Origin of the sequence: Kitasatospora purpeofusca (genome assembly GCF_000718025.1) — a bacterium.
Classification (GTDB): domain Bacteria; phylum Actinomycetota; class Actinomycetes; order Streptomycetales; family Streptomycetaceae; genus Kitasatospora; species Kitasatospora purpeofusca.
Map to the genome: position 1 here is coordinate 1 of NZ_JODS01000041.1, position 57,671 is coordinate 57,671.

Below are 57,671 nucleotides of genomic sequence, written 5' to 3' on the forward strand. Positions count from 1 at the left end.
ACTGCCACTCCCGCAGCGCGCCCATGGCCTCGCGCACCCCGGCCACGGCCGGCGTCCCCAGCACAATTGTCATGCCCGGGATCCGACACCCCCGCCCGGGAACCCCGCAACCCATTAACCGCCGCACCGGCCCCACCAAGGAGACAGGCTCCTGGTTCTTCGTAGTCTTTCGAGTCGCCCGGCTGTTCCGGTTCGGCCGGGTCCGACTGGCGTGCCCGTGGTCGGGGGTGGCGATCACCAGCGTCCCGGGGCGGCGGGTGGCGTAGTCCCGGGCGACCGCGACCGCGTGGCCGAGGGCCACCGTTCCGCCCATCCGTCCACAGGGGTCGGCCTCGTGGCCCTGCTTGTCGGCGGAGGCGCCCTCGAGGAGCCCGGTCCTCAGCCCGGTTACTGCGCGGAGGACGCACCCTGTCCCACTTCGCCCGCCCGATCCGGCAACGGCTCACCCTCCGCACGTTGCCCGAACGCCCTGCTTCTCCGTTCGTCCTGCGAGTCCGTCCCGTCCGGCCCGTTCCGGGTGAGCGGGGGGCTATCCCGGAAGGCGGAAGAAGGAGCGGTAGAGCGGCAGTTGTTCGGTGAGCATGTGGATGCCGGGGTGGGTGGCGAGGCCGAGGGTGGCGGCGGTGCGCAGCAGGGGGGTTTCGGCTGGGGTCATGATGATGTCGGCGACCAGTGCGCCGGGTGCCAGCGGTGCCGGGTCGAAGGGGAGCGGGTCGGTCGGGGCCAGGCCCAGGGGGGTGGCGTTGACCGCGAGGTCGACGTCGGAGGGCGGGTGAGGGGCGGTGGTCACGCGGTCGGGCCAGCGGGTGCCGAGCCGGTCGAGGAGGGCGTTGACCCGGTCCCGGTCGGGATCGGTGACGGTGAGTGCGGCGGCTCCTTCGGTGAGCAGGGCGGCGGCGATGGCGAGTCCCGCGCCTCCGGCGCCGGCCAGTGCCACGCGCAGTCCGGCCGGGTGGTGGCCCGCGGCGGCCAGGCCCCGGACGAAGCCCGCGCCGTCGAAGTTGTCGCCGTACCAGCGGCCGTCCGGTTCGCGGCGCAGCGCGTTGGTGCTGCCCAGCAGGGCGGCGGCCTCGCTGAGTTCGTCGGCGTGCCCGCACATCGCCAGTTTGTGGGGGACGGTGACCAGCAGCCCGTCCAGGTTGGCGACGGCCTTCAGCCCTCGCACGACCTCGTCGAGCCGGTCCGCCGGGGCGTGCACGGGGACGAGTACGGCGTCCACGCCGCTCGCCGCGAACAGCGGGTTGAGCAGCGCGGGTGCCTTGGCCTGGGCGATCGGGTCGCCGAGCACTGCGAACAGCCGGGTGCGGCCGGAGATCGGCGGTCCGGAGATCGGCGGTCCGGCGGTCGGCGCGGAGGGGGGAACGGGCACCTCAGGCCTCCCAAGCCGCGCGCGGCATCGCGTCCAGGGTGCGGGCGACCAGTGACTCGGGGACGTCGCTGACGAGTTCGGCGCCGCCCGGGCCGTCCAGGACGAAGGAGAGCCCGTCGACGGCCTTCTTGTCCAGCCGCATGAGGGCGACCAGCGCCCCGGTGTCGACCTCCGGCGGCAGCGCGGTGGGCAAGCCGTAGTGGGCCACCACCTCGTGGTGCTCGGCGACCCGCGCGGGGCCGATCCGGCCGAGTGCGCCCGCCAGCCGGCCGGCGAAGACCGTGCCGATGCCGACCGCCTCGCCGTGGCGCAGCCGGAAGTCGGTGGCGCGTTCCAGCGCATGGCCCAGGGTGTGGCCGTAGTTGAGGATGTGCCGCAGCCCGGCGTCGCGCTCGTCGGCGGCCACCACGGCGGCCTTGCGGGCGACACTCGCGGCGATCTGCTCGGGCAGCGGCAGGTGGCGGAGGTCCCCGGCGCCGATGAAGTGGCAGCGGGCGATCTCCCCGTAGCCGTTGACGCGTTCGCGCGGCGGGAGGGTGCTGAGGTAGTCGGTGTCGCAGAGCACGGCGGACGGCTGCCAGTAGGCGCCCACCAGGTTCTTGCCCTCCGGGAGGTTCACCGCCGTCTTGCCGCCGACGCTCGCGTCGACCTGGGCCAGCAGGGAGGTGGGCAGGTGCACCACGGGCACTCCCCGGTGGTACAGCGCGGCGGCGAGCCCGACCGCGTCGGTGGTGGTGCCGCCGCCGCAGGAGACCACGGCGTCCGCCCGGCCCAGGCCGAACGCGGTGAAGCGGCTGCACAGTTCGGCCACCCAGGCGAGGGACTTGCCCTCCTCGCCGTCCTTCGCCTCCACCACCAGGGTGTCGAGGCCGGTGTCGGGCAGCCACTCGGCGGGCCGGGCGCTGACCACCGCGACCCGGCGGGCGCCGATCCCCGCGAGTACCCCGGCCAGCCGGTGGCGGGCGCCGGGGCCGATCAGCACCGGGTAGCCTCGATCGCCCAGTTCCACGTCGATGCGGCGCAGCCCGCCGTCCGTGCGGACGTGGGGTGCGGAAGGGACGGGGGTTTCTGTCGTGGTCAACTCGGCTCCCAGGGGTGGTCGGTGTGGTGGCGCTCGGTGGAGCGGCTTCAGGACACGGGCTGCAGCCGCGCCAGCGCGAGGGCGCCGTGCAGCGAGGACAGCCCGCCGAGCACGGCCGGCCGGATCACGGGGGCCGGGACGCCGGGGCGGGCCAGCGCGGCGGCGTGCGCCTCGACCCGCGCCGTGAAGCCGGGCAGGCCCTCGGCGAACCCGCCGCCCAGTACGGTCAGTTCGGGGTGGAACAGCTCGCCGAGCGAGACGGCCGCCGCCGCCAGCGCGGCACAGGTCTCCTCGACGGCCTCCACCGCCCACGGTGCGCCCTCGGCCAGCCCGGTCCGCAGCTCCGCGTACTCGACCGGAGCGCCGAGCAGCAGTTCCGCGCGCCGCAGGGTCGCCGGACCGGAGGCGGTGGCCTGCAGGCAGCCGCGCCGCCCGCAGTCGCAGACCGGGCCGCTGCGGTCGACGATCACGTGTCCCGCCTCGCAGGAGCCGCGCCCCGGGCCCGGCAGCGGCGCGCCCTCGTGCACGACACCGCCGCCGATGCCCGTCCCGACACCCAGGTAGACCACGTTCCCGGACCCGGCGTGCACGGCCTCGGCGAGCGCGGCGAGATCACCGTCGTCCGCCCAGGCCAGCGCGGCGGTGGGGAAGAGCCGCCGCAGTGCCGGGAGGAGGTCGAAGCCGCGCCAGCCGGGGCGGCCCGGCCAGGCGAGCACCCGGCCGTCCGGGCCGACGGTCGCGGGCACGGCCACCCCGACCGCCGCGAAGTCGCCCTCCCAGCGCTCGCGCAGGTCGGCGACCGTGCCGGCCAGCGCCGTCCAGTCGGCGTAGGCGCCGGCCACCCGGGCGCCGGGCCAGCGGAGCACGGCTTCCTCGGTGCGGACCGGCCCGCCCGGCGGGCCGTCCTCGGCGCGCAGTGCCACCTTGGTGCCGCCGATGTCGATGCCGAGCACGCCCCGGGCGGCCGTCGGGGCCTGGGCCGGGGCTACGGCCTGGGTCGGGGCTACGGCCTGGGTCGGGGCCTGAGGAGTGGAGCCCTGCGCCGTCGCGAGGCCCATCAGGACGCCGGGACCTTCGCCAGCAGCGCCTGCGCCGCCAACCGGTAGCCGAGTGCGCCGAGCCCGACGATCACGCCCGAGGCCAGCGGCGCCAGTACCGACTCGTGCCGGAAGGACTCGCGCGCCCAGACGTTGGACAGGTGCACCTCGACGAACGGCCGCGGATACGCGGCGAGCGCGTCGCGCAGGCCCCAGCCGGCGATCATCAGCGCGCCCGGGTTCACGATCGCCCCGACGGAGCCGTCCCAGGCGTCCTGCACGGCCTCGATCAGCTGACCCTCCGACTCGCGCTGGACGGAGACCACCTTCCAGCCCCGGCCGGCCACCTCGGCGGCGACCGCGGCCTCGATGTCGGCCAGGGTGTCGGTGCCGTAGACCTCCGGTTCGCGGCGGCCGAGAATTCCGAGATTGGGGCCGTTCAGCAATAGCAGTTCGCTCATATTCCGGTTATAGCAGCGAGTTTCCCGGAGGAACCCCCCGGATGGCTTCCGAGCTGCAGGACAAGGGCTTTCTAGGGGGGTGTGTAGGGGAGGTGACGGGCCGCATTTCCTGGGTTAGCGTGCCGTTCCACGGTCCCCCGAAGGAAAGGCTGCGCGGAATCATGACTGCCCAAGGACGTCAGGCCCCGGAGTTCCCGGTCTGGCCGCAGTACGACGAGGCCGAGCGCGAAGGACTGCTCAGGGCGCTGGAGCAGGGCCAGTGGTGGCGGATGGGCGGCAAGGAGGTCGACACCTTCGAGCAGGAGTTCGCCGACTACCACGGCGCCGCCAAGGCGCTCGCCGTCACCAACGGCACCCACGCGCTGGAGATCGCCCTCCAGCTGCTCGGCGTCGGCCCGGGCACCGAGGTCATCGTGCCCGCGTTCACGTTCATCTCCTCCTCCCAGGCCGCCCAGCGGCTCGGTGCCACCGCGGTGCCGGTCGACGTCGACCTCGACACCTACAACCTGAGCCCCGAGGCCGCCGCGGCCGCGATCACCCCGCGGACCCGCGCGATCATGCCGGTCCACATCGCCGGCCAGATCGCCGACCTGGACGCCCTCGGCAAGCTCGCCGCCGACTCGGGCGTCTCGATCGTGCAGGACGCCGCGCACGCCCACGGCGCCCGCTGGCGCGGCCGCCGGGTCGGCGAACTGGGCTCGATCGCCGCGTTCAGCTTCCAGAACGGCAAGCTGATGACGGCCGGCGAGGGCGGCGCCGTCACCTTCCCGGAGACCGCCCAGTACGACGAGGCGTTCCTGCGGCACAGCTGCGGCCGCCCGCCGACGGACCGGAAGTACTTCCACCAGACCTCGGGTTCCAACTTCCGGCTCAACGAGTTCTCCGCGAGCGTGCTGCGGGCCCAGCTCGCCCGCCTGGACGGCCAGATCAGCGTCCGCGAGGAGCGCGCCAAGCAGCTCAAGAGCCTGCTGACGGAGATCCCCGGCGTGGTGCCGCAGGGCCACGACGAGCGGGCCGACCGCGTCCCGCACTACATGGCGATGTTCCGGGTGCCCGACCTCGGTGAGGACCGGCGCAACGCCCTGGTCGACGACCTGATCGCGCGCGGCCTGCCCGCCTTCGTGGTCTTCCGCGCCATCTACCGCTCGGACGGCTTCTGGGAGTCGGCCGCGCCCGACACCACCGTCGACGCGCTGGCCAAGGCCTGCCCCAACAGCGAGGCGCTCACCGCCGACGGCATCTGGCTGCACCACCGCACCCTCCTCGCGAGCGAGCAGGCGATCGAGGACACCGCGCAGATCATCGCCGACGCCCTGGCCGCGGTGTGAACGCGCGGGTGAGCACCGCCGGACGGGGGCCGGACGACCCGGTGCGGGTGGCCGTCGTCGGCCTCGGCTGGGCGGGCCGCACCATCTGGCTGCCCCGGCTGGCGGCCCACCCGGCCTACCGGGTCACCGCCGTCGTCGAGCCCGGCCCCGGCGGCGCGGAGCACGTGCCGTCCGGCGCCGCCCTCCTCGCCGACGCCGATCTGCTCGGGCCCGACGTCGACCTCGCGGTCGTCGCGGTGCCCAACCACCTGCACACCCCGGTGGCCGAGCGTCTGCTCGCCCGCGGCATCCCGGTGTTCCTGGAGAAGCCGGTCTGCCTCAGCGCCGCCGAGGCGGACCGGCTGGCCGCCGCCGAACGCGCCGGCGGGACCGTTCTGCTGGCGGGCAGCGCCGCCCGCTACCGGCCGGACGTCGCCGCCCTCACCGAACTGGCGGCGGACCTCGGCCCGATCCGCCACGTCGACCTCGCCTGGGTCCGCGCCAGCGGTGTCCCCGACGCCGGCGGGTGGTTCACCAGCCGGCGGCTCTCCGGCGGCGGCGCCCTGGTCGACCTCGGCTGGCACCTGCTGGACACGGCGCAGGCCGTGCTCGGCGGCGACGTCCGGTTCCCGTCGGTGCTCGGCTCGCTCTCCGCCGACTTCGTCAACGACGGCAGGCGCGGCGCCGGCTGGCGCGGCACCGAGGGGCCGGACGGCGCGGGCGACGTCGAGGACACCGCCCGCGGCTTCCTGCTCACCGACACCGGCGTCTCGGTGGCGGTGCGGGCGAGCTGGGCCTCCCACGAGTCCGTCGACACCACCCGGATCACCGTGGAGGGCGCCACCGGGTCCGCGACCCTGGAGTGCACCTTCGGCTTCAGCCCGAACCGCCGGGTCCCGCGCCTCACCCGGACCCGCGACGGCGTCACCACCGAGGTCCCGCTGCCCGGGGAGGCCGTCGGCACCGAGTACGTGCGCCAGCTCGACGAACTGCCCGCCCTGCTCGCCGACCCGGCCTCGCGCGGCGCGGCCGTGAACCGCGCCCACCACACCATCTCGGTCATCGAGCGGCTCTACGCGGCGGCCCGCGCCCCGCGGTCGCGGCTCGCCGACGAGGCCGCGGCCCTCGCCGTCTGACCGCCGCCGTCCGACCGCCCACGCCGTCCGCTCGTCGTCGGCGGACGACCTTCCGCCCCCGCCGCGCCGAGCCGCGGCTCGACCGAGCAGCCCCCGTGCCCCGGCCCCGGAGGCCGTGCCGATCCCGTCGGCCCCGGGGCGTCAGGCCCGGTCACCCGTCCGGGCAGCCCGCCGTCCCATGGAGATCCCATGCCGATCGACCAGCCCACAGCCACCGCCCCGACCACCGGACCCGACGGACACGCGCTCGCCGCCTCCCTCCCGCTGCGCGCCGTGGTCTTCGACCTCGACGGCGTCATCGTCGACAGCTTCGACGTGATGCGCCGGGCGTTCCTCGCCGCCTACGAGGAGGTGGTCGGCGACGGCAACCCGCCGTTCGAGGAGTACAGCCGCCACCTGGGCCGCTACTTCCCGGACATCATGCGGATCATGGGTCTGCCGCTCGCCCTGGAGGAGCCCTTCGTCCGGGAGAGCTACCGGCTCGCCCCCGAGGTCACCGTGCACGCCGGGGCACGGGAACTGCTCGTCGAGCTCAACCGGCGCGGCATCCGGCTGGCCGTGGCCACCGGCAAGAGCGGCCCCCGGGCCCGCTCGCTGCTCGACCAGCTCGGCCTGCTGCACCACTTCGACCACGTGCTCGGCTCCGACGAGGTCGCCCGGGCCAAGCCCGCGCCCGACATCGTGCTGCGCGCTCTGGAACTGCTCGACGTGCCGGCCGAACGGACCGTCATGGTCGGCGACGCCGTCACCGATCTGGCGAGTGCCCGGGGCGCCGGGGTCGGCGCGATCGCGGCGCTGTGGGGCGAGACCGACGAGGCGGCGCTGCTCGCCGAACGGCCCGATGCGGTGCTGCGCCGGCCCGCCGACCTGCTCGCGCTGCTGCCCGAGCCCGCCCCGGTGCACTGACCGGCCCACTGACCGGCCCCGAGTCCGGACCGCCCGGCCGCCCCACCGGCCGGGCCGGTCCGCCCGCCGTGCCCTGCCCTGCCCTGCCCCGCCCCGCCCCGCCGTGCCCACGCCCGGCGGGGCGGCGTGGTTCCCGGCCACCGCACCACGCGCGCCCTCTCATCGGGCCCCGCGCTCCATGAATAGGGCCCGTATAGGGGGTCGGATAGGGGCGGCCCGGAGCCCCCGCCGTACGAGACTGTGACCGGCGGGAATTCGCGTACGGCCGCCCCGGAACAGCTTCCCCGGAAAGGCCGCCCTGAAAAGGCCGACCGGAAATGCACCGGTCCCGTACCGGGGAAAGCCGCCCGCAAACGGAATTTCCATGACGCCGCCACCGACCCGGGTGCCGGGCGGAAACCGAATGCCCCCGCTCCAGGCCCGAACCGACCCGGGCCGAGCCCACCCGACCCGCCCCGAACCCGACGCCGACCCGACCCGAACCGACCCAAGGAAGTGACGGCATGTTGCGCACCGAGCTGATCCGGCCGCTGCCCGAACTGCTGGCCGAGCACGCCCGCGACAGCTCGGACCGGACCGCGTTCCGCGACGCCGTCCGCGGCGTGACCTACGCCGAGCTCCACGCCCGCACCGGCCGGCTCGCCGGCCACCTCGCCGACCTGCGCCTCCAGCCCGGCGACCGGGCCGCGATCCTGCTCGGCAACAGCGTCGAGGTGGTGGAGTCCTACTTCGGCATCCTGCGCGCCGGTGCCATCGGCGTCCCGCTCAATCCGCACGCCACCGCCGCCGAACTCACCCATCTGCTGGACGACAGCGGTGCCCGCGTCGTCATCACCGACGCCGCCCGCGCCGCCGGCCTGGACGCCCTCGTCCGCGCCCGGGCCGACCTGAGGGTGATCGTCACCGGCGAGGGCCCCGTCCCGGCCGGCACCCTCTCCTTCGAGACCCTGGCCACCACCGACCCCGCCACCCCCGCGCGCGACGACCTCGGCCTCGACGACCCCGCCTGGATGCTCTACACCTCCGGCACCACCGGCCGGCCCAAGGGCGTGCTGTCCACCCAGCGCAACTGCCTCTGGTCGGTCGCCGCCTGCTACGTGCCGGTGCCCGGCCTGAGCGCCGAGGACCGGGTGGTCTGGCCGCTGCCGCTGTTCCACAGCCTGTCCCACATCGCCTGCGTGCTGAGCGTCACCGCCGTCGGCGCCACCGCCCGCATCCTCGACGGCTTCGCCGCGCGGGACGTCCTGGAGGCCGTCCGCGAGGAGTCCGCGACCTTCCTGGCCGGCGTGCCCACCATGTACCAGCAGCTGGTGCGCGCGGCCCGGGAGGACGGCTTCACCGCGCCGGCCCTGCGGATGTGCCTGGTCGGCGGCGCGATGACCACCGCCACGCTGCGGCGCTCCTTCGAGGAGGCGTTCGGCGCGCCGCTCATCGACGCCTACGGCTCCACCGAGACCTGCGGCTCGATCACCGTCAACTGGCCCACCGGTGCCCGCGTCGAGGGCTCCTGCGGCCTGCCCGTCCCGGGCCTGGGCGTGCGCCTGGTCGACGCCGGGACCGGCCTGGACGTCGCCGACGGGGAGGAGGGCGAGGTCTGGGTGCGCGGCCCGAGCGTGATGCTCGGCTACCACAACCAGCCCGAGGCCACCGAGCAGGCGCTGCGCGGCGGTTGGTACCACACCGGCGACCTCGCCCGGCGCGACGGCTCCGGCTACTTCACCATCACCGGCCGGATCAAGGAACTCATCATCCGCGGCGGCGAGAACATCCACCCGGCCGAGGTCGAGGAGGTGCTGCGCGGCGTGCCCGGCGTCGCGGACGTCGCCGTCGTCGGCAAGCCCCACGAGGTGCTCGGCGAGGTGCCGGTGGCCTTCCTGGTGCCCGGCCCCGGCGGCCTCGACCCGGAGGCCCTGCTGGCCGCCTGCCGGGAACGGCTCTCCTACTTCAAGGTCCCCGAGGAGCTGTACGAGACGGAGCGCATCCCGCGCACCGCCTCCGGCAAGATCACCCGGCATGTGCTGCTCGACGCGCCCGCCCGGCTGCGGGCCGCCGGCGGCAGCCACTACGAGCACCTGTTCCGCGTCGACTGGCTGCCGCTCTCCTCCGTCCCCGGCGCCCGCCCCGCCGCCGGCACCTGGGCGGTGCTCGGCGCCGACGCCTTCGGCCTCGCCGACGCCCTCGGCGCCGCCACCCACCCCGACCCGGCCGCGCTGGCCGCGGCCGGCCCGCTGCCCGATGCCGCCGTGCTCGGCGTCGGCGCCGGCGCCGGCCTGCGCACCCCGGGACCGCTCGCCGCCGACGTCGAGGACGCAGTGCGCGCCCTCGACGGACAGCTCACCGCCTGGCTCGCCGAGGAACGGCTCGCCGACACCGCGCTGGTCGTCGTCACCCGGGGCGCCGCCGGACCCGGCGGCGCCACCGACCTCGTCCAGGCCGCGCTGCGCGGAGTGGTCCGCGCCGCCCGGGTGGCCAACCCCGGCCGGTTCCTGCTGGTCGACCTCGACGCGGAGGAGAACGCCGCCGACGCCCTCACCACCGCCGTCGCCTCCGGCGAACCCGAACTCGTCGTCCGCTCCGGCGTGGCGCTGCGCCCGCGCGCCGCCCGGGTGTCCGCCGCGCTCGCCCACGGCGAGCCCGGCGCCCGCTTCGACCCGCGCCGCGCCGTCCTGGTCACCGGCGCCGACGGGCCGGCCGCCGCCGCCGTCGCCCACCACCTGGTGGCCGGCCGCGGCGTGCGCCGGATCCTGCTCACCAGCCCGCACGGCCCCGCCGACCGGGCCGCCGCCGAACTCGCCGAACGGCTCACCGCCGCCGGCGCCGAGACCACCCTCAGCGCCCTCGACCTCGCCGACCGCGACGCCCTCGCCGGCTGGCTGGCCGGCCCGGGCACGCGCTTCAACGCCGTCGTCCACACCCCCGGCGCGGCCTTCCCCGGCCTCGGCGCCGCCCTCGCCGCCGCCGTCAACCTGCACGAACTGACCGCCGGCACCGAGCTGTCCGCCTTCGTCGTGCACACCCCCACCGTCGGACCGCTCGGCACCCCGGGCGCCCCCGGGGAGGCCGCCGCGGCGGCGTTCCTCGACGCCCTCGCCCACCACCGCAGCCGCCACGGCCTGCCCGGCCTCGCCCTCATCACCGGCCCCGCCGACGGGGACGGACGCCCCGTGCCGCCCGGTCTCGGCCGGCTCACCGCGCAGGAGAGCGCCGCCGCCTTCGACGCCGCCCACCTGGCCGACCACACCTCCCTGCTGCTGCTCCGGCTCGACCCGGAAGGGCTGGACGCGCTCGCCCCGCAGGACGTGCCGGCCCTGCTGCGCGACCTCATCGACACCCCGGCCGGCCCGAGCGCCCCGGACACCGCGACCGCCGCCGCACTGCGCCGCCGCCTGGCCGGCCGCCCGGCCGCCGACCGGCAGCGCGAGCTGCTCGACCTCGTCCTCGCGGAGACCGCCGGGCTGGCCGGCGACGGCCCCGACCCGATCCGCCCCGACGGCCCGTTCAAGGACCTCGGTTTCACCTCCGCCACCGCCGTCGAACTGCGCGGCCGCCTCACCGCCGCCACCGGCCTGCGGCTGCCCGCCACCCTCGCCTTCGACCACCCCAACCCGACCGCCGTCGCGGCGTTCCTGCTGAACGCGCTGACCGGCCGTCCGGCCGCCACCGCCCGGCCCGTGCCGGTAGCGCGCACCGTGGCGCCCGCCGACGACCCCGTCGTGATCGTCGGCGCCGCCTGCCGGCTGCCCGGCGGCGTCGCCTCCCCGGCCGACCTGTGGCGGCTGGTCGCCGAGGGCACCGACGCGATCACCCCCTTCCCCGCCGACCGGGGCTGGGACCTCGACGCCCTCTACGACCCGGACCCGGCCGTCCCCGGCACCTCCTACGCCCGCCACGGCGGATTCCTGCACGACGCGGGCGAGTTCGACGCCGCCTTCTTCGGGATCTCCCCGCGCGAGGCGCTGGCGACGGACCCGCAGCAGCGGCTGCTGCTGGAGACCTCCTGGGAACTGCTGGAGCGCGCGGGCATCGACCCGACCTCGCTCAAGGGGCAGCCGGTCGGTGTCTACGCGGGCCTGATGTACCACGACTACGCCACCGAGCTCGCCGAGGTCCCGGACGGCCTGGAGGGCTACCTCGGCACCGGCAACGCCGGCTCGGTCGCCTCCGGCCGCATCTCCTACACCCTCGGCCTCGAAGGCCCGTCGGTGACGGTGGACACCGCCTGCTCCTCCTCCCTGGTGGCCCTGCACCTGGCCGCGCAGGCGCTGCGCGACGGCGAGTGCACGCTCGCCCTGGCCGGCGGCGCCGCGATCATGGCCCGGCCCACCTCCTTCGTCGAGTTCTCCCGCCAGCGCGCGCTCTCCGCCGACGGCCGGGCCCGGGCCTACGCGGACGGTGCCGACGGCACCGCCTGGGCCGAGGGCGTGGGCCTGGTGCTGCTGGAGCGGCTGTCGGACGCCCGGCGGCTGGGGCACGAGGTGCTGGCGGTGGTCCGCGGTTCGGCCGTCAACCAGGACGGTGCGTCCAACGGTCTGACCGCTCCGAACGGTCCCTCGCAGGAGCGGGTGATCCTCGCCGCCCTCGCCAACGCCGGGCTGACGCCCGCGGACGTCGACGCGGTGGAGGGCCACGGGACGGGGACCTCGCTGGGCGACCCGATCGAGGCGCAGGCGGTGCTGGCCACCTACGGGCAGGGCCGTCCGTCCGGCGCGGTCGCCCTGCTCACCGAGGAACGGGCCTGGCCGGAGGTCGACCGGCCGCGCCGGGCCGCCGTCTCCTCCTTCGGCGTCAGCGGCACCAACGCCCACGTCGTCCTGGAGCAGGCCCCCGCCCAGGAGCCGGCGAACCGGGCGGTGCCCGTAGGACTCGACGGCGGACTCGACGCCGGCTCCGCCACCCCGGTGCCCTGGCTGCTCTCCGCCCGTTCCCCCGAGGCCCTGCGCGAACAGGCCGGACAGCTGGCCGGGTTCACCGAGGCCAGGCCCGTCGCCGAGGCGCCGGCCGTCGCCCGTGCGCTCGCCGGCTCCCGGGCCGCGCTGGAACGGCGGGCCGTCGTGGTCGCCGCGGACCGGGCGCGGGTGCTGAGCGGGCTGCGGGCGCTGGCCGACGGCGAGGCCGCGGCCGGGCTGGTGTCCGGTCGGGCGGAGGTGAGCGGTCGGTCGGTGTTCGTCTTCCCGGGCCAGGGGTCCCAGTGGGTGGGGATGGGTCGGCAACTGCTGGCCGAGTCGGCGGTGTTCGCGCGGGCTCTGGAGGAGGCCGCGGAGGCGCTGAAGCCCCATACCGACTGGTCGTTGCTCGATGTGGTGAACCAGGTGCCGGGTGCCGCCTCGCTGGAGCGGGTGGACGTGGTGCAGCCGGTGTCGTTCGCGGTGAACGTCGGTCTGGCTCGCCTCTGGGCGTCGTTGGGAGTGGTTCCGGACGCGGTGGTGGGTCACTCGCAGGGGGAGATCGCGGCGGCGCACGTCGCGGGGATCCTCTCGCTGGAGGACGCGGCGGCGGTGGTGGCGTTGCGTTCGCAGGCCATCGCCCGGGGTCTGGCCGGACGCGGCGGGATGGTGTCGATCGGGCTGCCGCTCGCCGAGGTGACCGGTACGCTGCCGGACGGCGTGGAGGTCGCGGCCGTGAACGGCCCGTCCTCGGTCGTGGTCGCCGGTGACCCGGCCGGCCTGGACACCGTGGTGGCCGCCTTCGAGGAGCGCGGCGCCCGGGTGCGCCGGATCCCGGTGGACTACGCCTCGCACACCGCGCACGTGGAGTCCATAGAAGCCGAACTCGCCGAGCTACTGCGGTCGGTGAGGCCGCAGCCGGCTGCTGTTCCCTTCCTGTCGACGGTGGAGAACCGCTGGCTGGAGGGTCCGGAGCTGGACGCGGGCTACTGGTACCGCAACCTGCGGCAGACCGTCCGCTTCGCCGACGCCGTCGACACCCTGGCGGGCGAAGGCTTCCGGGCGTTCGTCGAGGTGAGCGCGCACCCGGTGCTCGCGCACGCCGTGGTCGAGGGCCTGGAGGAGGCCGTCGAGGCGCCGACCGTCGTCACCGGGACCCTGCGCCGCGAGGACGGCGGCTGGGACCGCGTCCTGCTCGCCGCCGCCGAACTCCACGTCCGCGGCATCCCCGTCGACTGGTCCCCGGCCCACACCGGGGCCGACACCGTCCGCCCCTCCGAACTGCCCACCTACCCCTTCCAGCGCGAGCGCTACTGGCTCCGGCCGGGCCGCGCCGCCGGTGACCTCGCCGCCGTCGGCCTGGACAAGGCCGGCCACCCGCTGCTGGAGGCCGAACTGCTCCTCGGCGCCGAGGAAGGCGCCGTCTTCACCGGCCGGATCACCGAACACACCCTGCCCTGGCTGGCCGACCACCGGGTCGGCGGCGCGACGCTGGTGCCCGGCACCGCGCTGCTCGACGCCCTCGCCCACGTCGGCCGCCGGCTCGGCGCGCCCACCGTCGAGGAACTGACGGTCTCCGCCCCGCTCGTCGTCCCGGACGGCGGCGGTCTCGACCTCCAGGTCCACGTCGGCGACGCCGAGGACGGCCGCCGCGCCGTCCGGCTGCTCACCCGCACCGGCACCGGTCTGCCCTGGCACGTCAACGCCACCGGAACGCTCGCCCCCGAGGGTCCGGAGCCCGCCACCGCCGACGAACTGACGGTCTGGCCGCCCGCCGGAGCCCGCCCGCTCGACATCGACGGCCTCTACGACCGGCTCACCGTCGCCTACGGCGCCGCGTTCCACGCCGTCGAGGCCGCCTGGCTCGCCGACGGCCGCCTCTACGCCCAGCTCCGCCTGCCCGACACCACCTCGGACGCCGCCGCCTACGGTCTGCACCCCGCCCTGCTGGACGCCGCCCTCCACCCGCTCGGCGAGGCCGGTTTCTTCCCGGGCGCCGACGTGCCCAGGCTCGCCTTCTCCTGGGCCGGCGTCCGCCTGCACGCCGTCGGCGCCGAGGCGCTGCGCGTGGTCGTCACCCCCGCCGGCCCCGACACCCTCACCATCCGGGCCGCCGACGACACCGGCGCCCCCGTCGTGGACGTCGAGGCCCTCACCGTGCGGCCGGTGGACCCGAGCGGCCTCACCGCCGGTCCGGCGGACGACGCGGCCCTGTTCGAGGTCGACTGGGTCCCCGCCCCCGAGGCCGCGCCCGAGGCCGTCCAGTCGCCCGACTGGGCCCTCCACAGTGAGCTGCCCGAGGACGGCGCCCTGCCGCCGCTCGTGGTCCTGCCCGCCGGTGTCGGCGCGCCCGCCGACACCGTGCCCGAGCGCGCCCACGCCGTCGGCCACGACGTCCTGCGGGCGCTCCAGGCCTGGCTGGCCGACGACCGGACGGCCGACTCCCGGCTCGTCGTCGTCACCCGGCGCGGCGAACTCGTCCAGGAACCCGTCCGGGGCCTGGTGCGCACCGCCCAGTCGGAGAACCCCGGCCGCTTCGTCCTCGTCGAGGCCGACGACCCGGCCGACGCCGCCCGGGCGGTGGCCGCCGCACCGGACGACGAACCGCAGCTGGCGCTGCGCGACGGGCGCCTGCTGGTCGCCCGCCTGCGCCGCCCGGCCGCCAGGCCCGCCCCCGCGGAGGCCACGCCGTCCTCGCTGGCCGGCGGCACCGTCCTGGTCACCGGCGCCAACGGCGGCCTCGGCCGCCTGGTGGCCCGGCATCTCGCGGCGGTCCACCGCGTCGCGGAACTCGTGCTCCTCTCCCGCTCCGTCGTGCCCGCCGACCTGCTCGAAGAACTCGCCGCGCACGGCACCCTGGTCCGCGCCGAGGCCGTCGACACCGCCGACCGCACCGCGCTGGCCGCCGTCGTCGACACCCTCGCCGACCGTCTGACCGGCGTCGTCCACGTCGCCGGGATCGTCGACGACGGCGTGATCGAAGCCCTGGACGCCGCCAAGTGGCACAGCGTGCTGCGCCCGAAGGTCGACGCCGCCTGGCACCTGCACGAACTCACCGCCGGCCTCGACCTGGCCGCCTTCGCGCTCTACTCCTCCGCCTCCGGCGTGCTCGGCGGCTCCGGTCAGGGCAACTACGCGGCCGGCAACGCCTTCCTCGACGGCCTGGCCGCCCACCGGCGCTCGCTCGGACTGCCCGCCGTGTCGCTCGCCTGGGGCCTGTGGGCCGAGGCCGCCGGCATGGGCGGCCGGCTGAGCGACACCGACCTCGCCCGGATGGCCCGGGTCGGCACCCGCCCCCTCTCCGCCGACCAGGGCCTCGCCCTGCTGGACGCCGCGCTCACCGGCGAGCCCGCGGCCGTGGTGCCGATCAGGCTCGACGTCACCGGCGTCCGGACCGAGGACCTCCCGCCGCTGCTGCGCGACCTGGCACCCGCCGCCCGCGCACCCCGCGCCCTGCGACGGGCCGCCGCCCGCACCGCCGCGGACGGCGCCGGCGCCCTCGCCCGGCGGCTCGCCGGACTCTCCGCCGCCGACCGCGACGAGGTGCTGACCGCCCTCGTCCGCGACACCGCCGCCGCCGTCCTCGGCCACGGCTCGGCCGCGGCGCTGGACGTCGACAAGGCGTTCAAGGAACTCGGCATCGACTCGCTCACCGCCGTCGAACTCCGCAACGCCCTCGGCGCCGCCACCGGCCTGCGGCTGCCCGCCACTCTGGTCTTCAACTACCCGACGCCCAAGGCCCTCGCCGCCCACCTCGCGACCGAACTCGTCGGCGAGGAACCGGCCCCCGCCGCCCCCGCCGCCCCCGCGGCACGGGCCGCCGGGACCGAGGACGAGCCGATCGCGATCGTCGCCGTCGGCTGCCGCTTCCCCGGCGGCCTCGACTCCGGCGAGGACCTCTGGCGCTTCGTCGCCGGCGGCGGCGACGCCGTCACCGGCCTGCCCACCGACCGGGGCTGGGACCTCGACGGCAGCTACGACCCCGACCCCGACGCCCCCGGCCGCACCTATGTGCGCGGCGGCGGATTCCTGCCCGGCATCGCCGACTTCGACGCCGCCTTCTTCGGCATCAACCCGCGCGAGGCCCTGGCGATGGACCCGCAGCAGCGGCTGCTGCTCGAAGTCGCCTGGGAGACCCTGGAGCGCGCCGGACTCGACCCCACCGCCCTGCGCGCCACCCCGACCGGCGTCTTCATCGGGACCCACGGCCAGGACTACGGCACCCAGGGCACCGGCGGCGCCGCCGACGAGGGCTACCTGGTCACCGGCAACGCGGGCAGCGTGCTCTCCGGCCGCCTCTCCTACGCCCTCGGCCTGGAGGGGCCCGCGATCACCGTCGACACCGCCTGCTCCTCCTCCCTGGTCGCCCTGCACCTCGCCGCCCAGGCGCTCCGCGCCGGGGAGTGCACGCTCGCCCTGGCCGGCGGCGCCTCGGTGATGTCCACGCTCGAAGGCCTGGTCGGCTTCTCCCGGCAGCGCGGCCTCGCCACCGACGGCCGGAGCAAGGCCTTCGCCGACGCCGCCGACGGGTTCGGGATGTCCGAGGGCGTGGGCCTGCTCCTGCTGGAGCGGCTCTCCGACGCCCGGCGCCTGGGGCACGAGGTGCTGGCGGTGGTCCGGGGTTCGGCCGTCAACCAGGACGGTGCGTCCAACGGTCTGACGGCTCCGAACGGTCCCTCGCAGGAGCGGGTGATCCGGGCCGCGCTCGCCAACGCCCGCCTGACGGCCGCCGACGTCGACGCCGTCGAGGCGCACGGCACCGGCACCCCGCTCGGCGACCCGATCGAGGCACACGCCCTGCTCGCCACCTACGGCAAGGACCGCCCGGCCGAACAGCCGCTCTGGCTCGGGTCGGTGAAGTCCAACATCGGCCACACCCAGGCCGCCGCCGGCGCGGCCGGCGTGATCAAGATGGTCGAGGCGCTGCGGCACGGCGTGCTGCCGCAGACCCTGCACGTGGACGCGCCCAGCTCGCACATCGACTGGTCCTCGGGCGGCATCGCCCTGCTCACCGAGCAGCGGTCCTGGCCGGAGGTCGGCCGCCCGCGCCGGGCCGGTGTCTCGGCGTTCGGTGTGAGCGGGACGAACGCCCACGTGATCCTTGAGCAGGCCGAGCCGGTGGACCCGGCGGCCGCGACCGTCGCCGCCGGGGACGGGGACGGCGCGGTGGCCTGGGTGGTCTCCGGCACCTCGGAGGCGGCCCTGCGCGAGCAGGCCGCGCGGCTCGCGGCCTACGCGCAGGGGCAGTCGGCGCCGGACCTCGCCGCCACCGCCCGCGCCCTCGTCTCCGCGCGCACCGGGTTCCCCGAGCGGGCGGTCGCCGTCGGAGCCGACCGGGCCGCGCTCGTCGACACCCTGAAGGCGCTGGCCGACGGCGAGGCCGCGGCCGGGCTGGTGTCCGGTCGGGCGGAGGTGAGCGGGCGGTCGGTGTTCGTCTTCCCGGGTCAGGGTTCGCAGTGGGTGGGGATGGGTCGGCGGTTGCTGGCCGAGTCGGTGGTGTTCGCGGAGGCGTTGGGTGAGGTCGGCAAGGCGTTGGAGCCTTTTGTCGACTGGTCGTTGCTGGATGTGGTGAACCAGGTGCCGGGTGCCGCCTCGCTGGACCGCGTAGATGTGGTGCAGCCGGTGTCGTTCGCGGTGAACGTCGGTCTGGCTCGCCTCTGGGCGTCGCTGGGTGTCGTCCCGGACGCGGTGGTGGGTCACTCGCAGGGGGAGATCGCGGCGGCGCACGTCGCGGGGATCCTCTCGCTGGAGGACGCGGCGGCGGTGGTGGCGCTGCGCTCGCAGGCCATCGCCCGGGGTCTGGCCGGACGCGGCGGCATGGTGTCGGTGGCTCGGCCGTTCGCCGAGGTGAGCGGTGCACTGCCCGAGGGCGTGGAGGTCGCGGCCGTGAACGGTCCGTCCTCGGTCGTGGTGGCCGGTGACCCGGCCGGACTGGACACCCTGGTCGCCTCCTACGAGGAGCAGGGTGTGCGGGTGCGGCGCATCGCCGTCGACTACGCCTCGCACACCTCTCATGTGGAGTCGATCGAGGCCGAACTCGCCGAGCTGCTGGGGTCGGTGAGGCCGCAGCCGACCGCCGTCCCGTTCCTGTCGACGGTCGAGAACCGCTGGCTGGAGGGCCCGGAGCTGGACGCCGGCTACTGGTACCGCAACCTTCGGCAGACCGTGCGCTTCGCCGAGGCCGTCGACACCCTGGCGGGCGAGGGCTTCCGGGCCTTCGTGGAGATCAGCGCGCACCCCGTACTGGCGAACGCCGTGGTCGAGGGCCTGGAGGAGGCCGTCGAGGCGCCGACGGTCGTCACCGGGACCCTGCGGCGCGAGGACGGCGGCTGGGACCGGGTCCTGCTCGCCGCCGCCGAACTCCACGTCCGCGGCATCCCCGTCGACTGGTCCTCCGCCTACGCCGGGGCCGGCGCCGTCCGACCCTCCGAACTGCCCACCTACGCCTTCCAGCACCAGCGTTTCTGGCTGGAGCCCGTGGCCTCCACCGGTGACGTGACCGCCTTCGGGGTCGCCGCCGCCGAGCACCCGCTGCTCGGAACCCTGGTCGAACTGCCCGACGGGGGCTCGGTGTTCACCGGACGTCTGTCGATCCGCTCGCACCCGTGGCTGGCCGGTCACGCCGTCTCCGGGACGGTCCTGCTGCCCGGCGCGGCCTTCCTCGAACTCGCCCTGCGCGCAGGGGAGCAGACCGGCCTCGGCCGCCTGGAGGAACTGGTCGTCGAAGCCCCCGGGATCCTGCCCGAACGCGGCGGCCTCCAGGTCCGCGTCACGGTCGATCCGGCCGCCGACGACGACCGCCGGGCCGTCCATGTGCACTCGCGTCCCGAGGACGCCGAGGGCGGTGCCTGGACCAGGCACGCCACCGGCTTCCTGGCGGCCGAGGCCGCACCGGAGTTCGGCTACGAGGCGTGGCCGCCGGCCGGCGCGGAGCCGGTCGCGGTGGACGGCTTCTACGAGCGGCTGGCGGAGGCCGGCTACGAGTACGGCGATGCCTTCCGCGGCCTGCGGGCCGCCTGGCGGTCCGGCGAGGAGGTGTTCGCCGAGGTCGCACTGCCGGAGGAACTGGCCGACTCCGCCGGGCGGTTCGGACTGCACCCGGCCCTGCTGGACGCCGCCCTGCAGTCCGCCAACCTGGGCGCGGCGCCGGTGGCCGGACCGGGGGAGGTGCTGCTGCCGTTCGCCTGGAACGACGTGGCCCTGTACGCGTCCGGGGCCACCGCGCTGCGGGTGCACTCCCGCCGGGAGGGCCCGGACAGTGTCTCCTTCGCGCTGACCGACCCGGTCGGGCGGCCCGTCGGTGCCGTCGGGGCGCTGGTCCTGCGGCCGGTGGCGCCCGAGCGGCTGTCCACCGCCCGCGCCGCCGCCGCCGAGCATCTGTACCGCCTCGACTGGGCGCCGGCCGACCTCCCGAGGGCGGTGGACCGGGTCGCCGAGGAGGACGTGCTCGACCTGACCCGCGCCCCCGAGGGGCTGTCGGCACCGCAGGCGGCCCGCGCGCTGGTCGGCGCCGCGCTCGGCGGGATCCAGGAGCACCTGGCCGGTGACTCCGCCCGCCCGCTCGCCGTCCTGACCGCGAACGCGGCCGCGGACCCGGCGGCCTCCGCCGTCCGGGGTCTGGTCCGCACCGCGCAGCTCGAACACCCGGGCCGGATCGTCCTGGTGGACACCGACGGCTCGACGGCGCCCGCCTCGGTGGTGGCCGACGCCCTAGCCTCCGGCGAACCCCAGGTGGCCTGGCGCGACGGGATCGTGGTGGTGCCGCGCCTGGCGCGCGCCGAGGCGCCGTCCGGTACCGGTCCGGTGCTGGACCCGGCGGGGACGGTGCTGGTGACCGGTGGCACGGGGACGCTGGGCGGCCTGGTGGCCCGGCGCCTGGTGGAGTCGCACGGGGTGCGCCACCTGCTCCTGGTGAGCCGTCGCGGCGCCGGGGCGCCCGGTGCGGCGGAACTCGTCGAGCGGTTGTCGGCGCTCGGTGCGTCGGTGGAGGTGGTGGCGGCCGACGTGTCGGAGCGCCCGGCGGTGGACGCTCTGGTGGCCGGGGTGCCGACGGACCGTCCGCTGACGGCGGTGGTCCACACGGCCGGCGCGCTGGCCGACGGCGTCTTCGAGGCGCAGTCCGCCGAGCGGCTGGACGAGGTGTTCGCCCCGAAGGCGGACGCCGCCTGGCACCTGCACGAGGCGACGAAGGACCTCGGCCTCGCCGCCTTCGTCCTCTTCTCCTCCGGCGCCGGAGTGTTCGGCAGCGCCGGGCAGAGCCTGTACGGGTCGGCGAACGGCTTCCTGGACGGGCTGGCCGGGTTGCGTCGTGAGCAGGGCCTGCCGGCGGTCTCGCTGGCTTGGGGCCTGTGGGCGGAGGCCAGCGGCCTGACCGGGCACCTGGACGAGGCCGACCGCGCCCGGTTGGCGCGCGGCGGCCTGGCGGCCATGCCCACGGAGGAGGCGCTGGCGCTCTTCGACGCGGCCCTGCGTTCCCCGGAGGCGCTGCTGGTGCCCACCCGGCTGGACCGGGACGCGTTGCGCAAGCAGGCGGCCGGTGGCGAGCTGAACCCGCTGCTGCGCGGTCTGGTCCGCGCCCCCCGCCGCACGGCTGCCACCGGTGCGCCCGCCGCCGACGGCCGTGAGGTCCTGCTCCGCCGGCTCTCCGCGGTGGGCGAGGCCGAACAGCTCCGGCTGCTCCTGGACCTGGTCCGGGCCGGCGCGGCCAAGGTGCTCGGCCAGAGCATCGACGAGACGGTCAAGCCCGCGCAGGCGTTCAAGGACGTCGGTTTCGACTCGCTGACCTCGCTGCGGATCCGCACCGGCCTCACCGAGGCCACCGGTGTCCGGCTCCCGGCGACCCTGGTCTTCGACCACCCGACCCCGGCCGCCGTCGCCGAGTACCTGCGCGACCGGCTGGGCCTGGCGGGCTCGGTGGCCGTGCCGCCGGTCCTGCTCGAACTCGACCGGCTGGAGCAGGCGTTGGCGGCCACGGCCGGGACGTCCGGCGCGTCCCGGGCACCCGACGGACTGCGCGCCCAGGTGGCCGCCCGCCTGGAGGCCCTCACCGCCCGCTGGGCGGAGTCGGGCGAGGAGCCCGAGGTGGAGGGCGTCGACCTGGGCGAGGCCTCGGACGACGAGCTCTTCGACCTGATCGACAACGAACTCGGCCTTTCCTGATGACGGATACGAGGAAGAACCCCATGTCGAACGACGACAAGCTGCGCGACTACCTCAAGCGCGTCACGGCCGACCTCCAGCAGACCAAGCGCCGCCTGCGCGACGCCGAGGCCCGGCGCACCGAGCCGATCGCCATCGTCGGGATGGCCTGCCGGCTGCCCGGCGGCGTCGCCTCCCCGGCCGACCTGTGGCGGCTGGTCCACGACGGCGCCGACGCCATGGCCCCGTTCCCCCGCGACCGGGGGTGGGACGTGGACGGTCTGTACGACCCCGACCCGGACGCCGCCGGGAAGACCTACGCCGAGGAGGGCGGCTTCCTCGCCGACCCGGGCGGCTTCGACGCCGCGCTGTTCGGGATCTCGCCGCGCGAGGCGCTGGCGACGGACCCGCAGCAGCGGCTGCTGCTGGAGACCTCCTGGGAGGCCCTGGAGCGGGCCGGCATCGACCCGACCTCGCTCAAGGGGCAGCCGGTCGGCGTCTACGCGGGGCTGATGTACCACGACTACGCGCACCATGTGCTCAACCTCCCGGAGGGCCTGGAGGGATACTTCGGGATCGGCAACTCCGGCTCGGTCGCCTCCGGCCGGGTCTCCTACACCCTGGGTCTCGAAGGCCCGTCGGTGACGGTGGACACCGCCTGCTCCTCCTCCCTGGTCGCCGTCCACCTGGCCGCGCAGGCGCTGCGCGACGGCGAGTGCACGCTCGCCCTGGCCGGCGGGGTCGCCGTGATGGCCACGCCGGAGGTGTTCGTCGACTTCGCGACCCAGCGCGGCCTGGCGCGCGACAGCCGCTGCAAGGCGTACGCGGACGCCGCCGACGGCACGGGCTTGGCGGAGGGCGTGGCCGTCCTCCTGCTGGAGCGGCTGTCGGACGCCCGGCGGCTGGGGCACGAGGTGCTGGCGGTGGTGCGGGGTTCGGCGGTGAACCAGGACGGTGCGTCCAACGGTCTGACCGCTCCGAACGGCCCGTCGCAGGAGCGGGTGATCCGGGCCGCGCTCGCCAACGCCCGGCTGACGGCGGCGGACGTCGACGCGGTGGAGGGCCACGGGACGGGGACCTCGCTGGGCGACCCGATCGAGGCGCAGGCGGTGCTGGCCACCTACGGGCAGGGCCGTCCGGGTGGACTGGGACTCGGGCGCGGTCGCGCTCCTCACCGAACGCCGCGACTGGCCGGAGGTCGACCGGCCGCGCCGGGCCGCCGTCTCGTCCTTCGGCGTCAGCGGTACCAACGCCCACATCATCCTGGAGCAGGCCCCGGTCGAGGACGACGCGCCGCAGCCGGGCGCCGAACCGGCCTTTTCCGCAACGCCGTTGGTGCTCTCGGCCGCCTCCGAGGACGCGCTGAGCGCCCAGGCCGGCGCCTGGGGCCGACTCCTGGCCGAGCAGCCGGACAGTTGCTGGATGTGGTGAACCAGGTGCCGGGGGCCGCCTCGCTGGACCGCGTGGACGTGGTGCAGCCGGTGTCGTTCGCGGTGAACGTCGGTCTGGCCCGCCTGTGGGCGTCGCTGGGTGTCGTCCCGGACGCGGTGGTGGGCCATTCTCAGGGGGAGATCGCGGCGGCGCACGTCGCGGGGATCCTCTCGCTGGAGGACGCGGCGGCGGTGGTGGCGTTGCGTTCGCAGGCCATCGCCCGGGGCCTGGCCGGACGCGGCGGGATGGTGTCGGTCGGCTTGCCGCTCGCCGAGGTGACCGGTGCGTTGCCGGACGGTGTGGAGGTCGCGGCCGTGAACGGTCCGTCCTCGGTCGTGGTGGCCGGTGACCCGGCCGGCCTGGACACCCTGGTGGCCTCCTACGAGGAGCAGGGCGTCCGCGTGCGCCGGATCCCGGTGGACTACGCCTCGCACACCGCCCATGTGGAGTCGATCGAGACCGAACTCGCCGGGCTGCTCGGCGCCGTGAAGCCCCGGACCGCCACGATCCCCTTCCTCTCCACCCTGGAGAACCGCTGGCTGGAGGGTCCGGAGCTGGACGCGGGGTACTGGTACCGCAACCTTCGGCAGACCGTGCGCTTCGCCGAGGCCGTCGGCACCCTTGCGGGCGAGGGCTTCCGGGCGTTCGTCGAGGTGAGCGCGCACCCGGTGCTCGCGCACGCCGTCGTCGAGGCGCTGGAGGAGGCCGTCGAGGCGCCGACGGTCGTCACCGGGACCCTGCGCCGTGAGGACGGCGGCTGGGACCGGGTCCTGCTCGCCGCCGCCGAACTCCACGTCCACGGCATCCCCGTCGACTGGTCCCCGGCCTTCCCGGACGCCGTCCTGCTCCCCGCCTCCGAACTGCCCACCTACCCGTTCCAGCACCAGCGCTTCTGGCTGGAGACCCGCCCCGCCACCGACGTGGGCGCCGCCGGGCTGGCACCCGTCGGGCACCCGCTGCTGGGCGCGGCGGTGCACCTGCCCGAGGGCGGGACGCTCCTCACCGGACGGCTCGACCCGAAGGACCACCCGTGGCTCGCGGACCACGCCGTCGCCGGCACCGTCCTCGCCCCGGGGGCCGCACTGCTGGAGCTGGCCGCGCGGGCCGGCGACGAGGCGGGCGCGCCCACCGTCGAGGAGCTGGTGATCGAGGCCCCGCTGCTCGTCCCCGGGCGCGGCGCCCTGCAACTGCACCTGCGGGTGGACCCGCCGGAGGACGACGCGCCCGACGACCGGCGGCCGTTCGCGCTGTACTCGCGGCCCGAGGACGGCGAGGGCGGCGCCTGGACCAGGCACGCCACCGGCTTCCTGGGCGGCGAGCAGGCGTCGTCCACCGTCGCCCCCGGCGCGTGGCCGCCGGCCGGCGCGGAGCCGGTCACCCTGGACGGCTTCTACGAGCGGCTGGCCGACCGCGGCTTCGGCTACGGACCGGCGTTCCAGGGACTGCGGGCCGTCCGGCGGCTCGACGCCGAGGTGTACGCCGAGGTGTCCCTGCCCGCCGGCCGGGCCGCCGAGGAGTTCGGCATCCACCCGGTGCTGCTGGACGCCGCTCTGCAGGCCACCAACTTCCTGGACATCGCCGAGCCGGAGCCGGGTCACGTCCTGCTGCCGTTCGCCTGGAACGACGTGGCGGTCTTCGCCACGCGCCCCACCGCCCTGCGGGTGCACGCCCGGCAGACCGGACCGCACGCGTTCTCGCTCGTCCTCACCGACCCGACGGGCGGACCGGTGGCCTCGGTCGGCTCCCTGTCGCTGCGGCAGGTGCCGGTCGACCGGCTCGCCGGCCTCGGCGGGGCCGCCGTCGACCACCTCTACCAGGTGGGCTGGACGCCGCTCGCCCTGCCCGCCGACGCCGCCGGTGCCGTCGCCCCGGCGGTGCTGGACCTGACCGACGGGACGGCCGAGGGCCCCGAGGGCGCCCGGGCGCTGGTCGGCCGGGTCGCGGAGTTCCTGCACCGGGGACTCACCGATCCCGCCCGGGGCGGGGAGCCGCTGGTCGTCGTGACCGGCCCCCCGGACGCGGACCCGGCGGTCAACGCGGTGTGGGGGCTGGTCCGTTCGGTCCAGCACGAGCAGCCCGGCCGGGTCGTGCTCCTCGGTGGCGGAGGGACGGGCTTCCCCGCCGCGGCGGTGGACCCGTCGGTGGTGGGCGGCCTGCTGGCCTCGGGCGAGAGCCAGGCGCTCTGGCGCGACGGGACAGTGCTGGTGCCGCGCCTGGCGCGTGCCGACCTGCCCGTCGAGGTGCCCGCCGGTACCGGTCCGGTGCTGGATCCGGCGGGGACGGTGCTGGTGACCGGCGGCACGGGGACGCTGGGCGGTCTGGTGGCCCGGCATCTGGTCGAGTCGCACGGGGTGCGGCGGCTGGTGCTGGTGAGCCGTAGTGGTGCGCAGGCGCCGGGTGCGGCGGAGCTCGTCGAGGGGATCGAGGCGCTGGGTGCGTCGGTGGAGGTGCTGGCGGCCGACGTGTCGGAGCGCCCGGTGGTCGACGAGCTGGTGCGTCGGGTCCCGGCGGAGCATCCGCTGACGGCGGTGGTCCACACGGCCGGTGCGCTGGCCGACGGTGTGTTCGACGGGCGGTCCGCCGAGCGGCTGGACGAGGTGTTCGCCCCGAAGGCTGACGCCGCCTGGCACCTGCACGAGGCGACCAGGGATCTGGGGCTGGCGGCGTTCGTCCTCTTCTCCTCGGGCGCGAGCGTGTTCGGCAGCGCCGGGCAGAGCCTCTACGGGTCGGCGAACGGTTTCCTGGACGGCTTGGCCGGGTGGCGCAGGGCGCAGGGCCTGCCGGGGGTCTCGCTGGCCTGGGGCCTGTGGGCACAGGCCAGCGGCCTGACCGGGCACCTGGGCGAGGCCGACCGCGCCCGGCTGGCCCGGGGCGGTCTCAAGGCGCTGGCGACGGAGGAGGCGCTGGCGCTGTTCGACGCCGCGCTGCGTTCCCCGGAGGCACTGCTGGTGCCGACCCGGCTGGACCGGGACGCGTTGCGCAAGCAGGCGGCGGGCGGCGAGCTGAACCCGCTGCTGCGCGGTCTGGTCCGCACTCCCCGGCGCACCGCCGCCACCGGTGCGCCCGCCGACGACGCGGCGGACTTCGCCGCCCGGCTGGCCGCGCTGCCGGAGCGCGAGCAGCACCGCAAGGTCCTCGACCTGGTGCGCTCCGCCGCCGCCGCCGTTCTCGGGCACCCGTCCAAGAACGCCGTCGCCGCCGCGCAGGCCTTCAAGGAGACCGGGTTCGACTCGCTCGGCGCGGTGCAACTGCGCAACCGGCTGGCCCGGGCGACGGGCGTCCGGCTCCCGGCGACCCTGGTCTTCGACCACCCGACCCCGCTCGCGCTCGCCCGCCACCTGCGGTCCGAGCTGCTGCCGGAGCCGGCGACGGAGCCGGCGGCGGGTCCGGCGGCCGGGAGCCCCGGGCCGAGCGCGGCCGGTCCGGACGCGGGACCCGCGCCCGTGGACGGGCCCGCCATCGCGGACCTCGACATCGACGGCCTCGTCGCCCGCGCCCTCCGTGGCCGCGGCTGAACCGCCCACCCGACCGCGCCCACCCGACCGCACGGAACCCACTGCACGGACCCACCGAGCCGACGCACCGCGCTCATCGACCCGCGCCCGGCACACCCCCCTCGAAAGGCTGACATGACCACCATCAACGACGGCGCGGCCGCCGACGACCAGACGGCGAGGCTGGTCGCGGCACTGCGGGCCGCGCTCCAGGACAACGAACAACTCGCCTACGAGAAGGCCGCGTTGGAGGCGGCGGCCGGGGAGCCGATCGCCATCGTCGGGATGGCCTGCCGACTGCCGGGCGAGGTCGCCTCCCCGGCCGACCTGTGGCAGCTGGTCGCCGACGGACGCGACGGCGTGGGCGAGTTCCCCGAGGACCGCGGCTGGGACCTCGACGGACTCTTCGACCCCGACCCGGACCGGGCCGGCCGCTCCTACGTCCGCGAGGGCGGATTCCTGCACGGCGCCGCCGACTTCGACGCCGCCTTCTTCGGGATCTCGCCGCGCGAGGCGCTCGCCATGGACCCGCAGCAGCGGCTGCTGCTGGAGACCTCCTGGGAGGCCCTGGAGCGGGCCGGCCTGGACCCGGCGGGCCTGCGCGGCACAGCGGTCGGTGTGTTCTCCGGCGTCATGTACCACGACTACGCCACCGGTCTGCGCAACGTGCCCGCCGGACTCGAAGGCTTCCTCGCCACCGGCACCTCCGGCTCGGTGGCCTCGGGCCGGGTCTCCTACGCCCTCGGCCTGGAGGGGCCCGCGATCACCGTCGACACCGCCTGCTCCTCCTCGCTGGTCGCCGTCCACCTGGCCGCCCAGTCGCTGCGCGGCGGTGAGTCGACGCTCGCGCTGGCCGGCGGTGTCGCGGTGATGTCCCAGCCCTCGCCGTTCGTCGAGTTCTCCCGGCAGCGCGGCCTGGCGACCGACGGGCGCTGCAAGGCCTTCGCGGACGCCGCCGACGGCACCGGCTGGGCGGAGGGCGTGGCGGTCCTCGTCCTGGAGCGCCTGTCGGACGCCCGGCGCCTGGGGCACGAGGTGCTGGCCGTGGTCCGGGGTTCGGCCGTCAACCAGGACGGCGCGTCCAACGGCCTCACCGCGCCCAACGGCCCCGCCCAGCAGCGGGTGATCCGGGCCGCGCTCGCCAACGCCCGACTGACGGCGGCCGACGTCGACGCCGTCGAGGCGCACGGCACCGGCACCCCGCTGGGCGACCCGATCGAGGCGCAGGCGGTGCTGGCCACCTACGGGCAGGGCCGTCCGGCCGAACAGCCGCTCTGGCTGGGCTCGTTGAAGTCCAACACTGACGGAGGCCCGGCCGTGGCCGGCGGTCGACCGCCCGCGCCGGGCGGCGGTGTCGGCCTTCGGGGTGAGTGGCACCAACGCCCACGTCATCCTGGAGGAGGCGCCCGCCGCGGAGCCTCGGACACCCGCCGCCGAGCCCGTCGCCGAGCCCGCTGTCGAGCCCGCCGCCCCCGAGGCCGTCGCCGTCCCCTGGCTGCTGTCCGCCGCTTCCGCCGGTGCCCTGCGCGCCCAGGCGGAGCGGCTGCTCGACTACACCGAGGCGCGCGGCCCGGCACCCGCCGACGCGGCCCGGGCGCTGGCCGAGTCCCGGACACTGCTGGCGCACCGTGCCGTCGTGGTGGCGGACGCGCTCGACGGTCACCGCACCGGCCTGGCCGCGCTCGCGGGCGACGCCGCCTCGCCCGCCCTGGTCGCCGGCACGGCGGACGTCGCCGGGCAGACCGTCCTCGTCTTCCCGGGTCAGGGTTCGCAGTGGGCGGGGATGGGTCGGCGGCTGCTGGCCGAGTCGGTGGTGTTCGCCGAGGCTCTCGGTGAGGTCGGCAAGGCCTTGGAGCCTTATGTCGACTGGTCGTTGCTGGATGTGGTGAACCAGGTGCCGGGGGCCGCCTCGCTGGACCGCGTGGACGTGGTGCAGCCGGTGTCGTTCGCGGTGAACGTGGACGCGGCGGCATGGTGTCGCTCGGGCTGCCGCTCGCCCGGGTGGCCGACCGGCTCCCCGCCGGGGTCGAGGTCGCGGCCGTGAACGGCCCCACCTCGGTCGTGGTCGCCGGTGACCCGGCCGGTCTCGACACCCTCGTGACCGCGTACGAGGAACAGGGTGTTCGGGTGCGCCGGATCCCGGTGGACTACGCCTCGCACTCCTCGCACGTGGAGTCCATAGAAGCCGAACTCGCCGAGCTGCTGGGTTCGGTGAAGCCGCAGCCGGCTGTCGTCCCGTTCCTGTCGACGGTCGAGAACCGGTGGCTGGAGGGTCCGGAGCTGGACGCGGGCTACTGGTACCGCAACCTGCGCCAGACCGTGCGCTTCGCCGACGCCGTCGAGACCCTCGCCGCCGCCGAGTACCGGGCGTTCGTCGAGGTCAGCGCCCACCCCGTGCTCGCGCACGGCATCGTCGAGGCCCTGGAGGCGGCCTCCGTGCGCGACGCGGCCGTCACCGGCACCCTGCGGCGCGACGAGGGCGGCTGGGACCGCGTCCTGCTCTCGGCCGCTGCGCTGCACGTCCGCGGCGTGGAGGTCGACTGGTCGGCCTCCTACGCGGGCGCCGGCACCCTGCCCGCCTCCGAACTTCCTACCTACCCCTTCCAACACCGGCACTACTGGCTGGAGTCGGTGCCCGTGACAACCACCCCCGCAGGAGATTCCCCGATGGCCACCGAGACCGAGCCCGACACCGTCGTCGAGGAGGCGCCCGGCGCCGTCCTCGCCCGCCGACTGGCGGAGGCCGACCCGGGGGAGCGCCCGGCCGTGCTGGTCGAGGTGATCCGCACGGAGGTCGCGGCCGTCCTCGGGCACGAGGACACCGGAGAGATCGGGGCGGACGCCGTCTTCTTCGACATCGGCTTCGTCTCGCTGACCGCCGTCGAACTGCGCAACCGCCTCCAGAACGTCACCGGGCTCGAACTGCCCGCCCTGCTCGCCTTCGACCAGCCCACCCCGGAGCGGCTCGCCGGCCACCTCCTCTCCCTGCTCGACGAGACCGGCGCCGACGGGACCGCGCCCGGCGACACCGGAGCCGCCGAGACCGGAGCCGCCGAGACCGTGCCCGCCGAGCAGCGGACCGAAGGGAAGTGACCGCCGTGTTCGACACCACCGCCTACCTCAAGGCCCTCGACTACGACGGCCCGCTCGACCCCACCGCCGACACCCTGCGCGAGCTGCACCGGCGCCACCTGATCGCGATCCCGTACGACTCCTCGCTCAACACCGCCCGCGGCGAGTCGCTGTGGGCGGGCGTGGACATCGACATCGACGCCGTGTTCGACGCCGTCGTGCTCGGCGGCCGGGGCGGCGTCTGCTACGAACTGAACGGGCTCTTCCTCGCGCTGCTGCGCGAACTCGGCTACGAGACCGGGCTGTTCTCGGCCGGGATCCGCCAGGTGGACGACAGCTTCGGGCCGGACCTGGAGCACGTCCTCGGCTTCGTCCGGCTGGACGGCGACCTCTGGCTGGTCGACGTCGGCTTCGTCGGCCCGTCCTACCTGGAGCCGCTGCGGGTGGTGCCCGAGGAGGTGCAGCCGCAGTTCGGCACCGACTTCCGCGTCGTGCGCGCGGACACCGGCCACCACGTGGTGCAGCGCCGGGGCCGGGTCGGCGACTGGCGTGCCGTCTACCGGTTCCACGCGCAGCCGCGAGCCTTCGCGGACTGGCTGGTCCCCTCGCCGGAGCTGGACCGGTTCGCCCGGGCCCTGGCCGGCTCCGGCATCGTCGTGCGCGGCCGGGCCTTCGAGGGCGGCCAGCGGATCCTGATCGGCACCCGCCTGGTCGTCGTCGAGGACGGCACCGAGCGGCTGCGCGGCCTCGCCGACCCGGAGGAGCACGCCCGGGTGCTCGCCGAGATCCTGCGGAAGGACGCGGCCACCGCATGAGCGCACCCGTCCACTCCACCACCACCGACGCGGCCACCGACGCGGCCACCGACACCGACACCGACGGCGCGGGCTACGGCCCCGACACCGACACCGACATCGCCATCGTCGGCTACGGGCCGGTCGGCCAGACCGCCGCCCTGCTGCTGGCCTCCCGGGGCCACCGGGTCACCGTCCTGGAGCGCTTCCCCCGGCCCTACCCGATGCCGAGGGCGGTCTCCTTCGACGGCGAGTCCGCCCGCATCCTCGCCGCCACCGGCGTGGGCGCGGCCCTGGAGGAGCACGTCGAGTCCTCCCGGGACTACGTCTGGCACAACGCCGACGGACAGACCCTCTTCCGGGTGGACGTCGAGGACGCCGGCCGCTCCGGCTGGCCCGACTCCAGCGCCGTCTACCAGCCGGGCCTGGAGGCCGCGCTGGCCGCCCACGGCGAGCGCTACCCCACGCTGCGCGTCCTGCGCGGTCACCGGGTGACGGCGCTCGCCGACCGCGGCGACGCGGTCACGCTCACGGTCGAAGGACCGACCACCGGCCCGTCGGGCGGCCCGCTCTCCGCCCGCTGGGTGATCGGCTGCGACGGCGCCAACAGCGTGGTGCGCGAGGAGGCCGGGCTGACCGCCACCGACTTCGCGTTCTTCAACGACTGGCTGACCTGCGACGTCGTCCCGCACGACGGCCGGGAGTTCGTCCCGAACAACCTCCAGGTCTGCGACCCGGCCCGGCCGCGCACCGCCGTCTCCGCGGGGCCGGGCCACCGGCGCTGGGAGTTCATGCGGCTCGACCACGAGTCGCCCGAGGAGTTCGGCGGCGAGGCCAACGTCTGGAAGCTGCTCTCGCTGTTCGACATCGACCCCGGCAACGCCACCCTGCTGCGGCACGCCGTCTACACCTTCCAGGCGCGCTACGCGGACCAGTGGCGGCGCGGCCGGGTGCTGATCGCCGGGGACGCCGCCCATCTGATGCCGCCGTTCGCCGGGCAGGGCATGTGCTCCGGCTTCCGGGACGCCGCGAACCTCGCCTGGAAGCTGGACCTGGTGCTCACCGGCCGGGCTACCGAAGGGCTGCTCGACAGCTACACCGCCGAGCGGCGCGAGCACGTGCGGCACGCGCTCACCATGTCGATGGACCTGGGCCGGGTCATCTGCCAGGCCGACCCGGCCGCGGCCCGCGACCGGGACACCGTCATGCTGGCCGCCCAGGAGCGCGCCCGGCGCGGCGCGGCGGTCGGCGCGGCCCGGCCGCGCACCCCGGTCCAGCCGCTCACGGCGGGCCTGCGGCACGGCGGCGGCCCGGCCGGTGACCTGGTCGTCCAGGGGCGCGTGACGGCGGCCGGCGGGTCCGCCGGGCTCTTCGACGACGTGGTGGGGCGCGGCTTCGTGCTGCTCACCACCGAGCCGCCGGAGAGTCTGCTCACCGCCGGGGACCGCGCCTGGCTGGCCGGCCTCGGCGGCCACGCGGTGCGGGTGCTCGCGGCCGGCGAGGAGGAGCCCCCGCCGGGTGCGGTGGGTGACACCGACGGGGTGTACCTGCCGTACCTGGCCGAGAGCGGGTCGGTCGCGGTGCTGGTCCGGCCCGACTTCTACGTCTACGGCGCGGCGAAGGACCGGACGGAGCTGGCCGCGCTCCTCGAGGCGCTCCGCACCGACCTCGCGGCCTGACGGCCCGCCGGCCCGCCCCGCCCCTCCCCGTCCCTGCCTTCGCACGTGCTGACGGCCCGCTCCCCTCCGCGAAGAGGGAGCGGGCCGTCGGTCCTGGTGGGCGGTCCTCAGACCGCCGCGGGTGCCCGCCGGGCGGAGTGATCCAGCAGGATCTCCGCCACGACGCGTGCCAGGTCGAGGGTCTGGCGCCCGTTCAGCCGCGGGTCGCAGCCGGTCAGGTAGCGCTCGGGGAGCTGCTCCTCGCGCAGGTCCTCCCGACCGCCGAGGCACTCGGTCACGTCGTCGCCGGTCAGTTCCAGGTGCAGGCCGCCGGGGTGGCTGCCGAGCGCCCGGTGCACGGCGAAGTAGCCGCTCACCTCGGCGGCGATCCGGTCGAAGCGGCGGGGCTTCAGCCCGCCGGCCGCCGTCTCGGTGTTGCCGTGCATCGGGTCGCAGAGCCAGACCACCGGGTGCCCCGCGTCCGCCACCGCCTCCACCAGCGGAGGCAGCACGTCGGACACCCGGTCCGCGCCCATCCGGCTGATCAGCGTCAGCCGGCCGGGGACGCGGTCCGGGTCCAGCGCCCCGGCGTAGGCGACGGCCTGCTCCGGGGTGGTGGACGGGCCCAGCTTGAGGCCCAGCGGGTTGGCGATCCGGCGGGCCAGGGCGACGTGCGCGCCGTCGAGCTCGCGGGTCCGCTCGCCGATCCACAGGAAGTGGCCGGACAGCGCGTACCCGTCGCGCACCAGCGGCACCTCGTAGTCGAGCAGCAGGGCCTCGTGACCGGCGAACAGTTCGCTGCGGGTCGTCGCGGCCACCGAGTCCAGCACGTCGAGCGCGGCCCCGGCGCCGTCGTACGCGGTGAGCATCCGCCGCGGGTCCGGGGTGCGGGCCTCGGCCGTCGCGGCGAGGCCGTTGACGATGTCGCCCCGGTAGGAGGGCAGCCCGTCCGGGCCCGTCGGACTGGAGCGAGGCTTGGCGTACTGCCCGGCGACGCGTCCGACCGGTACCACCGGCAGGCCGGAGGCGACCTCGAACAGGGTCGCGCAGTGCAGCAGGGCGTGCAGGTTGGCGCGTACGTGCTCGGGGGTGTTGCCGGCGAAGGTCTCGGCGCAGTCCCCGCCCTGGACGACCAGGGCCCGGCCGAGCGCGGCCTCGGCCAGACGCTCCCGGAGCCGGTCCACGGCGGCGGGCTCCACCAGGGGCGGCAGGGCGCCGAGTGCGGCGCGCACCTCGCGCACCCGTTCCCGGTCGGGCCACTGCGGTTGCTGGCCGGCGGTCAGGCCCGCCAGGGCCCGGGCGAGTTCGGGCTCGGTGCCGTCGTGCACCGGCGGGGTCGTGGCGGTCGGCGTGGTCATCGGAGTGGTCATCCCGTCTTCCTCAGGCCGGCCCGCAGATCGGCCGGCAGATCCTTGCGTCGGCGTACCCCGAGCTTGCGGTAGACCCGGGTGAGGTGCTGTTCCACGGTGCTCGCCGTGACGTACAGGCGTCCGGCGATCTCGCGGTTGGTGTAGCCGAGTACGGCGAGCGAGGCGACCCGGCGCTCGGACTCGGTGAGCGCGCCGGCCCCGCCCGGCTCCGGTGCCTCGTCGGCGGCCGGGCCGCTCTCGCCGAGGTCCGCCGAGACCGACAGCAGTTCCTGGGCGAGCGGTCTCAGGGCGCACATGTTCGCCATGTGCAGGGCCTGGCGCAGCAGCAGCCGGGCCCGGCGCTTGTTGCCGGTGCTCTGGTGCACCCGGCTCAGGTCGGTGAGCACCCGCACCTGCTCGTAGCGGTCGCCGGAGGCCTCGGTGAGGTCGACGGCCTCGGTGAGCAGGGGGCCGCGCCGTCCGGCCGGCCCGGCCGCGGCCAGCAGCCGCAGCGCCGGGCCGCGGTTGTGCGGCAGGTCGGCGTCGGCCCGGCTGAGCTGTTCGTGGATCAGCCGCCAGGCGCGGTCCCGGTTGTCCAGCCGCAGCCAGGCGTCGGCGGCCTGGGTGCGCCAGGGCACCACTCCCGCGCCGTCCAGGCCCCAGGTGCGCAGCAGTTCGCCGCAGGACAGGAAGTCGGCGAGTGCCGCGTGGCCGTGCCGGGTCGCCAGATAGTGCTCGCCGCGGGCGAACAGGTAGTGCAGCCCGTACAGGCTCTGGAACATCGCCTCGCCGACCGCGTGGGTGAGGTGCTTGGCCGCCGAGCGGTGCTCGCCCGTACGGCTCTCGGCGACGATCAGCGTGCCCAGCGGCAGGCCCACCGCGATGCCCCAGGCGGTGGGGCTGAGGTGGGTCAGCGCGGCCCGGCTGTGCTCGGCCGCGGTGGTCGGCTCGCCCAGCCGCAGGGCCGCCTCGGCGTGCGCCGCCGAGTACAGGGCCGTCGCGGTCGGGATCCCGCGGCGCGCGGCGGTGCCGAGCAGCCGTTGGCTCCAGACCGCCGCGGTGTCGGCGCGCCCGGCTTCGAGCAGCACCCGCAGCGCGAGCAGCGCGGCCTCCTCGGCCCACGGGGTGCGGCCGTGCAGGTGGGCGTCGTGCAGCACCTGCAGGGCGCGGTCGACGGCCTCCGCGGCCCGTCCCCGGGTGAGCGCCCCGGCGAGCGCGGCGGCGGCCCGCAGCTGCGGGTCGACGTCCGGGGCGACCGCGTGCCGCAGGTCGGCGGGCAGCGCCGGGACGCGGCGGCCCCGGGCCAGGCCGGGGTGGGTGTAGGCGAGCCAGGTCTCGACGTCGCGCAGCGCGCCGGTCCCGGCGGGGGAGGCCGGTCCGGTCCGGGCGCGCAGCAGGTCCAGTACACCCACCGCCTCCTCGCCGCGGCCGTGCCACAGCAGGTACCGGACGAGGACGAGCGCCTCGGCGAGCCCGAGGTGCCCGGCCCGGACCGCGGCGGTGAGCGGCACCAGGTGCCGGGCCGCCGCCGAGGGGTTGAGCTGCCACTCGGCCTGCGCCAGCCGGTGCCGGAGCACCGCCCGGTCGTTCTCCTCGGCGGCCTCCTTGTGGGCCAGTTGCAGGCAGGCGACGGCGGTGCGGTGGCGGTGGTCGAGCAGGGCGTGCTCGGCCGCCCCGGTCAGCGCCGCGACCGCCCAGGGCGCGGGTGCCCGCCCGGCCTCGACCAGGTGCCGGGCCACCTCGGCGGCGGGGCTGCCGCTCTCGTGGGCCAGCTGGGCGGCCCGCAGCCGCAGTTCGGTGCGCTCGTGCGGGGCGAGATCCTCCAGGACGGCGGTGCCGGCGGCCGCGGTGCGCAGCCGTCCCTCGCCGTCCAGCAGTCCGGCGGCGGTGAGCGCGGCGCGGACCCGGGCGACCGCTTCGGCGCTCTCCCGCTCGCCCAGCAGCCTGGCCACGTCCTCGGCCGGGGCCTCCTCGCCGAGCACGGCCTGGGCCTGGACGACCCGCAGCACGCCGGGGCCGGCTCGGTGGAGGCAGCTCAGCAGGGCCGGGCCGTAGCGCGGTTCGGGCTCGTCGGCGCGGTCGAGGTGCTCGTCGACGAGGGCGTGCAGCAGCAGCGGGTTGCCGCCGGCCACGTCCACCAGTCCGGGGCCGCGGTGCCGGGCGTCCTCCTCGCCCAGGCCCTCGGTGACCAGGCGCAGCGCGCCGGCCCGGGACAGCGGGGCCAGCGCGAGGCGGTGGGCGTGCGGGTGGCGCAGCAGTTCGGCGTGCAGCCGGCGCCGCGCGGGCCACGGGGTGCTGCCGTCGGTGAGGACCAGCAGGACCCGGCTCTGCGGCAGGTGGCGCACGAGGTGGCGCAGGAAGTGCAGGGACGCCTCGTCGGCGTGGCCGATGTCCTCGACGCAGAGCAGTACCGGGGTGTCGGCGGCGGCCGCGAGCAGCGCGGTGGTCAGGTCGCGGCAGGCGCGCAGCAGCGCGGGCGACGGCGGGCCGGTCGGGTCGGCGGCCGCGCCGCCGCCGTTGAGGGCGGTGCCGTTGAAGCCGGTGCTGCCGTTGAGTGCGCTGCCGTTGAAGCCGGTGCCGTTGAGCGCGGTGCCGTCGGCACTGTCGGCCGGGTCGGCGAGGAGGGCCGGGTCGGCCAGTGCGGCCAGCCGCTCGGCGTGCCCGGCGGGCCAGCCGGGGGAGTGGGCGATCCGGTCGGCGATGCCGAAGGGCAGGTCCCGCTCCTGGGCGGAACAGCTCGCGCTCACGACCAGGACTCCGCGTTCGGCGGCCCGGGCGGCGAACACCCGCAGCAGCTCGCTCTTGCCGCTGCCGAGGGGTCCGTCGACCAGTGCCACCCGGCCCGCGCGGCCGAGACAGTCGGCGAGCAGGTGGTCGAGTCTGTCGATGTGCGCGTCACGTTCCAGCAGGGAAGGCACCGGGTACCCCCGACCTCGTCTCTTGTAGGCGTCCGGCCGCCGGTCCCCGGCGGCTCCCCGGGGCGGTGGCGACGGCCGCCCGCTCCCGGTGGAACCCCATCATGGGGAAACCCCGCCCATCGCCCGGGAACTGACCGCCCATGGGCGGGCCACTGCCGCCGGGCGGTGGCGGTGCATTGCCGCGGGGATAACCGTCGGGGGGGTTGCCGGTGGTATCGCGGATCAGAATTGATGGGCAGTCAATGGAAGGCCCGGGTCGACCTGATGTACCATCGGGCACATTCGGAATGGCATCTTCTGGAATCGCAGGGAATCGAGGGGGTAGGGGTGCGATTCAACGTTCTGGGGCCGCTCGAAGTGCTCTCGGACGGCACCGACGTGCCCATTCGCGGCCTGCAGCAGAGGGCCCTGCTCGGTGTTCTCCTGCTCCGCGCGAATAGCGTGGTGAGTATCAACGAGATAGTCGCCGCACTCTGGGGCGACGACCGTCCGTCCACGGCGCGGAAAATGGTGCAGAACTCGGTGGCCGGGCTGCGCCGCGCATTCCAGGCGGTCGGGGAGCCGGCGGACAGCAAGGCCGCGCTGAATACCACTGTGCCCGGATACATGCTCAGAATCGAGCCGGAACAGCTCGATCTCACGGAATTTCATGAGCTTGTCACAATGGGCCGGGCCCGACTGGCGGCCGGCGACTGGACGCAGGCCTCGGAACTGCTGCGCCGCGCCCTCGGACTGTGGCGCGGCCCGGTGCTCGCCGACGTGAGCGACGCCGGGCTCACCTGGCCCGAGCTGGCCGCCCTCCAGGGGATCCGGCTCGCCGTCCACGAGGACTGCATCCAGGCCGAGTTGGCGATGGGGCGGGACCGCGAGCTGATCGGCGAACTGGAGTCCCTGCTGGAGGCCGAGCCGACCCGGGAACGCCTGGTCGCCCAACTGATGGTCGTCCTCTACAACTGCGGGCGCCAGTCCGAGGCACTGGACCGCTACCGGCGCACCCGGGACCTGCTCGCCGACCGCTTCGGCCTGGAGCCGGGCCGCGACCTGCGCCGCCTCCAGCGCGCGATCCTCAGCCACGACCCCGCCCTGGCGCTGCGGCTCACCGCCGCCCCTGGCGGCGCGGCGGACTTCCCGTCCCCGGCCGGACCGGGACCCGGGCCGGCCGCCCCGCAGCCGCCGCGCCCCCGGCCGGCACCCGCCGCGCCCGCGCCCGCGCACGCCGACGACCGTGCCGCCGGACGCGTCGGGACCACCGGCGCCCCGGCCGCCGAGCACGCCCTCCGCGCGTCCTGGGAACGGGTCGAGCGGCGCCCGGCGAGCGTCGTCATGGTCCGCGCCCGGTGGACGGCCGACGGCGGCGCCCTCGCCCCCGAGCGCGTCGACCACGCCATCAAGGAGCTGACCGCCGACATCCGGCGCGAGACGGCGCCCTTCGGCGGACACGTGCGCCGCGCCTTCGGCTCGGTGTGGCTGGTCGTCTTCGGCGTCCCCCGGGCCCACGAGGACGACGCCGAGCGGGCCCTGCGCGCCGCCCTCGCCCTGCGCCGCCACTTCGAGACGCCCGGACCGGCGTCCGCCGGCGCGGCCACCGCCGCCCGGCCGGTCACCCACCTCGTGGTCGGCACCGGCGAGGTGGTGGTCACCTACGACGACAGCGCGCCCGAGCCCGTGGAGGTCACCGGCCAGGTCCTGGACGCCTGCCACCACCTGCTGCTGCAGGTCCCCCGCGGGGAACTGTGGGCCGCCGACGCCACCGTCGAGGCGGGCGGCGCCGGCCTCGGCCTCGCCCCGGTCCCCGGCGTCCCCGGCGTCCACCGCCCGGCGCCCCACCGCCCGGCCGGCCGCGGGCCGTCCGGACACCCCGCCGAACCGCCGTTCCTGGAACGCACCCACGAGCTGAACCTGCTGCACGGCGCCTACCGGGACACCGTCCGCCGGCAGCTGCCGCACCTGGTCTCGGTGCTCGGCGAGCCCGGCATCGGCAAGACCCGGCTGATCGGGGAGTTCGCCGCCTCGCTGCGCGACGGCGCCGGACCGCCGACGCCCCGGGTGCTCCACGCGGGCACCCCCGCCTTCGACGCCCACACCCCCTACGAGCCACTGGCCGGCGTGGTCCGCGCCTACACGGGCATCCGCGCCGGCGCGCCGGCGGCCGTCGTCCTTCCCGCGCTGACCGCTGTCGTGCGGGGGCTCTTCCCGCACGACGCCGCCGGACCGATCGTCACCGCGCTCGCGGCCTGCCTCGGCCTGCCCGCCCCGGCCGCCTCCGCCCAGGGGCCGGACGGCGCCGTCCCGCGGGAGGAAGTCCTCGGCGCGCTGCGGCAGTTCCTGGAGGAGGCGGCCGCCGAACGCCCGCTGGTGGTCGTCCTGGACGACCTCCACCGCGCCGCCGACTTCGTCCGCTCCTTCGTCGAGGACCTCACGGCCCGGCTCGGCCCGGTCGCCCTGCTGCTGATCGCCGGCGCCCGCTCCGAACTGCTCCACAGCAGACCCTCCTGGGGGTGCGCCAAGCGCCGCTCGGTCCTGCTGCACGTGGCGCCGCTGTCCGCCGCGGCCACCGCCACCGTGGTCGGCGCCGCCGCCGGCCGCCGCCACCCGACGCCCGCCGACGACCTCCGCGCGGCCCTCGCCGACGGCAACCCGCTGTTCGCCCAGGCCTACGCGCGGGTGGCGGACGTCGGCGCCGACCCGGCCGCCGCCCACCCGCCGGCCGTCCTCGCCGTCGCCGCCGCCCAGATCGACGGCCTCGACCGCACCGCCCGCTCGGTGCTGCGCGACGCCGCCGTCGTCGGCGGCACGCTGTGGCGCGGCGCGGTCGCCGCCGTCAGCCGGCGCGACCCCGAGGAGGTCGGCCGCGGCCTGGAACTCCTGGAGTCGCGCGAACTGCTGCGCCGGGTGCGCCGCAGCGGCGTGCCCGGAGACGTCGAGTACGTCTTCCGGTACGCCGTCAGCCGCGATGTCGCGCTCGCCCAGCTGCCCGGCCGCGTCCTGGTCGAACGCCATCTGCGGGCGGCCGACTGGGCCGCCCTGCTGGACGTGCCCCGCCCCGGGCTGCTGGCCTTCCACTACGACCGCGCCATCGCGCTCGCCGACGCGGACGGAACCCCGGTGGAGGCGATGGAGCGCCGTGCCTGGGAGGCACTGGTCGGGGCGTCTGCCCGGGCCGCCGCCGCGGGCGACGACGCGCTCGCGGTCAGCTGCCTCGACCACGCCCTGGACCGCTGTCCGCCCGGGGAGCCCGAGCGGGTCTGGCTGGTCACCCACCACCGCCGCATCCTCGACAGCCTCGGCACCCGCTACCGCCGCCGCCCGGCCGTTACCGGCTGACCCCGGCGGGGACGGGCAGCGCCGGGGCGAGTTCCCGCACGCGTTCCAGCGAGCGGATCTTCTCCTCGACGTCGGTGACGTTGTTGGTCACCATCAGCTCGTCCGCGCCGGAGCGCTCCAGCAGGTCCGCCAGCGCCCGGCGGACCACCTCGGCGTCACCGACCGCCTGGGTGCTGAGCAGCGCGTCGGCGGCGGCCCGCTCGGCCTCCGTCCACGGGTACGCCGCCGCCTCCTCGACGGTGGGCAGCGGCGCGATCGGCGAGGCGCCGTTCAGCCGCAGCACCGGGAACAGCGCCGGCGCCGCCAACCGGCGCGCCTGCTCCGAGGTCTCCCCGCACACCGTGTAGGCGGTGACGATGGTGTGCGGCCGCTCGGCCCGGGCCGAGGGCCGGAAGCTCTCCCGGTACGCCCGCAGCGCCTCCTCGGTGCCGCGGGAGTTGAAGAAGTGGTGCGCGAACGCGTACGGCAGCCCGCGCCGGCCCGCGTCCACGGCGCTGCGCACACTGGCGCCCAGCAGCCACGGCCGGGGCGGCTGCGGCGGCTCCGGCAGGGCCTCCAGCCGCTGGTAGACGTGCCCGTCCGGGAAGCCGCCGTCGACGAAGGCGAGCAGTTCCTCCAGCGCCGCCGGGAAGTCCTCGTCGGGCGCCCGGCGCAGCGCGTGGGAGAGCACCGGGTCCGCGCCCGAGCGGCCGATGCCCAGGTCCACCCGGCCGGGGAACAGCGCGGCCAGCGTCCGGAAGGACTCCGCGACGGCGTACGGCGGGTGGTTCGGCAGGATCACCCCGCCCGCGCCGATCCGGATCCGGGTGGTCCGCTCGCCGAGCGCGGCCAGCAGGACCGCCGGGACGGAGCCGGCGATCCCGCGCGAGTTGTGGTGCTCGGCCACCCAGAACCGGGTGAAGCCCAGCTCGTCGGCGGCCGCGACCAGCCGACGGGTGCCGACCAGGGTGTCGGCGGGGCGGCCGGCGGAGTCGACGGACGATATGTCGAGGACGGACAGCGGGACGGTCGGGGAACTGCTGCTCATTGCGGGGGTGCTCCTTACTCGGGGTGTCACGCGTACCAGGTGGGGCGGGGGACTTCGCCGTGCAGGAGGTGGCGCCCGACCACCCGGGCGCGCCCCGGGTCGTCCTCGTGCACCCGCCGCGCCCTGGTGTCCCGCCAGTAGCGGTCCAGCCCGGCCGCGGCCTCGGCGCCGCCGGGGCCGGCCGCCCCGAGCGCGCCGACGGTGACCGCGTCGGCGGCCGCGCCGGCCTGCGCGGCCAGCGCCGCGACCCGGACGGCGTGCCGGCCGCGCTCCTCCTCGGTCACCGTGCGGCGCCGGGCGTGCAGGGCGTCCGCCTCGGCGCCGACGGCGTCGGCGAACGCCTCCACCGCCCACAGCGAGGAGGCCAGGGCGCCGTGGTGCCGGGCCGCGTCCGCGGCGGCGGCCTCGGTCAGCGGCGCCTGCGACCACTGCTCGCGGGCACGGGCGGCGGCGGCCTCCAGCGCGCCCCGGGCCGCGCCGATCAGCGCGTTGGCCTGGGCGAGCTGGAAGGCCGGGGTGAGGAAGGTGTTGTAGACCCGGGGCACGAAGGTCTTGTCGACGTGGCCGAGCGCCCCGGTCCACGGGATGTTCGCGCCGTCGGCGACCACGGTCCCGGCCGCCAGCGACCGCAGCCCGATCTCCTCGGCGCCGGGCTCGAAGGACAGCCCCACGTGCTCGCTCATCGCGAGCGCGCTGATCGGGGTGTCACCGTCCTCCAGGAAGCCCTCCAGGATGGTGATGTCCGACACCGGGTGGCCCAGGGCGCGCTCCAGCCGACCGTGGAACAGCATCTCCAGGCCGGTGTCCTGGATCACCAGGGGCGCCGAGCGGGGCTTGGAGGACCCGCTGAAGAACCACCGGGCCCGGGCCGACACCTCGCCGATGTGCTGGATCTTCTCCTCGGTGCCGATGAACTCGGCGATCGACACCCACACGTAGTGGTGGGCCAGCAGTTCGCCGACCGAGGCGTCGGCCGCCGCGACGGTGCGCACCACCCGGAACGCGGTGGACCAGTTCTGGCCGCCCCCGCCGTGCTCGACCGGCCCCAGCAGGGTCACCAGGCCGGTGTCCTTCAGCAGCTGGATCTCCCGCACCGGCGGGGTGCCCTCGCGGTCGCGCCGGGCGGCGCCGGGTGCGAGCCGCGCCGCGACCTCCTCGGCCCGCCGCAGCCACAGCTCGGCGGCCTCGGGGGCGGCGTCCGTCGTCGTGTCAGTCATGTCTCCCACTTCGGTACGTGCTCGCCGTCCTGCCCGGCGGCGTGTTCGGTGTCCTGTTCCGGGGCGTCGCGGCCGGTGACGTCCGCGACGTGCGCCCCGCCCGGGCCTTCCGTACTGCCCGTGCTTGCCGTACTGCCCGCGCCTTCCGTACTGCCCGCGCCTTCCGTACTGCCCGCGCCTTCCGTGCCGGGCAGCCGCAGGACGGCGTCCAGCAGGGCCCGGGTGTACGGGTGGGCGGGGGCCTCGAAGATCCGCTCGGTCCCGCCCTCCTCGACCACCGACCCGCCGCGCATGATCAGCACCCGGTCGGCGACCTGCCGCACCACGGCCAGGTCGTGGGTGATGAACAGCAGGGCGATGCCCCGCTCGCGCCGCAGCCGGTCCAGCAGCTGCAGCACCTGCGCCTGGACCGACACGTCCAGCGCCGACACCGGCTCGTCGCAGACCAGCACCTGCGGACCGCACGCCAACGCCCGGGCGATGGCCACCCGTTGGCGCTGACCGCCGGACAGCTGGTGCGGCCGCCGGGAGAGCAGTTCGGCCGGCAGGCCGACCTGGTCGAGGAGTTCCGCGCACCGCCGGGCCCGCTCGGCGCGCCGCAGTCCGGGCAGCGCCTCGCCGATGATCCGCGCCACGGTGAACCGGGGGTCCGCCGAGGCGTACGGGTCCTGCTGGACGAACTGGATCGCCGAGCGCCCGGCCCGGCGCCGCCGCTCCGGCAGCGCCGACCAGGGCCGCCCGTGCAGCAGCACCTCCCCGGCGTCGGGACGGGACAGACCCATCGCGACCCGCGCCAGCGTGGTCTTGCCCGAGCCGGACTCGCCGACCACGCCCAGCGCCTCGCCCGCCCGCAGGGTGAACCCGACCTCGTCGAGGGCCCTCGGCCCGCCCGGGGCGAAGGACTTGACCAGCCCGCGCCCGGTCAGCACCGGGGCCGCCTCTTCCGCGTCCGGTGCCCCGGCGTCCGCTGCCTCCGCGTCCGCTGCCTCCGCTGCCCCGGGCGGGGCCTGGGCGGGACGGGCCCGCGGGCGGCCCGAGGGCACCGCGTCCAGCAGCATCCGGGTGTACGGGTGCTCCGGGGCGGACAGCACCCGGCCGGCCGGCCCGCTCTCCACCACCTCGCCCCGCCGCAGCACCAGCACCCGGTCCGCCAACTGCGCCACCACCGCCAGGTCGTGACTGACCAGCAGCAGTCCCCGGCCCTCGTCCTTGAGTCGGCCGAGCAGTGCCAGGATCTGCGCCTGGACGATCGCGTCCAGCGCGGTGGTCGGCTCGTCGGCGATCAGCAGCGGGGCGTCGGCGGCCAGCGCCGAGGCGATCAGCGCGCGCTGGCGCAGCCCGCCGGAGAGCTGGTGCGGGTACTGGGTGCGGCGGGCCTCCGGCTCCGGCACGCCCACCGCCGTGAGCAGTTCCACCACCCGGGCCTCGCTGTCCGGGCCGGCGGTGCCGCCGAGGCGGGCCGCCTCGGCGATCTCGGCGCCGACGGTGCGCAGCGGGTCCAGCGCGGTCAGGGCGTCCTGGAACACCATGGCGACCCGCCGGCCGCGCACCGCCCGCCACTGCCGTTCGCCGAAGCCCGCGGTGTCCGCCCCGGCCACCTCCAGGGTCCGGGCGGAGACCCGGGCCCTGGCGCCCGCCAGCCCGATCAGGGAACGGGCGGTGACGGACTTGCCCGAGCCGGACTCGCCGACCAGCGCCACACACTCACCGGCGCCGACGGCCAGCGACACCCCGTCCACGGCGGGCCGCGGCGCGCCGGGGAACGACACCCGCAGCCCCTCCACCCGCACGAGCGGCACCGACGGGCCGGTGTGCCCGGCCGCCGCCTTCGCCGCGGTCGCTTCCGTTGTCGTCGTCGTCATCGCACCGCCCTCGACTGCAGCGAACGGCCGATCAGCGTGGTGCAGACCACCACGACCGAGACGGCCAGGCCCGGCGAGATCGAGATCCACCAGGCCGTCTGGAGAAAGTCCTTGCCGTCGGCGACCATCGAGCCCCAGTCCGCGTCCGGCGGGACCGGACCCAGGCCGAGCACACTGAGCCCGGAGCCCGAGATGATGGCCGAGCCCAGCCCGATCGAGGCCAGCACCACCAGCGGGCCGCCGACGTTCGGCAGCACGTGCCGCAGCACCGACCGCCAGGCCGGCACCCCCAGCACCCGCGCCGCCTCCACGTACTCCGAGCGCAGCACCAGCCGTGCCTGGCCGCGCACCAGTCGGGCGTAGTGGGGCACCCCGGCGACGCCGATGGCGATCGCCACGTTGACCGTGCCGCCGCCCAGCAGCGCCACCACCACCAGCGCGAGCAGCAGTTCGGGGAAGCCCAGCAGCACGTCCACCACCCGCATCAGGGCGAAGTCCACCTGCCGTCCGCCGCAGCCGGCGACCAGACCGAGCAGCGCGCCGCCGCCCACCCCGATCACCGTCGCGCCGACCGCGATCAGCAGCGACAGCCGGGTGCCGTGCACGAGCCGCGACCAGACGTCCCGGCCGAGCTGGTCGGTGCCGAGCCAGTGCTCGGCACCGGGCGGGCGCAGTGCCGCCGCGACGTCCGTCGCCTCGGGGGCGTGGGTGGCGAACACCCCGGGGAAGACCAGCACGAGCGCCACCGCGGCCAGCAGGACCAGCGGTGCCAGCCGGGCCGGCGAGCGCAGCAGCGCGCCCCGGCGGGCGCCGGCCGCGGCCGGCCGGTCGAGGAGGGCGGTCACGGTGCTCATGCCGGACCTCCCTCGCGCAGCCGGGGGTCGATCAGCGGGTGGAGCACGTCCACCAGGGTGTTGATGACCACGAACGCCGCGCTGGAGATGACCACAAGAGCGCTGACCACCGGCAGGTCGCGCGAGCCGACCGCGTTGGCCAGCACCCGGCCCAGGCCCGGCCGGGTGAAGATGTTCTCCACCAGCACCGCGCCGCCGAACAGGCTGCCCAGCACGAACCCGGACAGCGTGGTCAGGGGCAGCAGCGCGTGCCGCAGGGTGTGCCGCAGCAGTACCGCCGTCGCGCCCAGGCCGCGCGAGCGCGCGGTCAGCACGAACGGGCGGCCGTCGGTGGTCTCCAGCTCCTGGCGGATCACCTGGGCGAGCACTCCGGCCAGCGGCAGTGCCAGCGCCAGCGTCGGCAGTACCAGCGCGGCCGGCCCGTCCGCCCCGATCGAGGGCAGCGCGTGCAGCCGGTAGGAGAACACCGTCAGCAGGATGATGCCCAGCCAGAACGACGGCATCGACACCATCAGCAGTTCGGCCAGACCGGCGGCACCGCGCACCGTCCGGCCCCGGCCGACCGTCAGGGCGGCCGCCAGCACCGCCAGCACCAGCGCGGTGACCAGCGCGGACACCGCCAGCTCGACGGTCGGACCGAGCTGGCTGCCGAGCAGCCGCTCGATCGGCTCGTTGAGCTGGTACGACCAGCCGAGGCCGCCGCTTGCCAACTGGGCGAGCTGGCGGCCGTACTGGAGGAGCAGCGGGTCGTCCAGGCCGTTCTCGGCGATCACCTGGCCGCGCAGGGCCGGGGTTGCCGCGGCGCCCGGCCCGATCAGTCCGTCCACGATGTCGCCGGGGGCGAGGTGGAGGGCGAAGAACGTCACCGTGAGCGTCCCCCACACCACCACCAGCCCCGCCGCGAGCCGCCGGGCGACGAACCTGGCCCAGGGCGGCACGTGCCGTCGCGGCGCGAGCCGGGCGCGGTCGGACACCTCAGGCCACCCCGATGCCGTAGAAGTCGGTGTTGGCGTCGACGTCCAGGAGCAACCCGTTCACCTTGCCGTGCCGGGCGACGTCCATGGTGGCGATGTAGGCCGGGAAGGAGTACGCCTGATCGACGATCTTCCGCTGGACCTTGCGGTACAGCTCGGCGCGCTGCGCGGCGTCCACGGTCGCCTCGGCCTGGTCCAGCCAGCCGTCGATCTCGGCGTCCTTGACCCGGCTGCCGTTCGCCCCGCCGCCCCCGAACTGGGACTTGGAGTGGTAGAGGTTGCCCAGCAGGCTCGGGTCGGAGCCCTGCCAGGCGAAGGCGAACACGTCGTAGTCGCCCTTGCCGGTGCGCCCGATGGAGCCGGCGGAGTCCAGCGGCACCAGCTTCAGCTCGATGCCGACCTGCTTCAGCGCGTCCTGCACGCCCACGTCGAAGGTGTGGTTCTGGGCCGAGACGAAGGTCTGCACGTACGGCTGCTCGGCGGTGAGGCGCTTGCCGTCCTTGGTGCGGTAGCCCTCTCCGTCCCGCCCGGTCCAGCCGGCCTCGTCCAGCAGCTTCTCCGCCTTCTCCTTGCTGTACTCCCAGGCCGGCTTGGCGAACGACGGCTCGGCGCCGGGGGTGGAGGGCGCCAGCGGCCCCCAGGCCTGCTCGTACTCGCCCTGGAAGATGCCCTTGACGATCCCGGCGAAGTCGATGGCGTGCCGGACGGCCTGCCGGGCGCGCGGGTCGTCGAAGGGCGCGCGGGCGGTGTTGAGGTAGTAGGTGTAGGGGACGCCGGGGACCGCCTTGCGGACCACCTGGACGCCGTTCTGGCCGCGCAGTCCGGCCAGCCGGTTGGCGGGTATCAGCTCGGCGGCGTCGACCTGACCGGAGGTCAGGGCGCCGACCCGGGAGGCGTCCTCCTTCAGCAGCAGCACGACGATGCTCTCCAGCTTCGCCTGCCCCTGGTGGGTGGCGGTCGGCGGGGCCCAGTTGTAGTCGGACCGGCGCTTGAACACCGCCTGCTGGCCGGGCGTCACCGACTCGAAGGTGAACGGGCCGGTGCCGACGACGAACGCGCCGCCGGAGGAGAGGTCGCCCGCGTGGTCGCGCAGTGCGACGGGGGAGTGGAAGCCGAGGAAGGTGCTCCCCACCGAGCCGAGGAAGGAGGAGTGCGGGGCGGTCAGGTGCACGGCCACCGTGCGCGGGTCGACCACCTCGGTCTCCTTGTAGGGGCCGAGCAGGCCGGCCGCCCGCTTGGACGCCGTCTTCGCCGCCGTGACGTGGTCGAAGTTCGCCTTCACGGCCGCCGCGTCGAACGGGGTGCCGTCGCTGAAGGTCACGCCGGCGCGCAGGGTGAAGGTGTAGGTGAGACCGTCGGGCGAGACCGTCCACGAATCGGCCAGCCACGGCTTGACGGTCCCGTCCGCCGCGACCGCGACCAGCGACTCCAGCACCGGGCGCAGCAGCCGCCCGGTGACGGCGGTGGACGCGGCGTGCGGGTCCCAGCTGTCGGGTTCGACGGCGGCGCCGTAGCGCAGGGTGCCGCCGCCGCTCTTCGCGGAGGGCGGGGCGGAGGAGTCGGAGCAGGCCGTGAGGACGGCGGGGCCGATGACGGCGGCGGCGGTCAGGGTGACCGGGAAGCGGAGGAAACGGCGTCTGGTGTACATGGATTCTTTCTCGATCCTGCGCGAGAGGGGGGAACGGTGGACGGCGCAGGGCCCGCCCACCCCGCGGGGGAGGCGCTGACGGCCCCGGCCACGGACGATGCGACGAGTCTGCTGGCTCCGTCCGGATCCGAACCCCCTGACCGTCCCCCTATGCGGGCCCTCTTCCGGGGCCCGCGGGTTTGGCGGCGGGATGCTCGCGGGTGTGCTCGGTCGACGGGCTCCGACGTGGTGCGGTGCGGCCCCGGCGGCGCTGCGCGCCGTCAGGGTGGTGCGGCCGTTCCGGGGAGCCTTCCGGAACGGCCGCACGGGGACCGTCAGATCTGCGGCACGGGGGAATCCGCAGATTCGAGGTCCGGCTCGGGGATGCTCTCGGCAGCGGCCGCGGGGCTGCGCAGGAAGAACGCGGCCACCAGGACGCCGACCCCCACGAACACGGCGCTGAGCCCGTAGGAGAGGTGGAAGCCGCCGGTGAGCGCCTCGACCTTGCTGTCGCCCTCGCCGAGCAGCGTCGCGGTGCGGGAGGCGGCGACCGTGGCGAGCACGGCGGTGCCGATCGAGGCGCCGACCTGCTGGGTGGTGTTGACCAGGCCGGAGGCGATGCCGGCGTCGTTGGGCGAGGTGACCGACATGGCCTGGCCGATCAGCGCCGGCATGGCCGCGCCGAAGCCGAGGCCGAGCAGCACGAACGGCGGCACGATGTCGACGAGGAAGCTGCCGTCGCTCGGCACCCGGGCCAGCAGCGCGAGCGCCGCGGCCACCAGCAGCAGGCCGACGACCAGCACCCGGCGGGGCCCGAACCGCTGGTTCAGCTTGACCGCGAAGCCCAGCGAGACGATCGCGATGGTGACCGGCGCGGGCAGGAAGGCGAGCCCGGTCTTCAAGGCGTCGTAGCCCAGGACGTTCTGGAAGTACAGCGCGGTGCAGAACTGGTAGCCGAACAGGCCGGCGACCATCAGGACCATGATGCCGTTGGCGCCGGAGACCGCCCGGGAGCGGAAGATGTGCAGCGGCAGCAGAGGCTTGGCCGCGTACGCCTGGCGGACCACGAAACCGGCCAGCAGCGCCAGCGAGCCGGCCAGCAGGCCCAGCGTGCGGCCGTCGCCCCAGGTGTACTCCTCGGCCTTGATGATCGTGTAGACCAGCAGCATCAGACCGCCGGTGGCGAGCACCGAGCCGACCAGGTCGGCGCCCTCGCGCAGCCCCGCTCCCTTCCCGCCGGGCACCACGCTCTGCGTCAGCACGAGCGCCACCAGGCCGATCGGCACGTTGACGTAGAACACCCACGGCCAGCTGAAGCTCTGGGTCAGCACGCCGCCCAGGATCAGGCCCAGCGAGGCGCCGGCCGCGGAGACGAAGGCGTACGCCGCCAGTGCCTTGCCGCGCTCGCCGGCGTCGGGGAACAGGGTGATGATCATGCCCAGGACGACGGCCGAGGCGAGTGCCCCGCCGACCCCCTGGACGAACCGGAACACCACCAGTGCCGTCGAGGAGGAGGACAGGCCGCAGGCCAGCGAGGCGACCGTGAACAGGCCCAGACCCGCGCTGAAGACGCGGCGGCCTCCGAGCAGGTCGCCCAGTCGGCCGGAGAGCAGCAGCAGCCCGGCGAACGCGATGAGGTAGGCGTTGACGACCCAGGCCAGGCCGGACTGGGTGAAGCCGAGGTCGGTCTGGATGGTCGGCAGGGCGACGGTCACGATCGAACCGTCGAGGATGATCATCAGGTTGCCGGTGCAGAGGACCCCCAGTGCCAACCAGCGTGACCTGGAAGGCTGGAGGGACGGCGGGGCTTGCGTGGTCATCGGAGGAGTCCTTCGGGGGAATGGCCGGGGAGGGGCGCCCGGTGGCGCCCGCGCTCCCTGAGGGCACTTCTTGTTACAGCGACCATCCTGTGTGACCATCAAGTCCCACCGTAAGGAGGCACTTTCATGTTCCTGGGGAACAACGATGTGATCGAGGACCTCGAGGAGGCCGACCTCGACGACCCGGCCCCCGCCCGCGAGGCGTGCACCGTCCTGGAGGCGCTCAACCGCATCAGCGGCAAGTGGGCGATCGGGATCCTGCTCAACCTCAGCCACGGTCCGGTCCGCTTCACCGAACTCGAACGGTCCGTACCCGGAATCAGCCGCCGTATGCTCACCCTGACGCTGCGGAACCTCGAACGCGACGGACTGATCGAGCGCACCGTCTACGCGACCGTGCCGCCCAAGGTGGAGTACCGCGGCACCGAGATGGCCGACGAGCTCTACGCCTCCCTCAAGGGCCTCACCGCCTGGGCGGAGCGCCACCGCGACGCCATCGCCCGCTCGCGCGACTCCTACGACCGGGAGCAGGCGGCGGCCGGACTGGGTTGACGGCGGCCGGACGGCGAGCCCGTCCGTAATGCCCCCGGTCGGTGGTGCCGGGTCAGATCCACTTCCGCGCACGGGCCGCGAGCGCAGCCTGGAACCGGTTCGCCGCTCCCAGCCGCCGCATCAGCGTCGAGACATGACTCCGGTACGTCCGGAGCGACATGTCGAGTTCCCGGGCGCCGATCTCGTCCTTGTCGACGCGTGCCATGGCGTGGAGCACCTGCCGCTCGACCTCGCCCGGCAGTTCCTCCTCGACGCGGCAGGACTGCGACCACTGGTGCTCGAAGAGGGCCGGCAGAAGGCCGGGGGCGGTCGGTGCCGGACTCCCCGCTGGTCGCCCGTGGCACCCGAGAGGGTCGCGACGCCGGACCCGCCTACCGGGGCCGACGGTGCCCGGGCCCTTACACTGGCGGCCCGCCGCGTCGTCGGCGGCCGCCCCGCCAGCCGCCTTCCCGAGGAGCCCGCCGGTGCACTCCTGGCTCTCCGAACGCCGCCGCTCGGCCGCGAGCCTGCTGGTCGCGGCCGTCGCGGCGGCCGTGCTCGTCCTGCTGGTGGCGCTCCACGAGGGGGCGGCCCTGCTGTCCGGGGCGGATGTCGCCGTCCTGGTGCTGTTCGCCTATCTGTCGGCCTATCTGACCGCCACCCTGCTGGCCTTCGCCGGTGCCTCGCCGGAGCGGATCCGGGACTGGGCGCGGCGTTCCGAGCGCGGCACCGTCGTGCAGCGCTACCTGCTCGGCAGCGCCCCGGGGCCGGGGGTGTCGGTCTTCGTGGCGGCGGCCGCGCTGGTGGTGTCCCTGGTCTGGCGCCCCGGCCATCTGGGGTCGGCGCTCCTGGTCGGTGTCCGGGTGGCGATCGCGCTCGCGCTGGTCGTCGAGGCCTGGGTGTGCGTGCTCGTCTCCTTCGCGGTCGCCTTCCACGCCGACAACCTGGTGGAGGACGAACGCGCGCTGGAGTTCCCGGGCAGCGGGACCGGCACCGGGGACGGGGCGGAGTCCGCCGTCTGGGCCGACTACATGTACTTCGCCGTGTCCGTCATGACGACCTTCGGCACCACCGACGTCAATGTGACCTCCCGGGAGATGCGGCGCACGGTGGCGGCCAACGCCGTCATCGCCTTCGTCTTCAACACGGTGACGGTGGCGAGCCTGGTCTCGGCGCTCGACCGGGGCTGAGAGCCGCACCCCGGCGGCCGGAGGCCGGTCACCTGGCCTCGGCGAGCCGGTGCGCGTCGGCCCCGGCCGGGAAGCGGAGCTGCCCGGTGGTGTCGTGCACCGCCCGCCACACCGCCTCGGCCACGTCCTCCTCGGTGGTGAACAGTTCTTGCGAGGTGAAGCCGGCCATCACCCGGTCGGCCCACTCGGCGTAGGGTGCCGGGACCGCGGCGCCGGCCGCGCCGTCGGCGGTGGCCCGCCGTGCGAAGTTCGTCGTGAGGCAGGCCCCCGGCTGGACCGTCGCGGCCCTGACCCCGAACGGCGCGAGTTCGAGCGCGAGCGACGCGGTGAACCCCTCGACGGCGGCCTTGCTGGCCTTGTACAGCGCGGAGAGCGGCATATGGCCGAGCACCACGCTGGAGGTCACGTTGACCACCACGCCGCTCCCGCGCTCCCGGAACCCGGGCAGCACCGCCTGGGTGGTGGCCATGGCACCGAAGGTGTTGGTCTCGAACACCTCCCGCACCCGGGCCATCGGCGTCCCCTCGAACACCCCGATCGCCGGGATGCCCGCGTTGTTGACCAGGACGTCGACGGGCCCCGCGGCCTCGAGGGCGGCGGCGATGCTCTCGGGCCGGGTCACGTCGAGCTCGACGACGCGCAGGCTCTCGGAGACCGGGAGCGCGTCCGGGCGCGGTGTGCGCACGGCCGCGACGACCTGCCAACCCCGGGCGTGGAAGTACAGGGCTGTCCGCCGGCCGTACCCGGACGACGCGCCGGTGATCAGGATGGTGTCCATCGGGAATCCTCTGCTCGGAAGGGCCCGTGTCCGCGGAACTCCGCGCCACGGAAGAGCGACTGGTTCCAGTGAACCGCCCTGACCTGCGGCGATGGAAGAACGATCCTCCCGTCCCCTTGCCCGATCCTCCCGCCGCCGCTCACGGGAGGACGGCCGCCGGGGCACCCCCGTCCTCCCGCAGTCGGGCGGCGTCCCGGCTCGGCGCCTCGCCGAACTGCCGCCGGTACTCGCGGCTGAACTGCGAGGCGCTGTCGTACCCCACCCGTCGCCCCACCCCGGTCACGTCCCCGGGGTGGGTGGCGAGCAGCAGCCGCGCCTCCTGGAGCCGGATCTGCTTCTGGAACTGGATCGGGCTCATCGCCGTCACCGCCTGGAAGTTGCGGTAGAAGGCGGAGGCGCTCAGACCGGACAGCCTGGCCACGTCCTCGACCCGGAACGGTTCGGCGTAGTGCTCGCGGATCCAGCGCACGGCGCGCGAGACATGGCTCAGCCCCGAGTCTGCGAGACCGAGTTGACGCACCGTCGCGCCCTGTTCCCCGGTGATCAGCCGCCACAGGATCTCCCGCTTCACCAGTGGGGCGAGCACGGCCCGGTCGCGCGGTTCGTCCAGCAGGCGCAGCAGCCGGACCACCGCGTCGAGCAGGGCCTCGGAGGCGTCGCCGACGGCGATCCCCGACGGTGCGCCCGTGTCGCGGGGGACGTCCCCGGGCCCGGCCCGGAGCAGCAGTTCGGCGATCACCGACGGCTCCAGCAGCAGTCCGACGCCCAGCGCCGGCCGGTCGGGTCCGATCCCGGTGAACTGCCCGGTGACCGGCAGGTCGACGGAGGCGACCAGGTACTGCCCGGCGCCGTAGGTGTAGACCCGGTCGCCGAGCGCCAGGCGTTTGGCGCCCTGGGCGATGACCGCGAACACGGTTCCGGACATGGCGGGCGCCGGGAGACCCGGCCGGTCGACCCGGGAGACCAGCACGCCGTCGAGGGCGGTGGTCGAGTCCGGGCGGGCGTGCCGGGCGACCAGGGTGCGCAGTTCGTCGAGGGACATGTGCCCATTCCAGCACCGCCCGGGCCCTTCTTCCCGTCGGCGCGAGGATCGGGCAAGGGCGGGCGAGCATCGCCCTAACGTTCGCGCGGGGCATCCCGGTTGACTGGAACCACTGCACCCCCTCACCGGAAGGACCGCTCCGATGGCCGTCAGTTACGGGTTCCACGCCACCATGACCGCCCGGCCGGGCCTCGGCGAACGCCTCGCCGAACTGCTGCTGACCGGACTCGACCGGGGCAACCCCGGGGCCGACGAGCACTGCCTCGTCTACCTGGTCTCGCGCTCGGCCGCCGACCCGGACCGCGTCCACGTCGTCGAGGGCTGGACGAGCGAGGCGGACCACCACCGGGTGTTCGCCGGCGAGCCGGCCCGGGCCCTTCTCGCCCGCGTCGGTGAACTCCTGGCCGGGGAAGCGGAGTTCTCCGACCTCGTGCCGGTCGGTGGCAGGGCCGCCGCACACTGACCGCTCCCGTCCCCGGATCCTCTCCTCGAAAGGCCGTACCGACCATGAGCACCGCCCGACCCGCGCTCGACCCCGAACTGCGCGATTTCCTCGCCCGGATGCCCCTGCCGTCCGGGCCCGGCTCCGACACGCTGGCCGGGCTGCGCCGCCTGGCCGTGGCCCCGGTCGAACCGCTGCTCGCCCACCGGAGCGTCGAGCGGCGGGAGTTCACCGTCCCCGCCGCCGACGGCACCGGGATCCCGCTGACGGTCCTCGCGCCGGCCGACCACGACGGCACGGGTGCGGCCGCGCCGTGCGTCTACTGGATGCACGGCGGTGGGATGGTCATGGGCGACCGTTTCTCCCAGCTCGACATCCCCTTGGAGTGGCTGGACGAGTTCGGCGTCGTCGTCGCGACCGTCGACTACCGGCTCGCTCCGGAGCACGAGGGTCCGGTCGTCGCCGGGGACTGCTACCGGGGACTGTGCTGGATCGCCGAGAACGCCGCCGAGTTGGGGATCGACCCCGACCGGATCGTGGTCGCGGGTGCCAGTGCGGGCGGGGGCCTCGCCGCCGGCGTCGCCCTGCGGGCCCGTGACCGCGGCACCCCGGCGGTGGCCGGTCAGATCCTGGTCTGCCCCATGCTGGACCACCGCGGCACCACCGTCTCCAGCCGTCAGTACTCCGGCGTTCCGGGCGTCTGGACCGGGGAGATGAACGCCTTCGCCTGGCGCTCCGTTCTCGGCGCGACGCCCGCCGACGAGGTGTCCCCGTACGTGTCGCCCGCCCGCGCCGAGGATCTCGGCGGTCTGCCCGCCGCCTGTCTCGACAGCGGCTCGGCCGAGGTCTTCCGCGACGAGTGCACCGACTACGCCACCCGCCTCTGGGCGGCCGGTGGGGACGCCGAGCTCCATGTGTGGGCCGGGGGCTGCCACGGGTTCGACGCCCTCCACCCCCGGGCGGAGCTCTCGGTCACGGCCCGCCGCACCCGCACCGCCTGGCTCGCCCGGCTGCTGTCCCGGATCTGATGCCCGGCCCCGACCCCTGGAATCCGCCGGTCACGGCGTTCGGCGGGAAGGGACTTCGCGCTCGACGGCCACGAACTACGGTCCGTCGAGCGCGAATCCGTTCCAGGGGCGGCGGCCGAGGGCCGGCCGGAGTTCGTCCCCGGCCGTCAGCGGCTCCGGCTGTCACCGTCCTCGGCCGTTACCGTCCCCGGCCGTTACCGTCCCCGGCCGTTACCGTCCCCGGCCGTTCCCGAATCGGGCCAGGTACTGCTCGGGATCGGCGAAGGCGCGGTCCTGGGCGCCGTGCCGGTGGAGGGCGAGCCGGCCGTCCGGGTACAGGCGGACGGTGGTGGTGGCCGCCCTGCGTACGCTTCCGGGCCCGTCGTGGTCGCCGTCGGCAACGGGGGAGCGGAGGACGGGGACCTCTGGCGGGAACATCGCGAGGGCCTCGTCGGGCCCGGGCGCCGGGTCGTGGCCGGTCCGGTTGGCGCTGCTGACGTAGAGCACGGGGAAGGCGTCCAGCAGGCCGGTCAGTGGCTGCCAGCGGGCGCCGAACAGCAGCGTCCAGCCGTCCTTGGTGGCCGGTGCCAGCCAGGGCGGCGCCTGCTCGGGGCGGCGCACGGGCGCGAGCACGGTGAGGTGCTCCTCGGCGAGCAGCCGCCGGGCCAGCCGCAGCGCGTCCGGGCCGAGGTCGAGCCGTTCCGTCAGCGCGTCGAGGGTCCGCGGGTGGTGGGCCCAGAGCGCGACGGCCTGCTCCGCCGGGCGCTGCTTGGCGGTGTTGACGGCCTCGGGCCGGGTGGCGGCGACGACGCAGGTCAGCGGGGCGGGGTTGGGCAGCACCACGGCCCGCCCCCGGGTCAGGGCGGCGCTGACGGCCGCGAGGTCGGACAGTTCGCGGGCGGGGGGCGTCGGCGTCACGGGGTGTCCTCGGCAGCGCTGGTGCTGGTGCTGGTGCTGGTGCTGGTGCTGGTGGTGGTGCGGGCAACCCCTGCGCCGTCCAGATAGGCGGCGAACAGTTCCTCGTCGACGACGGCCTCGCCGGTGCGGAACGCCCGGCGCTTCACCCAGGCCGCGGCCGCGCGGGCCCCGGCGGCGTCCAGCCGGTGGCCGAGCCGCTCGGCGACCGCCGTGACGACCCGGGCGCTGGCCAACTGGGTGAGCACGATCCGGGGTTCGACCCCGAGCAGGACCGTGGGGTCGTAGGGCTGGAACAGCTGGGGGTCGACGAAGGGCGTGCCGGTGGAGATGGTGGCGACCCCGGTGCCGACCACCGGGGTGGTCACCGTCAGCGGTACTCCGGTCTGCTCCGAGACCAGGGCGGCGATGCGCGGCAGCCGGGTGAGGTCCGGTGCCCGCCACCACAGTTCGGCGGCGCGCGCGTCGGCGCCGAGCAGGGCCGCCGCGCGCTCCGGGTCGTGGGCGAGCAGGAACAGCAGCTGCTCGGTGGCTACCAGTCCGGAGCGCTCGGCCAGGCCGAGCCACGAACTGGCCACCACCCGGGCGCCGTTGCGCACGGCCTGGACGGTGTTGGCGAGCCCGAGGCCCAGGTCGTTGTGCAGGTGCGAGCCCAGTACCACCCCGGGACCGGCCGCAGCCGCCACCCGCGCGAACATCTCGGCCGCCTCGCCGGGGAGTTGGCGCCCGACGGTGTCGGCGAGGAGCACGGTTCCGGCCCCGGCGGCGGTGAACCCGCCCGCCGCTTCGGCCATCAGACCGTGGTCGGCACGGGAGGCGTCGGCCAGGCACAGGTCGATCGCGACGTCCTCGTCCAGGTCGCGCGCCGTCTTCACCAGGTCCGTGCCGCGCGCCAGCGCCTCGCGGGCGCCCCGGTGCGTCATCACCCGGGCCATCGCCTCGGAGGCCGGGACGACCGCCAGTACCCGGGCGTGCGCGACGCCGCGCACCGAGGCGACCGCCTGCCGGACGTCGGCCTCGGTGCCCCGGCAGACGGCCGCGGCCGAAACCTGCCCCTCGGTCTCGACGGCGACCTGCCGCACCGCCTCGAACTCCTCGGCGCACACGGCGGGGAATCCGGCGGCGAACACCACGTGGCGCGGCCCGTCCGCGCCGAACACCGCGCCGTGCTCCCGGGCGAGCCGCACCCGGAAGCCGCCCGGCATCAAGGTCTTGGCCTGAGCGCCGTCGCGCGCCGACTCCTCCCACACCACCAGGCGGCCTGCCGCCGCCGACTCCCGCACGATGTCCCGCATCGGTGATCCCCTCTCGTCCGGACCGCACCCTACGCCGGGCGCGCTTCGGGGGCGCGGGCGGCTGCTTCCCGTGCGCCTGCGTGCGCTCCCGGCAGCCATAGTTGACGATCCATCAGGTCGAAGAGGGGCGGAACATCTGATGGGATGTCAAAGTTCCTGGTTCTCCTGCGAACTTCCATAAGCCCCCTTTAAGCTCCCCTTACCAACGGCGGCTTTCCGCCATACGCGACTCCTATCCGAGGTCGGGGCGGCAGGCCCAACTCCACCATGAGAGCAGGGATGACAACGACACGTGCACAGGAACCGGGTGCCCCGCGCGGCCCGGAACGACGACGGCCGGGGGCGCCCGGCCGCCGGACCCTCGGCGCGGCGGCGGCGCTGGCCGTCGGCATCGGCGCGGTCTCGCTGGTGGCCGCGCCGGAGGCCTTCCCGCAGGCGGGCGACGGCACCGTGACCGTCCGCGTGGTGCGGGCCGTCGACACCAGCGGGGTGTGGACGCCCGCGCTGGAACCCGGGCTGGCCGGAGTCAGGGTGACCCTCACCGACGACGCCGGCGCGAGCATCGAGGGCACCACGGCGGCGGACGGCACGGTGACACTGGCGCCGGCCGCGGCCAAGCCGACCGGCGGCAAGTACCGCGTCCAGGTGGTGAATCCGAAGCCCGGCAAGCTCTACCCGGCCTTTGCCTCCAAGCAGGGCCTGACCGGCGCGCCCAACCAGCTGAGCAGCAACGAGGAGTTCGTCGACCTCTCCGGCGGCAAGAACGTCTCCTACACCACCGGACTGTGGAGCCCCGGCGACTACTGCCAGAAGAACGCCCCGCTGGTCTCGGCCTGCCAGCCGACCACGCGCGAGGGCGGGGCGCAGCGCACGCTGCTGTCCTTCCCGTACAGCGCGCGCGGCCAGGAGGGCGTGGACGTCAACGCCACCGACCTCGCCACCAACGCCGACACCGGCACCCTGTTCGGCATCGCCTGGAACCGGGCGGACCGCCGGTTGTTCTCCTCCGCGGTGGCCAAGCGCACCACCGACTACGGCCCCGGCGGCGCGGGCGCGATCTACGTGACCGACCTGGCCACGAAGACCACGAAGCTCTTCACCACCGTCCCGAACGCCGGCGCGACCGCCCACGGCGGCGGCACCGACGACGGGTTCCTGGCGGTACCGGGCAAGGAGAGCCTCGGCGGCATCAAGATCACCGACGACGGCAAGGACCTCTTCGTCGTCAACCTCAACGACCGCAAGCTCTACCGCTACGACGCCACCGGGCCCACGGCGGACGCACCGAAGGCCAGTTACCCGATCCCCGACCCCGGCTGTCCGGCGGCCGTGGACTGGCGGCCGTTCGGCCTCGGCCTGCAGGACGGCACCGGCTACCTCGGCGGCGTCTGCTCGGGCGAGTCGACCGGCAGGGTCGCCGACCTGCGCGCGATCGTGCTGCCCTTCGACCTCGGCACCGGCGCCTTCGCGGCGGCGGTGCTGAAGCAGCCGCTGGACTACCCGCGCCAGAGCACCGTCGGCAGCGGCCCCTGCGACGGGGCGGGCTGGTACCCGTGGACCAACACCTATCCGACCTCGCAGAACGGCAACCCCTGCGGTGCCAGCACCATCGCCAACCCCGAACCGGAGTTGGGCGAGATCGCCTTCGAGACCGACGGCTCGATGCTGCTGTCCTTCCGCGACCGCTTCGGCGACCGCGCCCCGGCCGGCCCGACGCCCGGCTCCGTCGCCG

General features: G+C 75.6%; 31 protein-coding genes and 3 pseudogenes (1 of these 34 running past the window's edge). 14 read left to right on the forward strand and 20 right to left on the reverse strand.

The features are described 5' to 3' along the window. Positions 1 to 172 precede the first annotated feature (172 nt). From IF01_RS51460 to IF01_RS0136560, 5 genes and pseudogenes are all read right to left on the reverse strand, one after another. Positions 173 to 382 (reverse strand): annotated as a pseudogene (locus IF01_RS51460) (alkaline phosphatase); the annotation flags it as partial. 147 nt (positions 383 to 529) lie between these two features. Continuing rightward, a complete protein-coding gene (locus tag IF01_RS0136545; RefSeq protein WP_244215738.1) occupies positions 530 to 1,369 on the reverse strand; it encodes a shikimate dehydrogenase family protein in 840 nt (279 codons plus the stop codon). Between the two features lies 1 nt (position 1,370). Further along, positions 1,371 to 2,393, reverse strand: a complete 1,023-nt coding sequence (locus IF01_RS0136550; RefSeq protein WP_030397943.1) for a 3-dehydroquinate synthase family protein — start codon at positions 2,391 to 2,393, stop codon at positions 1,371 to 1,373. A 104-nt stretch (positions 2,394 to 2,497) separates the two neighbouring features. Further along, positions 2,498 to 3,508 carry an ROK family protein gene (locus IF01_RS0136555; RefSeq protein WP_078880631.1) on the reverse strand — a complete coding sequence of 337 codons (1,011 nt, stop codon included), beginning with the start codon at positions 3,506 to 3,508 and terminating at the stop codon, positions 2,498 to 2,500. Continuing rightward, positions 3,508 to 3,948, reverse strand: coding sequence for a type II 3-dehydroquinate dehydratase (locus IF01_RS0136560; RefSeq protein WP_030397945.1), 441 nt, complete (start codon positions 3,946 to 3,948; stop codon positions 3,508 to 3,510). The genes IF01_RS0136555 and IF01_RS0136560 overlap by 1 nt, the downstream gene beginning before the upstream one ends. Positions 3,949 to 4,109: 161 nt before the next feature. Here IF01_RS0136560 and IF01_RS0136565 point away from each other — a divergent pair, with 161 nt between their 5' ends. The 8 genes and pseudogenes from IF01_RS0136565 to mhpA all read left to right on the forward strand — a co-directional run bounded on the left by IF01_RS0136565 (position 4,110) and on the right by mhpA (position 31,788). Then, a complete protein-coding gene (locus tag IF01_RS0136565) occupies positions 4,110 to 5,276 on the forward strand; it encodes a DegT/DnrJ/EryC1/StrS family aminotransferase (protein ID WP_030397946.1) in 1,167 nt (388 codons plus the stop codon). Positions 5,277 to 5,284: 8 nt separating this feature from the next. Then, the gene (locus tag IF01_RS0136570; protein ID WP_244215739.1) at positions 5,285 to 6,391 is read left to right on the forward strand and encodes a Gfo/Idh/MocA family protein; all 1,107 of its coding nucleotides are present in this window, start codon (positions 5,285 to 5,287) and stop codon (positions 6,389 to 6,391) included. A 189-nt stretch (positions 6,392 to 6,580) separates the two neighbouring features. Then, a complete protein-coding gene (locus IF01_RS0136575) occupies positions 6,581 to 7,297 on the forward strand; it encodes an HAD-IA family hydrolase (RefSeq protein WP_078880632.1) in 717 nt (238 codons plus the stop codon). A 503-nt stretch (positions 7,298 to 7,800) separates the two neighbouring features. Next, the gene (locus tag IF01_RS0136580; RefSeq protein ID WP_051756908.1) at positions 7,801 to 21,339 is read left to right on the forward strand and encodes a type I polyketide synthase; all 13,539 of its coding nucleotides are present in this window, start codon (positions 7,801 to 7,803) and stop codon (positions 21,337 to 21,339) included. Further along, positions 21,339 to 26,264: pseudogene (locus IF01_RS51825) on the forward strand (type I polyketide synthase). Before IF01_RS0136580 ends, IF01_RS51825 begins: the two are co-directional and overlap by 1 nt. A 225-nt stretch (positions 26,265 to 26,489) precedes the next feature. Further along, positions 26,490 to 29,336 (forward strand): annotated as a pseudogene (locus IF01_RS51830) (type I polyketide synthase). 5 nt (positions 29,337 to 29,341) lie between these two features. Beyond that, positions 29,342 to 30,130 carry an arylamine N-acetyltransferase family protein gene (locus tag IF01_RS0136595; protein WP_030397950.1) on the forward strand — a complete coding sequence of 263 codons (789 nt, stop codon included), beginning with the start codon at positions 29,342 to 29,344 and terminating at the stop codon, positions 30,128 to 30,130. Next, positions 30,127 to 31,788, forward strand: coding sequence for a bifunctional 3-(3-hydroxy-phenyl)propionate/3-hydroxycinnamic acid hydroxylase MhpA (mhpA, locus tag IF01_RS0136600; RefSeq protein ID WP_078880633.1), 1,662 nt, complete (start codon positions 30,127 to 30,129; stop codon positions 31,786 to 31,788). The genes IF01_RS0136595 and mhpA overlap by 4 nt, the downstream gene beginning before the upstream one ends. A gap of 107 nt (positions 31,789 to 31,895) precedes the next feature. Here mhpA and IF01_RS0136605 read toward each other — a convergent pair whose 3' ends face one another. The 3 genes from IF01_RS0136605 to IF01_RS49120 all read right to left on the reverse strand — a co-directional run bounded on the left by IF01_RS0136605 (position 31,896) and on the right by IF01_RS49120 (position 36,685). Then, on the reverse strand, positions 31,896 to 33,137 hold the full coding sequence (locus tag IF01_RS0136605) for a 3-deoxy-7-phosphoheptulonate synthase (protein WP_063764396.1): 1,242 nt from the start codon (positions 33,135 to 33,137) through the stop codon (positions 31,896 to 31,898). Then, entirely contained in the window at positions 33,134 to 36,034 is a 2,901-nt protein-coding gene (locus IF01_RS0136610; protein ID WP_051756912.1) for a helix-turn-helix transcriptional regulator, read from the reverse strand. The genes IF01_RS0136605 and IF01_RS0136610 overlap by 4 nt, the downstream gene beginning before the upstream one ends. A gap of 222 nt (positions 36,035 to 36,256) precedes the next feature. After that, positions 36,257 to 36,685 (reverse strand): hypothetical protein, encoded by a 429-nt coding sequence (locus IF01_RS49120; protein ID WP_167349797.1) that lies wholly within the window; start codon positions 36,683 to 36,685, stop codon positions 36,257 to 36,259. A 12-nt stretch (positions 36,686 to 36,697) separates the two neighbouring features. Here IF01_RS49120 and IF01_RS42865 point away from each other — a divergent pair, with 12 nt between their 5' ends. Then, positions 36,698 to 39,358, forward strand: a complete 2,661-nt coding sequence (locus IF01_RS42865; protein WP_037782557.1) for a BTAD domain-containing putative transcriptional regulator — start codon at positions 36,698 to 36,700, stop codon at positions 39,356 to 39,358. Here IF01_RS42865 and IF01_RS0136620 read toward each other — a convergent pair. The 7 genes from IF01_RS0136620 to IF01_RS0136650 form a co-directional block, all read right to left on the reverse strand. Next, on the reverse strand, positions 39,348 to 40,385 hold the full coding sequence (locus IF01_RS0136620) for an LLM class flavin-dependent oxidoreductase (protein WP_030397955.1): 1,038 nt from the start codon (positions 40,383 to 40,385) through the stop codon (positions 39,348 to 39,350). The genes IF01_RS42865 and IF01_RS0136620 overlap by 11 nt on opposite strands. A 26-nt stretch (positions 40,386 to 40,411) precedes the next feature. Then, on the reverse strand, positions 40,412 to 41,602 hold the full coding sequence (locus tag IF01_RS0136625; RefSeq protein WP_030397956.1) for an acyl-CoA dehydrogenase family protein: 1,191 nt from the start codon (positions 41,600 to 41,602) through the stop codon (positions 40,412 to 40,414). After that, a complete protein-coding gene (locus IF01_RS0136630; protein ID WP_063764397.1) occupies positions 41,599 to 43,464 on the reverse strand; it encodes a dipeptide ABC transporter ATP-binding protein in 1,866 nt (621 codons plus the stop codon). Before IF01_RS0136630 ends, IF01_RS0136625 begins: the two co-directional genes overlap by 4 nt. Further along, a complete protein-coding gene (locus IF01_RS0136635) occupies positions 43,461 to 44,318 on the reverse strand; it encodes an ABC transporter permease (protein WP_030397958.1) in 858 nt (285 codons plus the stop codon). The genes IF01_RS0136630 and IF01_RS0136635 overlap by 4 nt, the downstream gene beginning before the upstream one ends. After that, entirely contained in the window at positions 44,315 to 45,292 is a 978-nt protein-coding gene (locus IF01_RS0136640) for an ABC transporter permease (protein WP_233290283.1), read from the reverse strand. Before IF01_RS0136640 ends, IF01_RS0136635 begins: the two co-directional genes overlap by 4 nt. 1 nt (position 45,293) lies before the next feature. Continuing rightward, a complete protein-coding gene (locus IF01_RS0136645) occupies positions 45,294 to 46,940 on the reverse strand; it encodes an ABC transporter substrate-binding protein (protein ID WP_030397960.1) in 1,647 nt (548 codons plus the stop codon). A 314-nt stretch (positions 46,941 to 47,254) separates the two neighbouring features. Further along, positions 47,255 to 48,691 carry an MFS transporter gene (locus tag IF01_RS0136650; protein ID WP_244215740.1) on the reverse strand — a complete coding sequence of 479 codons (1,437 nt, stop codon included), beginning with the start codon at positions 48,689 to 48,691 and terminating at the stop codon, positions 47,255 to 47,257. A gap of 174 nt (positions 48,692 to 48,865) precedes the next feature. Between IF01_RS0136650 and IF01_RS0136655 the strand changes: the two genes are divergently transcribed. Beyond that, positions 48,866 to 49,291, forward strand: coding sequence for a winged helix-turn-helix transcriptional regulator (locus IF01_RS0136655; protein WP_030397962.1), 426 nt, complete (start codon positions 48,866 to 48,868; stop codon positions 49,289 to 49,291). Between the two features lie 52 nt (positions 49,292 to 49,343). On the opposite strand, the gene IF01_RS47900 is transcribed toward IF01_RS0136655, so the two are convergent. Then, the gene (locus IF01_RS47900; protein ID WP_375341022.1) at positions 49,344 to 49,508 is read right to left on the reverse strand and encodes a LuxR C-terminal-related transcriptional regulator; all 165 of its coding nucleotides are present in this window, start codon (positions 49,506 to 49,508) and stop codon (positions 49,344 to 49,346) included. 247 nt (positions 49,509 to 49,755) lie between these two features. Between IF01_RS47900 and IF01_RS0136665 the strand changes: the two genes are divergently transcribed. After that, a complete protein-coding gene (locus IF01_RS0136665; RefSeq protein ID WP_030397963.1) occupies positions 49,756 to 50,460 on the forward strand; it encodes a DUF1345 domain-containing protein in 705 nt (234 codons plus the stop codon). A 28-nt stretch (positions 50,461 to 50,488) separates the two neighbouring features. On the opposite strand, the gene IF01_RS0136670 is transcribed toward IF01_RS0136665, so the two are convergent. Both IF01_RS0136670 and IF01_RS0136675 read right to left on the reverse strand, forming a co-directional pair. Next, complete coding sequence (locus IF01_RS0136670; protein WP_030397964.1) at positions 50,489 to 51,238, reverse strand: SDR family NAD(P)-dependent oxidoreductase; 750 nt, start codon at positions 51,236 to 51,238, stop codon at positions 50,489 to 50,491. A 139-nt stretch (positions 51,239 to 51,377) separates the two neighbouring features. After that, positions 51,378 to 52,280, reverse strand: coding sequence for an AraC family transcriptional regulator (locus tag IF01_RS0136675; protein WP_030397965.1), 903 nt, complete (start codon positions 52,278 to 52,280; stop codon positions 51,378 to 51,380). A gap of 142 nt (positions 52,281 to 52,422) precedes the next feature. Here IF01_RS0136675 and IF01_RS0136680 point away from each other — a divergent pair, with 142 nt between their 5' ends. After that, the gene (locus IF01_RS0136680) at positions 52,423 to 52,743 is read left to right on the forward strand and encodes a putative quinol monooxygenase (RefSeq protein WP_030397966.1); all 321 of its coding nucleotides are present in this window, start codon (positions 52,423 to 52,425) and stop codon (positions 52,741 to 52,743) included. Between the two features lie 44 nt (positions 52,744 to 52,787). Beyond that, positions 52,788 to 53,750 carry an alpha/beta hydrolase gene (locus tag IF01_RS0136685; RefSeq protein WP_030397967.1) on the forward strand — a complete coding sequence of 321 codons (963 nt, stop codon included), beginning with the start codon at positions 52,788 to 52,790 and terminating at the stop codon, positions 53,748 to 53,750. A gap of 210 nt (positions 53,751 to 53,960) precedes the next feature. On the opposite strand, the gene IF01_RS0136690 is transcribed toward IF01_RS0136685, so the two are convergent. Both IF01_RS0136690 and IF01_RS0136695 read right to left on the reverse strand, forming a co-directional pair. Then, positions 53,961 to 54,647, reverse strand: coding sequence for a Sua5/YciO/YrdC/YwlC family protein (locus IF01_RS0136690; RefSeq protein WP_030397968.1), 687 nt, complete (start codon positions 54,645 to 54,647; stop codon positions 53,961 to 53,963). Further along, positions 54,644 to 55,939 (reverse strand): hydroxymethylglutaryl-CoA lyase-like TIM-barrel protein, encoded by a 1,296-nt coding sequence (locus tag IF01_RS0136695; protein WP_078880636.1) that lies wholly within the window; start codon positions 55,937 to 55,939, stop codon positions 54,644 to 54,646. The genes IF01_RS0136690 and IF01_RS0136695 overlap by 4 nt, the downstream gene beginning before the upstream one ends. 279 nt (positions 55,940 to 56,218) lie before the next feature. Between IF01_RS0136695 and IF01_RS0136700 the strand changes: the two genes are divergently transcribed. Then, positions 56,219 to 57,671: the 5' portion of an SdrD B-like domain-containing protein gene (locus IF01_RS0136700; protein WP_030397970.1), read on the forward strand. 1,406 nt of this gene lie beyond the right edge of the window; only the first 1,453 of its 2,859 coding nucleotides appear in the window; it begins with the start codon at positions 56,219 to 56,221; its stop codon lies off the right edge, out of view.

What these genes read in the sequence shown, in the direction of transcription:
- IF01_RS0136555 (WP_078880631.1), bottom strand. Translation starts at nt 3,508, where the DNA reads ATGGGCCTCGCGACGGCGCAGGGCTCCACTCCTCAGGCCCCGACCCAG.
- IF01_RS0136560 (WP_030397945.1), bottom strand. Translation starts at nt 3,948, where the DNA reads ATGAGCGAACTGCTATTGCTGAACGGCCCCAATCTCGGAATTCTCGGC.
- IF01_RS0136565 (WP_030397946.1), top strand. Translation starts at nt 4,110, where the DNA reads ATGACTGCCCAAGGACGTCAGGCCCCGGAGTTCCCGGTCTGGCCGCAG.
- IF01_RS0136575 (WP_078880632.1), top strand. Translation starts at nt 6,581, where the DNA reads ATGCCGATCGACCAGCCCACAGCCACCGCCCCGACCACCGGACCCGAC.
- IF01_RS0136580 (WP_051756908.1), top strand. Translation starts at nt 7,801, where the DNA reads ATGTTGCGCACCGAGCTGATCCGGCCGCTGCCCGAACTGCTGGCCGAG.
- mhpA (WP_078880633.1), top strand. Translation starts at nt 30,127, where the DNA reads ATGAGCGCACCCGTCCACTCCACCACCACCGACGCGGCCACCGACGCG.
- IF01_RS0136605 (WP_063764396.1), bottom strand. Translation starts at nt 33,137, where the DNA reads ATGACCACTCCGATGACCACGCCGACCGCCACGACCCCGCCGGTGCAC.
- IF01_RS49120 (WP_167349797.1), bottom strand. Translation starts at nt 36,685, where the DNA reads ATGAAATTCCGTGAGATCGAGCTGTTCCGGCTCGATTCTGAGCATGTA.
- IF01_RS42865 (WP_037782557.1), top strand. Translation starts at nt 36,698, where the DNA reads ATGGGCCGGGCCCGACTGGCGGCCGGCGACTGGACGCAGGCCTCGGAA.
- IF01_RS0136620 (WP_030397955.1), bottom strand. Translation starts at nt 40,385, where the DNA reads ATGAGCAGCAGTTCCCCGACCGTCCCGCTGTCCGTCCTCGACATATCG.
- IF01_RS0136625 (WP_030397956.1), bottom strand. Translation starts at nt 41,602, where the DNA reads ATGACTGACACGACGACGGACGCCGCCCCCGAGGCCGCCGAGCTGTGG.
- IF01_RS0136630 (WP_063764397.1), bottom strand. Translation starts at nt 43,464, where the DNA reads ATGACGACGACGACAACGGAAGCGACCGCGGCGAAGGCGGCGGCCGGG.
- IF01_RS0136635 (WP_030397958.1), bottom strand. Translation starts at nt 44,318, where the DNA reads ATGAGCACCGTGACCGCCCTCCTCGACCGGCCGGCCGCGGCCGGCGCC.
- IF01_RS0136645 (WP_030397960.1), bottom strand. Translation starts at nt 46,940, where the DNA reads ATGTACACCAGACGCCGTTTCCTCCGCTTCCCGGTCACCCTGACCGCC.
- IF01_RS0136655 (WP_030397962.1), top strand. Translation starts at nt 48,866, where the DNA reads ATGTTCCTGGGGAACAACGATGTGATCGAGGACCTCGAGGAGGCCGAC.
- IF01_RS0136670 (WP_030397964.1), bottom strand. Translation starts at nt 51,238, where the DNA reads ATGGACACCATCCTGATCACCGGCGCGTCGTCCGGGTACGGCCGGCGG.
- IF01_RS0136675 (WP_030397965.1), bottom strand. Translation starts at nt 52,280, where the DNA reads ATGTCCCTCGACGAACTGCGCACCCTGGTCGCCCGGCACGCCCGCCCG.
- IF01_RS0136680 (WP_030397966.1), top strand. Translation starts at nt 52,423, where the DNA reads ATGGCCGTCAGTTACGGGTTCCACGCCACCATGACCGCCCGGCCGGGC.
- IF01_RS0136685 (WP_030397967.1), top strand. Translation starts at nt 52,788, where the DNA reads ATGAGCACCGCCCGACCCGCGCTCGACCCCGAACTGCGCGATTTCCTC.
- IF01_RS0136695 (WP_078880636.1), bottom strand. Translation starts at nt 55,939, where the DNA reads ATGCGGGACATCGTGCGGGAGTCGGCGGCGGCAGGCCGCCTGGTGGTG.